Source organism: Vibrio sp. 1-Bac 57 (assembly GCF_037546855.1).
In the GTDB taxonomy this organism is placed as follows: domain Bacteria; phylum Pseudomonadota; class Gammaproteobacteria; order Enterobacterales; family Psychromonadaceae; genus Psychromonas.
Genome location: NZ_JALAAC010000027.1, coordinates 1 through 55953, shown reverse-complemented (window position 1 = coordinate 55953; position 55953 = coordinate 1). Strand labels below are relative to the sequence as shown.

The 55953-nt window shown below is 37.6% G+C and carries 48 protein-coding genes and 5 pseudogenes; 18 read left to right on the top strand and 35 right to left on the bottom strand.

What is annotated here, in order from left to right; genetic code table 11:
* Positions 1 to 27: 27 nt before the first annotated feature.
* Positions 28 to 1188 carry a tyrosine-type recombinase/integrase gene (locus tag MT391_RS15590; RefSeq protein ID WP_499498878.1) on the top strand — a complete coding sequence of 387 codons (1161 nt, stop codon included), beginning with the start codon at positions 28 to 30 and terminating at the stop codon, positions 1186 to 1188.
* Positions 1189 to 1709: 521 nt separating this feature from the next.
* Here MT391_RS15590 and tnpC read toward each other — a convergent pair.
* The 8 genes and pseudogenes from tnpC to MT391_RS15550 form a co-directional block, all read right to left on the bottom strand.
* Entirely contained in the window at positions 1710 to 3197 is a 1488-nt protein-coding gene (tnpC, locus tag MT391_RS15585; protein WP_499498876.1) for an IS66 family transposase, read from the bottom strand.
* 145 nt (positions 3198 to 3342) lie between these two features.
* A protein-coding gene (locus MT391_RS15580) for an IS5 family transposase (RefSeq protein WP_499498875.1) occupies positions 3343 to 4100 on the bottom strand; the annotation gives its coding sequence in 2 pieces (ribosomal slippage) (positions 3343 to 3965 and positions 3965 to 4100; 759 coding nt in all).
* 123 nt (positions 4101 to 4223) lie between these two features.
* Entirely contained in the window at positions 4224 to 4814 is a 591-nt protein-coding gene (locus MT391_RS15575) for a nitroreductase family protein (protein WP_499498873.1), read from the bottom strand.
* 1 nt (position 4815) lies between these two features.
* On the bottom strand, positions 4816 to 6747 hold the full coding sequence (locus MT391_RS15570; RefSeq protein WP_499498871.1) for an iron ABC transporter permease: 1932 nt from the start codon (positions 6745 to 6747) through the stop codon (positions 4816 to 4818).
* Entirely contained in the window at positions 6737 to 7690 is a 954-nt protein-coding gene (locus MT391_RS15565) for an ABC transporter substrate-binding protein (protein ID WP_499498869.1), read from the bottom strand. Before MT391_RS15565 ends, MT391_RS15570 begins: the two co-directional genes overlap by 11 nt.
* Positions 7690 to 8412, bottom strand: a pseudogene (locus tag MT391_RS15560) (ABC transporter ATP-binding protein); the annotation flags it as partial. The pseudogene MT391_RS15560 and the gene MT391_RS15565, both read right to left, overlap by 1 nt.
* An 89-nt stretch (positions 8413 to 8501) precedes the next feature.
* Complete coding sequence (locus MT391_RS15555) at positions 8502 to 10682, bottom strand: TonB-dependent receptor (protein WP_499498867.1); 2181 nt, start codon at positions 10680 to 10682, stop codon at positions 8502 to 8504.
* 82 nt (positions 10683 to 10764) lie between these two features.
* Positions 10765 to 11973 (bottom strand): MFS transporter, encoded by a 1209-nt coding sequence (locus MT391_RS15550; RefSeq protein ID WP_499498866.1) that lies wholly within the window; start codon positions 11971 to 11973, stop codon positions 10765 to 10767.
* A gap of 209 nt (positions 11974 to 12182) precedes the next feature.
* Here MT391_RS15550 and MT391_RS15545 point away from each other — a divergent pair, with 209 nt between their 5' ends.
* Complete coding sequence (locus MT391_RS15545; protein WP_499498864.1) at positions 12183 to 14462, top strand: TonB-dependent receptor; 2280 nt, start codon at positions 12183 to 12185, stop codon at positions 14460 to 14462.
* 174 nt (positions 14463 to 14636) lie between these two features.
* Here the strand turns inward: MT391_RS15545 and MT391_RS15540 are convergent.
* From MT391_RS15540 to MT391_RS15505, 8 genes and pseudogenes are all read right to left on the bottom strand, one after another.
* A pseudogene (locus MT391_RS15540) lies at positions 14637 to 15083 on the bottom strand (transposase domain-containing protein); the annotation flags it as partial.
* 165 nt (positions 15084 to 15248) lie between these two features.
* Positions 15249 to 15905 carry a Qnr family pentapeptide repeat protein gene (locus MT391_RS15535; protein WP_028868880.1) on the bottom strand — a complete coding sequence of 219 codons (657 nt, stop codon included), beginning with the start codon at positions 15903 to 15905 and terminating at the stop codon, positions 15249 to 15251.
* A 571-nt stretch (positions 15906 to 16476) separates the two neighbouring features.
* Positions 16477 to 16752 carry a helix-turn-helix domain-containing protein gene (locus MT391_RS15530; protein WP_028868879.1) on the bottom strand — a complete coding sequence of 92 codons (276 nt, stop codon included), beginning with the start codon at positions 16750 to 16752 and terminating at the stop codon, positions 16477 to 16479.
* Entirely contained in the window at positions 16752 to 17069 is a 318-nt protein-coding gene (locus MT391_RS15525; RefSeq protein WP_028868878.1) for a type II toxin-antitoxin system RelE/ParE family toxin, read from the bottom strand. Before MT391_RS15525 ends, MT391_RS15530 begins: the two co-directional genes overlap by 1 nt.
* 191 nt (positions 17070 to 17260) lie before the next feature.
* Positions 17261 to 17572 (bottom strand): hypothetical protein, encoded by a 312-nt coding sequence (locus MT391_RS15520; RefSeq protein ID WP_028868877.1) that lies wholly within the window; start codon positions 17570 to 17572, stop codon positions 17261 to 17263.
* Positions 17573 to 18278: 706 nt separating this feature from the next.
* On the bottom strand, positions 18279 to 19295 hold the full coding sequence (locus MT391_RS15515; protein WP_028868814.1) for an IS110 family RNA-guided transposase: 1017 nt from the start codon (positions 19293 to 19295) through the stop codon (positions 18279 to 18281).
* A 286-nt stretch (positions 19296 to 19581) separates the two neighbouring features.
* On the bottom strand, positions 19582 to 21012 hold the full coding sequence (locus tag MT391_RS15510) for an IS1182 family transposase (protein WP_028868813.1): 1431 nt from the start codon (positions 21010 to 21012) through the stop codon (positions 19582 to 19584).
* 274 nt (positions 21013 to 21286) lie between these two features.
* The gene (locus MT391_RS15505; RefSeq protein WP_028868812.1) at positions 21287 to 21580 is read right to left on the bottom strand and encodes an antitoxin Xre/MbcA/ParS toxin-binding domain-containing protein; all 294 of its coding nucleotides are present in this window, start codon (positions 21578 to 21580) and stop codon (positions 21287 to 21289) included.
* A 1811-nt stretch (positions 21581 to 23391) separates the two neighbouring features.
* Between MT391_RS15505 and MT391_RS15500 the strand changes: the two genes are divergently transcribed.
* Together MT391_RS15500 and MT391_RS15495 are read left to right on the top strand one after the other, a co-directional pair.
* Positions 23392 to 24765, top strand: a complete 1374-nt coding sequence (locus MT391_RS15500) for a hypothetical protein (protein WP_499498861.1) — start codon at positions 23392 to 23394, stop codon at positions 24763 to 24765.
* Positions 24766 to 25254: 489 nt separating this feature from the next.
* Positions 25255 to 26589: an ATP-binding protein gene (locus tag MT391_RS15495; RefSeq protein WP_028868810.1), complete on the top strand. Its 1335-nt coding sequence runs from the start codon at positions 25255 to 25257 to the stop codon at positions 26587 to 26589.
* A gap of 365 nt (positions 26590 to 26954) precedes the next feature.
* Here MT391_RS15495 and MT391_RS15490 read toward each other — a convergent pair.
* From MT391_RS15490 to MT391_RS15480, 3 genes and pseudogenes are all read right to left on the bottom strand, one after another.
* Positions 26955 to 27504, bottom strand: a pseudogene (locus MT391_RS15490) (IS6 family transposase).
* Positions 27505 to 27716: 212 nt separating this feature from the next.
* Positions 27717 to 28220: a GNAT family N-acetyltransferase gene (locus MT391_RS15485; protein WP_028868809.1), complete on the bottom strand. Its 504-nt coding sequence runs from the start codon at positions 28218 to 28220 to the stop codon at positions 27717 to 27719.
* Positions 28220 to 28492 (bottom strand): type II toxin-antitoxin system TacA family antitoxin, encoded by a 273-nt coding sequence (locus MT391_RS15480; RefSeq protein ID WP_028868808.1) that lies wholly within the window; start codon positions 28490 to 28492, stop codon positions 28220 to 28222. Before MT391_RS15480 ends, MT391_RS15485 begins: the two co-directional genes overlap by 1 nt.
* A 758-nt stretch (positions 28493 to 29250) precedes the next feature.
* On the opposite strand from MT391_RS15480, the gene MT391_RS15475 reads away from it, so the two are divergent.
* From MT391_RS15475 to MT391_RS15455, 5 genes and pseudogenes are all read left to right on the top strand, one after another.
* The gene (locus tag MT391_RS15475; RefSeq protein ID WP_028868917.1) at positions 29251 to 29745 is read left to right on the top strand and encodes a mobile mystery protein A; all 495 of its coding nucleotides are present in this window, start codon (positions 29251 to 29253) and stop codon (positions 29743 to 29745) included.
* A complete protein-coding gene (locus MT391_RS15470) occupies positions 29729 to 30358 on the top strand; it encodes a mobile mystery protein B (protein WP_037071718.1) in 630 nt (209 codons plus the stop codon). Before MT391_RS15475 ends, MT391_RS15470 begins: the two co-directional genes overlap by 17 nt.
* A 644-nt stretch (positions 30359 to 31002) precedes the next feature.
* Positions 31003 to 31485, top strand: a pseudogene (locus MT391_RS15465) (IS630 family transposase); the annotation flags it as partial.
* A 310-nt stretch (positions 31486 to 31795) separates the two neighbouring features.
* Positions 31796 to 32320 (top strand): type IV toxin-antitoxin system AbiEi family antitoxin, encoded by a 525-nt coding sequence (gene abiEi / locus MT391_RS15460; protein WP_028868891.1) that lies wholly within the window; start codon positions 31796 to 31798, stop codon positions 32318 to 32320.
* A complete protein-coding gene (locus MT391_RS15455; protein ID WP_028868892.1) occupies positions 32321 to 33211 on the top strand; it encodes a nucleotidyl transferase AbiEii/AbiGii toxin family protein in 891 nt (296 codons plus the stop codon).
* 195 nt (positions 33212 to 33406) lie between these two features.
* On the opposite strand, the gene MT391_RS15450 is transcribed toward MT391_RS15455, so the two are convergent.
* The 6 genes from MT391_RS15450 to MT391_RS15425 form a co-directional block, all read right to left on the bottom strand.
* Positions 33407 to 33529 (bottom strand): helix-turn-helix domain-containing protein, encoded by a 123-nt coding sequence (locus MT391_RS15450; protein ID WP_281170616.1) that lies wholly within the window; start codon positions 33527 to 33529, stop codon positions 33407 to 33409.
* A gap of 148 nt (positions 33530 to 33677) precedes the next feature.
* Entirely contained in the window at positions 33678 to 34097 is a 420-nt protein-coding gene (locus MT391_RS15445) for a DDE-type integrase/transposase/recombinase (protein WP_245600407.1), read from the bottom strand.
* Positions 34098 to 34349: 252 nt separating this feature from the next.
* Positions 34350 to 34697, bottom strand: coding sequence for a HipA N-terminal domain-containing protein (locus MT391_RS15440; RefSeq protein ID WP_028868756.1), 348 nt, complete (start codon positions 34695 to 34697; stop codon positions 34350 to 34352).
* Between the two features lie 64 nt (positions 34698 to 34761).
* Positions 34762 to 35022, bottom strand: a complete 261-nt coding sequence (locus tag MT391_RS15435) for a helix-turn-helix domain-containing protein (RefSeq protein ID WP_028868755.1) — start codon at positions 35020 to 35022, stop codon at positions 34762 to 34764.
* Positions 35023 to 35199: 177 nt separating this feature from the next.
* Positions 35200 to 36504: a type II toxin-antitoxin system HipA family toxin gene (locus MT391_RS15430; RefSeq protein WP_028868754.1), complete on the bottom strand. Its 1305-nt coding sequence runs from the start codon at positions 36502 to 36504 to the stop codon at positions 35200 to 35202.
* Positions 36504 to 36758, bottom strand: a complete 255-nt coding sequence (locus MT391_RS15425; RefSeq protein ID WP_028868753.1) for a helix-turn-helix domain-containing protein — start codon at positions 36756 to 36758, stop codon at positions 36504 to 36506. The genes MT391_RS15430 and MT391_RS15425 overlap by 1 nt, the downstream gene beginning before the upstream one ends.
* A gap of 453 nt (positions 36759 to 37211) precedes the next feature.
* On the opposite strand from MT391_RS15425, the gene MT391_RS15420 reads away from it, so the two are divergent.
* Complete coding sequence (locus MT391_RS15420; protein WP_028868752.1) at positions 37212 to 37496, top strand: type II toxin-antitoxin system TacA family antitoxin; 285 nt, start codon at positions 37212 to 37214, stop codon at positions 37494 to 37496.
* Positions 37493 to 37771: a type II toxin-antitoxin system RelE/ParE family toxin gene (locus MT391_RS15415; RefSeq protein WP_028868751.1), complete on the top strand. Its 279-nt coding sequence runs from the start codon at positions 37493 to 37495 to the stop codon at positions 37769 to 37771. Before MT391_RS15420 ends, MT391_RS15415 begins: the two co-directional genes overlap by 4 nt.
* On the opposite strand, the gene MT391_RS15410 is transcribed toward MT391_RS15415, so the two are convergent.
* Positions 37728 to 38033, bottom strand: coding sequence for a hypothetical protein (locus tag MT391_RS15410; protein WP_028868750.1), 306 nt, complete (start codon positions 38031 to 38033; stop codon positions 37728 to 37730). The genes MT391_RS15415 and MT391_RS15410 overlap by 44 nt on opposite strands.
* Positions 38034 to 38892: 859 nt before the next feature.
* On the opposite strand from MT391_RS15410, the gene MT391_RS15405 reads away from it, so the two are divergent.
* Genes MT391_RS15405 through MT391_RS15390 form a run of 4 tightly spaced genes read left to right on the top strand, consistent with a single transcriptional unit; the run spans position 38893 to position 45139 of the window.
* Complete coding sequence (locus MT391_RS15405) at positions 38893 to 39372, top strand: hypothetical protein (protein WP_028868749.1); 480 nt, start codon at positions 38893 to 38895, stop codon at positions 39370 to 39372.
* Position 39373: 1 nt separating this feature from the next.
* Positions 39374 to 40933 carry a site-specific integrase gene (locus MT391_RS15400; RefSeq protein ID WP_051369131.1) on the top strand — a complete coding sequence of 520 codons (1560 nt, stop codon included), beginning with the start codon at positions 39374 to 39376 and terminating at the stop codon, positions 40931 to 40933.
* A 4-nt stretch (positions 40934 to 40937) separates the two neighbouring features.
* A complete protein-coding gene (locus MT391_RS15395; RefSeq protein ID WP_028868748.1) occupies positions 40938 to 43880 on the top strand; it encodes a site-specific integrase in 2943 nt (980 codons plus the stop codon).
* A gap of 11 nt (positions 43881 to 43891) precedes the next feature.
* On the top strand, positions 43892 to 45139 hold the full coding sequence (locus MT391_RS15390) for a hypothetical protein (RefSeq protein WP_028868747.1): 1248 nt from the start codon (positions 43892 to 43894) through the stop codon (positions 45137 to 45139).
* Positions 45140 to 45369: 230 nt separating this feature from the next.
* Here MT391_RS15390 and MT391_RS15385 read toward each other — a convergent pair whose 3' ends face one another.
* Complete coding sequence (locus MT391_RS15385) at positions 45370 to 45816, bottom strand: PEP-CTERM sorting domain-containing protein (RefSeq protein WP_028868746.1); 447 nt, start codon at positions 45814 to 45816, stop codon at positions 45370 to 45372.
* Here MT391_RS15385 and MT391_RS15380 point away from each other — a divergent pair.
* A complete protein-coding gene (locus MT391_RS15380; RefSeq protein WP_051369130.1) occupies positions 45806 to 46162 on the top strand; it encodes a transposase in 357 nt (118 codons plus the stop codon). The genes MT391_RS15385 and MT391_RS15380 overlap by 11 nt on opposite strands.
* A gap of 53 nt (positions 46163 to 46215) precedes the next feature.
* On the opposite strand, the pseudogene MT391_RS15375 reads toward MT391_RS15380, so the two are convergent.
* The 3 genes and pseudogenes from MT391_RS15375 to MT391_RS15365 all read right to left on the bottom strand — a co-directional run.
* Positions 46216 to 46350, bottom strand: a pseudogene (locus MT391_RS15375) (IS4-like element ISMps1 family transposase); the annotation flags it as partial.
* 388 nt (positions 46351 to 46738) lie between these two features.
* Positions 46739 to 47008, bottom strand: a complete 270-nt coding sequence (locus tag MT391_RS15370; RefSeq protein WP_028868896.1) for a hypothetical protein — start codon at positions 47006 to 47008, stop codon at positions 46739 to 46741.
* A 245-nt stretch (positions 47009 to 47253) separates the two neighbouring features.
* Entirely contained in the window at positions 47254 to 48003 is a 750-nt protein-coding gene (locus MT391_RS15365) for an AAA family ATPase (protein WP_037071697.1), read from the bottom strand.
* 357 nt (positions 48004 to 48360) lie between these two features.
* On the opposite strand from MT391_RS15365, the gene MT391_RS15360 reads away from it, so the two are divergent.
* A complete protein-coding gene (locus MT391_RS15360; protein ID WP_499498879.1) occupies positions 48361 to 48936 on the top strand; it encodes an IS66 family transposase in 576 nt (191 codons plus the stop codon).
* Between the two features lie 83 nt (positions 48937 to 49019).
* Here the strand turns inward: MT391_RS15360 and MT391_RS15355 are convergent, their stop codons facing one another.
* From MT391_RS15355 to MT391_RS15335, 5 genes are all read right to left on the bottom strand, one after another.
* Positions 49020 to 50012, bottom strand: coding sequence for a glucokinase (locus MT391_RS15355; protein WP_028869225.1), 993 nt, complete (start codon positions 50010 to 50012; stop codon positions 49020 to 49022).
* A 217-nt stretch (positions 50013 to 50229) separates the two neighbouring features.
* Positions 50230 to 51036, bottom strand: a complete 807-nt coding sequence (locus MT391_RS15350; RefSeq protein ID WP_028869226.1) for an endonuclease/exonuclease/phosphatase family protein — start codon at positions 51034 to 51036, stop codon at positions 50230 to 50232.
* A 100-nt stretch (positions 51037 to 51136) separates the two neighbouring features.
* Positions 51137 to 52765: a PTS transporter subunit IIBC gene (locus MT391_RS15345; RefSeq protein WP_499498855.1), complete on the bottom strand. Its 1629-nt coding sequence runs from the start codon at positions 52763 to 52765 to the stop codon at positions 51137 to 51139.
* A 59-nt stretch (positions 52766 to 52824) separates the two neighbouring features.
* Complete coding sequence (locus tag MT391_RS15340) at positions 52825 to 54558, bottom strand: glycoside hydrolase family 13 protein (protein WP_499498853.1); 1734 nt, start codon at positions 54556 to 54558, stop codon at positions 52825 to 52827.
* Positions 54559 to 54625: 67 nt separating this feature from the next.
* Positions 54626 to 55594: a LacI family DNA-binding transcriptional regulator gene (locus MT391_RS15335; RefSeq protein ID WP_028869228.1), complete on the bottom strand. Its 969-nt coding sequence runs from the start codon at positions 55592 to 55594 to the stop codon at positions 54626 to 54628.
* Between the two features lie 137 nt (positions 55595 to 55731).
* Here MT391_RS15335 and MT391_RS15330 point away from each other — a divergent pair.
* Positions 55732 to 55953 (top strand): transposase-like zinc-binding domain-containing protein (locus tag MT391_RS15330; protein WP_499498851.1); only part of this gene is annotated, 222 nt, incomplete at its 3' end.

Sequence of the window (55953 nt, the reverse complement as noted above, 5' to 3'; positions counted from 1 at the left end):
GGATAGTACTATTTGATGGAGGCCGATATGGCTCAAGTACGTATCCGTCCAAACGGACGCATTCAATTCGATTTTCACCTATATGGTCAACGTTTTCGTGAAGGTACGAAAACGATGGCGACCCCTAAAAACCTCAACATTGCTAAAGCGCAACTCAAGCAGATGAACGCTGAGATAGATTTAGGCACCTTTCAATATCGAGATTATTTTCCAGACAGCAAAAAAGTAGCGCAGTTTGAAATATTACAACGCGCCAAACATCCCAACCGACATTTCCCATTTTTTGATGAGTTCATTGACCAGTGGTTTGACCGTCAAAAGCAGAAATGGAAGAGTAGTTATGAAAGGACCGTTAAACTGACTATTGAACGGCATTTAAAACCTACTTTTGGTAATACGTTAGTCAACGAGCTCACGTTGGCACATGTGGACCACTATCGCCAAACCTTACTCGATTTAACCAAAAAAGACGGTACACGTGAACTCTCTAACTGCCGCATCAATGGCATTTTGGGACCACTTGTGAGTTGTATGAGCTTAGTCGCTGATGAATATCGTTTTGAATACCCGCTGCGCCGTTATCGTTCTTTGAAAGAAGAAAAAGCAGATTCACATCCGATGACGTTTGAAGAAGTACAACGCTTTTTAGCGGTTGTTTCCTCTTATTGGCATGATTACTTTGTGGTTCGTTTTTGGACGGGTATGCGCAGCTGTGAAATTCATGGGCTTCTTGATGAACACATCGATTTTGAACACCGTCTTATTCGCATCAGACAAAATTATGTCGATGGAGAAATATGTAATGTTAAAACCCCTAAATCAAGACGCGACCTTAAAATGTGCGACACTCTTTTTGATGCGTTAAAACGCATCATCGCTAATAAAAAACATGACACTCCATTTCTATTTACCACATCTCAAGGTAAACCAATCAGTACTAACTACATTGGTAAGCATGTCTGGTATAAAACATTGGCAAAAGCTGGTTTAAGACGCCGTCGTCCTTATGAGACACGCCATACTGCAGCGGTGTTACATATCGCCGCACATGAGAACCCGCTGTATATTTCTCAAATGCTAGGTCATTCTGATACACGTATGTTATTTGAAGTTTACGCACCTTATGTGGCGAATGCATCAGGAATTGATGGCAGTGCTTTTTCAGAGATGATGCTCGGTGCTAGTTAATAAAATGTGGCATAGAAGTTAATCATTAAAATAAGACGTTTAACGACACGCTATCGGCCAACTGATAGCGTGGTGCCATTTTCCAATATAAGCAAGATGAAGAAAACCGGTTGCGGTAGGAATGGTCATTACAGCCCCCCCCCCGCACAGGAGGGGAAGCAGGCCAGAACAGCAACTAACTTTCGTCCCCTTTAGTTAGAAACTATAAATTTATGAAAAAGCACTTAAACACAACAATCGTATTATTAGTGTTTCAGGCTCAATTACTTCATACTTTTTCGATAATGATTTATCTTTGATACTTAAATTTTAAAGAAAATTACACGATCCAAATTATTTTTTGTGATTCAATCATACGAACCATTTAATGTGCGGTGTGAGTAAAGTGGCCACCTATCTTAAAAAAGAATGAATCAAAGAATACCAGCTAGACACTTAAAAATTAGAGAAAACTCAACTTAAATGCTAAAACCTCTATAATAAAATATTAGTAACTACTCAGCCTATAAAAATGGGCTGAATTAATTCATGGAAGGGATAAAGGGGGTTCCGTTAAACAGGTCAATCAACGCATCAAGCCTGTTAAGACCTTGCTTTTTCACCGTCGATAAATAACTTCTTAACGAACAAAATATATTACCACCGTCTTCTGAGCGGAAACATCCCGATATTTTTTGTTTCAACTTCGTCATTCTTATATCTCTTTCAGCCAGATTATTATCAAACGGCAACGCGAAGTTATACATAAAGGCGAGTACTTCACTTTTATGCTCAATAAGACGATTCAACAGGTTATGACTCTTGTGTTTTTTTACTCTCCCACGCTTTTTTACTTTCGGCGGTCTAATAATGGGGATTTGTTGTTTTCCTTCAAACACTATCCTATCATAATAATGCTCAAAACCTAGTATCTGCGCTTGGGTCAATGTCGTCCCTCCTAAAGAGATAGCTTCTTCTACGGCAGATTTAATACCGAGTAAGCATTCCTTCATTTTCAATGCCCAAGGCTGTTGATATTGCTCTTCAACAAAGGTTAATTCACGTAAGTGATGGGCATTACATAATACATGTTGGCAGTTATACTGATAATAACTCATCCAATGATCGTGTACTGCATTCCCTTGATAGTCGGGAAGAATACCCATTTCATCCATCGCTTCTTTACCTCGTTTCTTATGGATAAAGTAATAGGTTAGTTTTTCATTTGATGCCACATGGAGCCAGTTAAGTTTGGTTTCAACACGTAAGCCTGTTTCATCAAAATAATTGATTGGACTTGATAATAAGGTTGTTTTGAGCTGCTCGGTAAATTCAGTTAACGCATCAGCTCCTCTCGATAACACATTTTTAATAGTGCCTTGGCTCAAGTGAATATTGAATAAATCTTGAAACATTTCTTGGGTACGTTGATAAGGTAATAGTTGGTATTGGTTAAAATAAGTGAGGATAGCTTGAATGTTGGTACCATATTGCGCACCTTTACCAATCGCTACAGGGAACTTGGCTTTGCTGCTTTTACCGCAGGTTGTACACTGTTTTATTTGAGCTTGATGCTCTGTGACTTTAAGTTCAACAGGCGGTAAATCAAACACTTGTCGACGCTCTACGTCAATAACAGGCGCATGAGACAAATCAGCACAGCAGTGTGTACAAGATGTGATGTCATATTTCTCGACGATGTTAGGCATGGCTACCATGCTTAATGTTTGTCCTTTATGACCCCGTTGACCGCCAGAAGGTTTACCTGATTTTTTACGTAAGCTTTTAGGCGCAGGCTTGGAATAACCATCACTTGAGGGCGGTTTGCTGCTGTTGTTACTATTTTTTGATAGCTTTTCTTTGAGTGTGTTAACTTCAAGCGTTAGCACGTCAACTTGCTGGGTAAGTGAACTGACTTGTTGAGTGAGCACATCAATTGTTTTCACCTGCACACGGGTTATCTCCCAAAGTTGATTGATCAACGTTTGAGCATCTTTGATATTAGTGGCTTGAGGTGCTTTATCATTCATACTGCTATGATAAAGCCTCAAAAGGATCAAGCAACTCGATCCTTGAATGTATTTAAAATAATTTATTTAGGCTGAGTAGTTACAAATATTAGTACTATTAAGCATGATCACTAGGGCGTGTTGATCTTTGCTGTATAAAATTTACTCAGCAATACATTGGTAGCCACATCATCATAAATGCCAGTGATACCATACTGGCATAATTTCTTGCCAACTTGTCATATCTGGTTGATATAGAACGAAAATGCTTTATTCGCCCAAATGCATTTTCTACTAAATGGCGATATTTATATAAACACCAATCAACATCTTTTTGCTTTTCACCATTATATTTTCGTTTAGGGATAACTGATTCCATCCCTTCCAGTTCAATAAACTGACGAAATAAATCACTATCGTAACCTTTATCTGCAATGACTGTTTTAGCCTGACTAGTATTCTCTATTAAACTTTGGGCATGTGTTATATCGTTTCTTTGGCCTTCCGATAGCTCAAAGTAGATAGGCAGACCGTTGCTGTCTACCGCTAAATGAATCTTAGTAGAATTCCCCCCTCGGCTTTTACCTATACATTCACTATCGGCTGTTGCTGCACCTGTACTGTGTTGATGTGCACGAATAATTGACCCATCTATAAATACCCAATCAAAATCAGCATCTTTCGCTAATTCATTGAATAAACTAGATAAAATACCTTTTTTAGACCAAAGATTAAATCGCCTAAAAATAGTGCTCCAGTGACCAAACTCTCTGGGTAAATCTCGCCAGGAATACCCGTTCTGAGACGATATAGTATCCCTTCGAAAGTATTTCTGTGTTCAGGTTTATTATAAATACGACCAGTGCTTTTCATTAAATGCAGTAGCATTTCCCATCGTTTATCGGTTAACATTAATCTAGGCATAGTTTGGTGTTATGGTTAGTTTTTGGCGAAATAAATTATAACGCCTAACCATGCTGTTTAAAAATTATCCTCGAAAGATCAACACGCCCTAGAAAAGGCTACTGTAAATAGCCTTATATTTGATTACTCAAACAACGTTGTTAATTGCTCATTACCTACCCATTTGTAACAATGATTAGCTACGTCTGAACGTTTTTTTATACGCAGTTCTTTTTTAGTTCCTAAAATAATAAAAGCAACGGGCTCTTGTTTTTCAGTTAATCCAAATAGTTGATGTACTTTTGGTAGCTCTGCCGCATCAGTGCTATACCAAACAGCTGCAACCTTTTCTTGTTCTGCAGCTAAAAGAATATTTTGACATCCAGCTGCTGCCGCTAATACTTGATCTCGACGAGATACAGCATGAGGCTCAGCAATATTGGCAGAAACTAGCACAACCATTGGAGCATCTTTTAAATAACTCGTTAAACGACGAACTCGAGTTGGATCGATATGGCCGGCATTATCTAACCAAGCATTACACATGGATTCACACATAGTCGGTACATGCTCAGTTTCAACAACAACTATATGCCATGGTTTAATATTCCCATGGTCAGGAGCACTCATGACTGATTGTAAAATACGCTTTAACTTTTGCTTATCTGGTGCTGGATGCTCCATTTCATGTACATGACACGAACTACGTTGATAAATAAGATCTAATCCTGACACACTAATTCCTTTTGTAACCTAATAAAATTAAACAGATAAAATACAATCCGCCAATAATTGAAACTAAAATCCCACTTGCTATTTCAAATGGCGCTAATAATGTTCTGCCGAATCCATCTGCGAGTAGCAGCAACCAAGCGCCTACTAAGCCGCTCCCAATCAACAGTACCCAATGACGTGTTTGTCCCATTAGACGCAAAATATGGGGAGAGAGTAAACCGACAAAAGCGATTGATCCAACAGCAGCTACTGCTGCTGCAGTTAAAAAGACAACCAATAATATAATTAATAATCGAAGCTGCATCAGAGGCTGCCCAAGATGCAGCCCCCAATCTTCTCCCAATGTAAAAAGGTCTAAATGACGAGCTAATGCAATCAAAGCGATACAACAAGGAAGTGTAACTGCTGTTAATAACCAACCAATTTGAGCATCTGCACCATATGTCGTCCCTGTTAACCAAAGAACAGTGATAGAGGCTGAACTTGATCCAAACGTCAATACCATAGAAGCAATCGTTCCACACCAAGCTGATATGGCGATGCCTAATAATGCAAGCTGTGAAACTCTAAGTTGAAAATGCATTGCAATAAACAAAATAAAAACAACAATCGCAGCTCCCACTAAGGCAAAAAGAAACAAGTCAATACGAGAGGCATCAGGCCAAACCTGTAAAGCAAGAATAATGCATAACACTGAAGCTGAAGTAGCCCCAGAAATGTCAGGGCTAGCCATAGGGTTACGAAATAAAGCCTGTAACGCACAACCCGCCATTCCTAAAGCAAAGCCCGCCATTATCGCAACAACCATACGCCAAATTGTAAATTCAAAAGTAACTTCGTTCGGCCAATAATACATAACCGTCAATACAACAAAGCAGGCTGGAATTGAAATTGCAAATAGCTTTGGTAATTTAATTAGAGCAGAAAGTCCAAAACCATTTTCTTGCATAGCCATACTCATTGCACCTTTTTTACGGGTTAATAAGTATAAAAAGAATGGCATACCCAATAATACGGTTAAAACCCCAGTGGGTAAACGAAAGCCAGAAACGGGTAATGAGCGAGAAAACAACTCCGCTACAATAACTAATAATGCACCAATTAAACTAGCAAAAATAAGTTGTTTTCGTGTTTTGTTAAACCCAAGCATACGCGCAAGATGAGGGCCCATTAAACCAATAAATCCTAATACACCAACCATTGCGGTTACTAATGATGCTTGTAAAACAGCGAGCAATAATAAAGCAATACGCCATCGACGAACGGATAAACCAATGACATTGGCACTATCATCTCCTAAGCTCAACATATCTAATTGTCGATGACATAATAAAGGCAGTGAGAGTAGTAGTAACGAGGGTAATAAAACAAGACTAATTAATTGGTCATCACTTTGCCCAATATTGCCACTTCCCCAAAGAAATAAACCATCCATACGTTGTTCTGCATAAATCATGATAGCGGATGATAGAGCCCCCACAGCTAAACTCATCGCCATACCGATTAAGATAAGCTGTAACTTACTACCACCAATCACTTGTGATAATAATAAAATCAGCATAGCAATGGCCAACGCAAAGGAAAATGCAGATGACCAAACTTGCCAAATACTTGGATCATCAACCACTAAGTTAATCACCATCGCTCCCAATAATGCACCTGAACTGATACCTATTGTTGAGGGAGATGCAAATCCATTACCTAGCGCTGTTTGAACAATTACACCGGATTGTGCAAGCAATGAGCCACACAGTATTGCCATTAGCAGAGTCGGCAATAAGAGTTGATAAAAATAAGTCATCGTATAGTCATTATCTAATACAGACTGTTGATAACTTTGCCAATCGAGCATTAAAATTATTACACTTAAAAGGATTAAAACAGGCCAAAAAAAACCACGATGTAGCATTGCTTTAGGTAGTTTATAGAGCATTCTTTTTCTCCATTAAAACCTTAGTAAAAGCACGAGCCATGCGAATCACTGAAACAGGTCCTCCAAAACTCCATAAGGGAGGTACGACATAAATATCATCATTTTTTACAAATTGATGTTGTTTCCAAAGAGGTGAATTCATCATACGCTCACCTTTACCGGAAGTTTCCTGTACTAAAATGAGAGCAGTATTCTGTAGCATTTTTATTTGCTCTAGTTGTAAATGAGTGAAGTCTTTTCCGGGTAAAGTAATATCCCATTCATAATGCAAACCTAACTTAACAATGACTGAAGCAGCCAAGCTTTGTTTAGAAAAAACACGTAAGCCATAACCCATTCCGACAAATTTACCGTAAGCTACTTTTTTACCCTCTAAACCAGCATCGATTAAAACCTGACGTAGGCGTATTAATTCATTATCCATTTCAAATAATTGTTTTTGTGCTAAATCTGCTTTACCTAATTTTTTAGCAAGTAGTAAATAGTTAATTCGCATCTGATCCATGTAACGATAATCAACTTGATTAAAGCGAGCGAACTGTTGCAGCAATAAGGTAGGTGCAATGTTATTTAATTCGCCCAATAAACGCGCATGACGGAATGGATAACCAATAATAAGATCGGGGTGTTGCTCTAATATAACAGGCAAGCTTGGAAAGGCTCTATTACCTACTTCAACTACACCATCAGGTATTATAGGATGGTTTGATTGCCACTTTTTATAGCCATTAATTGAAGCTAATGCAGTAGGTTTAATACCCAGTGACAATAACATTTCAGCCGCAGACCAATTTAAAGCAACAACCCGAGGCGTCTCTTTTAAACTAGTAGGCAATGAAAGTGGTAATGTATCGCTCTCTTGTTTCTGTATTTCTTGACTAGAGACATTCATCGTGAACAAAAAGGCAATAGTAATAAGCAAGAATCGAGACCAATTTAACATTAGTCTTCCCCCTGTTCAGCTAATATGGGTTCAATTCTAGTTCTAGGCCAAAGTAAGGTTTGACCTTCAACTTCAACACGAGCAACCGAAGTATTATAAACCTGTGAAACACGTTCAGCAGTCAAAACTTCATCTATATTACCAGCTGCAATCACTCTACCTTTTTCTAACATAACAGCGTGATGACTAAACTCTTGAGCATGATTTAGATCGTGTAATACCCAAATAATAGTTTTTCCATACTGCTCATTTAAACGCTTAACTATATGTAACAATTCCACTTGATGGCCAATATCTAGCCATGAGGTAGGTTCATCTAATAAGACAATATCTGTATCTTGTGCTAACACCATTGCTAACCAACAACGTTGAACTTCTCCTCCTGAAAGTGTTTCAATAGTAAGATCTGCAAATTCTGCCACACCTGCCTCTTGCATTGCCCAATCCATTTTTTGTTGATCTTTTTTAGTTAGAGGAGCAAACCAAAGACGATGGGGATGACGACCAAATTCTACGAGGTCAGCTACAGTCAAACCAACAGGAGTGCTATGACGTTGTGGCAACATTGCTAACTTAAGCGCTAAATCAGCTCGAGAATATTTCGATATTACTTTATCTATTAGGCGAATATCCCCAGCGATTGGTTTTTCTAATCCTGCAATTAACTTCAGTAAAGTACTTTTTCCTGAGCCATTTGGGCCAATTAAAGCGGTTACTTTACCCTGCAAAAATTCACACGAGATATCATCTAGAATTAACTTGCCACCTAAACGACAAGTTAATTTATTAACGGTTAACAAAATATTAGACATTAAAATTTCACGCTATAGTTGGCAGAATATGTGCGACCTTGGCCTTCAAAGTTAAATAAGTTTGAATTAACTGAACCACCATAATAATAAGTCGCTCGTTGTGACCACAATGTTTGATATTCAGAGTTTAATAAATTAGTGATACCTAAACTAAGACTACCAACAGGTAGTCGAATACCAGTTAACAAGTCAACAGTGTTATAACCTTCCAATTTATTATCATCGCCATCTTTATAATCAAGCATTTGGGTTGTTTGAAGGCGTGTATTAAATTGCTCTTTTTGCCAAGCAATATAAGCAGTTAATTTTGAAGGGCTAGCTGCAGTGGCTTCTAAATTTTTCCATTCCCCACCTGATTTACTTTCACTTACGATATAACTGAAATTACCACCAATAAGCAACTCATCGCTTAAGTAATAATCAAGTTGAGTCTCTAAACCATAAATGCGTACTTTATCGTCGACCATATCAATGGAGTAATCATCCTGAACTTCTATTTTTTTATCAGACAATGAATAATATGCAGTTAATTGAGTAGATACATTTTCATTATTTAAACGCCAACCTAACTCTGCTGAATTTGTTTTAATACCTTCCAACGGGTTATCGGACACATTAACACTACTCGCCACCGAGCCATCAGCATTATACGTACCAGAGCCATAGTACTTAGTACTGTCCGGAACATCAAAGCCTTGAGAAAAGTTAAGCCAAACTTGTTGTTGATCAGTTAATTTATACAAGATACCCGCATTAAATAAGGCATTGCCGTAATTATTACTTCCACCTTCGATCGCATCATAATTAGTTGGGTCACCTGCTAACATGGCATATTGCTGATCTTTATCAACAAAGTCTCCCACCTTGGTGTGCGTATATTGATAACGAGCCCCTGCATTAACACTCAATGCATCATTAATTTCATACTCTGCCTGTAGAAAAGCAGCTAAATAAGCAGTTTCAAGGTCAGGATAACGACCAGTTGAACCAACGGGTTCCATGACAAGACCATTTGAAAGAGCCGCAATGGTTGTATTGTAATAGGTTTGTGTCGCATCAAATTTTTCAAGTTCAGCATCAGCACCATAAACTAAGTTCAAACTATCTGTTGGTTGCGCTGTAAATACTAACTTAGAACCAATCACTGTTGTATTTTGTTCAGAGGCACTTAATGTTCCTGCATAAAAAGGGTTAAACCGTAATGATTCATAACGGGTAAAAAATTGCAGGTTCATGGTTTGATTATAAAAATCACTATCAATATAATTTGCAGCTAACATGTATCTAGTCGTTTTAGCTTGGTCATTATTAGAATAACCTTCCACCATATTGATTTCATCATTATTAAAATAATTACCATAAGATGCACCATAATCGATACCGTAATCACTATCTTGGCCACTATCATAAAACTGTGCTGTGAATTCAATACGTTTCGTATCTGTGATGTCATAACCAAGGCTTCCCATCACATCTAATTGAGAAACATATTGAGAACTAGTTTGCGTCGCATCTTGTATAACCATGTCGCCATTTGAGTCGTACGTCCCACCAGTTTGATCGTATGAAATAGCTAAACGTGCATCTAATTTATCTTTATTAACAGAAATCGATTGTGCAACTTGATACTGTAAATCTTCACTATTATTAAACCCCGATTGAGCACCAACCCATGTTTCTGTGTGAACGCCATCTCCATCCTCATTACCTTTTTTAGTAATAATATTAATAATACCACCTGTGCTTCCACCACCATACATAGCTGATGCACCAGATATGACTTCGATTCGAGCGATGTTGAATGGATTGATAGAATCAAACTGACGACTCACAGAGCGAGTTGAATTTAATGAAATACCATCGATCATTACTAAGGCAGAACGACCTCGCATATTTTGTCCTGCATTTGAACGAGACTGACTCCCAACATCGATGCTTGGAATTAAGTTAGCAAGAATATCTTTAAACTCAACTCCTGACTGAGCTTGTTCTGCAATTTGTTCTTCTTCAATCACTAAAACTGTTGCGGCAATATCACTAATACTTTGCGGTGTTCTATTTGCAGTGACTACCATTCCATATTCCTCATCTGCTGCTTGTGATTGTAATGGCACACCTAACATTGCGATGATAATAGGGTTTAACATAAATCTAATTTTATTTGATTTAGTCTGTTTCATAGATAATTCCGTTTAATAAAAGTAAATGTAATAATTCAAAGTAGTAGAAAGTAAGGCTCTACCCGTTATGTTTTTTCCAATCTTAATTAAGCTTTTTAGTAAGCAATACCTGATCATCTAGTTTTTCATCTTGGAAACTGATCATTCCCCAAGAGAATAAAATCATCAGCATCAAGAAAAGAAAGCTAAACAATAAAATTTGTTCGCTTAATACAAACAATAAGCCGCCCATCAATGCACCCAATACACTCCCTAAAGTATGTCCTTGAGATATTGCAGCAGAAGTACGCCCTTTGTTATTGTGGCTTGCATGTAGTGCTAATGATGTATACCAAGTAGGAGCCATTGATAAAGATGAACTAATTAATACAACGGCTAAAATAAGATATTCTTGAACCATAAATAAAATACTGCCGATGATAAGACTAGATGCGATGACGGTTAAAAATAATTTAGGATATCGGCTAAGGGGGCGATATAAAATAAACAAGGAGATTAATGCACTAACACTTGCAGCAAATAATAGAGTTGCAGTCATCTCACTGACTAATTGAATATTTTCAAATCTAGCTAATAACAACGGACCTAGACTAAATTGTAACTGTGATGAAAATAGAGAGATTAAGACACCTGCAATACATGTTGCGATCAATAATGGATTACTAAATAAAGTAAATTTGTCTTCTATTACCCGACTTTTAGGTGAAGTTGGAGGATTAATATAGCCCATAGACGTTTCATTGTGGTGCCAGGCAAGGAGCAAAGAAAAGAATGTAATAATGGCAATAAACCAGAGGCTAAAATAATTAATGTTAAGAGGAATGAAAGTTAAAAGTGGTGCAGTTAATCGACCTGTATTGGTAGCAATACTCGTCCACACCAACTTATCGCCTTTGTGATCATTCTTAGAAAGGGTTAATTGTGCGGTTGGGATAAGTGCACTACAAAAAACACCATGTATTACTCGACTAAAACATAATGCGGTGACAAGAGATAAGCCTTGAAGATGAGAAAAATCTAATAATAAAATAAAACTTATTTGTGAAATTAAGAAACCTAATAATGCCCAACGAATAACAGAAATTAGAGGTTGATGTTTAGACACTTTTAAATCTATTCTCTTTCCCCAATAACCAGAAAAACACATAAAAACAAATGTGCCTAGAGATAAGGGTAATGCTAATTCTAGCGCAGTCAGTTCGCCTTGTAACATCATCTCAGGAACTAAAATTAAAGTTGCTCCTTGCAACGATCCTAATACCCAACAAGATAAAACCACCATTGCTTGCATTTTATTCCTTTAACACACAAATCTAAATAACAACCACTATCAATTAACCCCAATGTTAATAGAACTGATAATCATTGTCATTAGTTTTATTTAAGAATATAATACTGATAATCATTATCGTTTGGCGCATTCAACTAACAATACACCGGATGTACAACTAAATTAGCCAAAGATAAATTATACGGCTACCTAACTACAGTGAAGTAAATATGAAAAATAACCATCAACTTGCCATATCCTTTATTATCCTTTGTATGACTCAGCAATCATATGCTGATACCAATACTATTGATGAACCCGCTACAGGATCATCTCGTAAGAATACAACGCTAGATACTGTTTTGGTCAAAGCTAGTGCAAAAACAGGTACTGTATTAGCACAAAAAATTAGTGAAATGCCTTCTGTTACGCAAGTAATAACTGAAGATGAGTTGCAAATGCAAGCAACGGGCGACCGTACGGTTGGAGATATATTAGCCCAACTGATCCCTAGTTTAGGAGCAAGTAGTGGATCAACAAGTAATTATGGAACGACGATGCATGGTCGGCCAGTACAATATCTTCTCAATGGCGTACCTTTGAGCAGTTCTCGTAGTTTATCTCGAGAGCTTAATAGTATTGATCCTGAACAACTTGAGCGTGTTGAAGTCATTTCTGGTGCGACAAGTATCTATGGTGCCGGTGCATCAGGAGGTCTCATTAACCTTGTTACTAAATCATTCAATAATTATGGCTCATTTATGGAAACCAGAGTTGGTACCAGTAGCAATCGAGAATTTAACTCAGAATCTCTAGGTTATCATGTAGGCCAAACTTTAGGTTATGGCGGAGAAGTATGGTACGGACGCTTAGATATTGATTATGACAGTAAAGGAGGTAAGTTCGATAGTGATGGTGATCGTATAAGTCCAGATGTAAACCAAACGGATCAACAGGATACTAACTCTTTAAGCCTTAATGGCAGTATAGGAGTTAACTTAACAGATAGTCAGACCATTAACTTAGCAGTGACTTATTATAATGATCAACAAGATACCGACTATGGTCCAGATTATGGTGATAATTTAGCCGTATTATATGGTGTAGCTCCTTCTTTAGATGCGATTGATGGAGCGACCATAGAAAATGAACCTCAAACAACGAAGGTATCTGTCAACTTAAATTATAATCATGATGACTTTATAGGTTCAAACTTAAGTGTTACTGGATACTATAGAAATGAAAAAGATCGGTTTTATCCTTCAGTTAAAACAGTAATAGGACAAGATGGTTATGCAGCCTACAGCTCAGGTAACCCATATTTCATTACACAATCAGAAGCTCAAGTCGAAGTTATTGGCGTACGAGCAGTGATGCAAACAGAAACAGACCTTGGAGGCCGAGAAATACTACTGAGCTACGGTGCTGATTTTGAAAGAGAGAAAAGCGAACAAATATATTATGGCCAAGACTTTGGTGATTTTTTTGCTAGCAATGGATTGAGCTCTCAATCAAATGGACTCTCATATAATGGAGGACCTGTAACTACCACCGATAAATTAGGGGTTTTTATTAATGGCGATATAGATTTAACAGATAAATGGCATACAAGCGCAGGTGTTCGTTATCAAAACCTTAAAGCTAAAACTGACGCTTTTATTCCTATTTATGAACAAATGCTAGAAGAATATTACGTCAATGACTCTACAACTAATTATGATGCTGGTACGGTAGAAGAAGGAAATACAGAGCATGATAAGTTTCTATTTAATTTAGGCGCTAGTTATCAGATCACTTCAAATGATCAAATTTTTGCTAACTTTTCCCAAGGATTTACAACAGCAGACATACAAAGGGCTTTGCGTGATGTAATGGCAGGATTTGTAGTTAATTCAAATAACGTACAGCCTATTACTACTAATAACTTTGAATTCGGATGGCAAGGTAAACATGGCGCTACTGCAGCAAGATTAAGTAGTTTTTATAATGAATCTGATAAAGTTGTGCGCTTTACTAATAGCTATACAGTAGAGGTTATCGATACAGATGAACGAATTTATGGATTAGAAGGATCAATTACACACAATCTTACTGATCAATGGCAGATTGGCGGGACAGCGGCTTATACTCGAGGTCAGTATTATAATGATGGAGATTGGTTAGAGCTTTCAGCAGTGCGACTAACACCACTCAAAGGCACTGCATTTGCTCAATATTTCTTTAATGGAGGTAGCAATATACGCTTACAAGCATTGGCAATTGCAGGTGATGACAGGGCCTTTAAAGATCAACAAAAAGACCCTGGCTCGAGTGCATTACCAGTTACTGGTTATATGACTTTAGATTTATTAGGTCAAGTGAAACTACCTGTAGGGCGAGTATCATACGGTATTTATAATTTACTTAATAAAGATTATTTAACCGTCTATCATCAGACAACTTACGCAGATATGAACCGTTTACCTGCCTCAGGAACCACACTAGGATTGAGCTATGCTTTAAATTATTAATTTAAACTCGTCACACTATCATCTAATCGTGTGACGAGTTACTTACCTAAGTTTATAATTCTCATTTTAGGATAAACTCCATTTCTATTCCCGCATAAAATATTTCTTTATTTCAATATTAATCAGTTATTGTTTAATTTAAATTGAGTTTTTAGTGTGTAGCAGCTAAGTGTTTTTGGCGACTGCGGCACTATTTTCTTTTGTGTCTGGTGTACGCCAAACGACACTATCAATGCCGTATAAATTGAGTCCGCACTATTGAGGATGCTCAGCATGTTTATGCCAAGTGGTAGCCGTTTGATTAAATACATCTTTAACGACATTACTCCCTAGCTTTTTGCGGGCTTGTGTTACCGCACTTCTTGCGACGTAGTCGACCTCTTGAGGTAATACGATATCGAGTTTGTTAATAAGCTGACGGACAGACTCAGTTCTAAAAAGTGGCATGCCTACAACAGCCCAGACCATGGCATCCATAGGGAGCTTTCGTTTTCTTAACGTAGCGACGCCATTGGACTGTAGGCAAGATTCAATAATGTCTGGCTCTAAGATATCTGACAAAGAAGAAAATTCGGTAAGACGATTAATCGAAGTGCAAGCGAGTGCCTCTGAAAGTTCCATAAAAAATCCCATGACCTTTTGAGTCATAGGATTTTGATCTTCTTCAGCTAAAAATCAACTAATTTTTCTTAACTGATCGGCATTAACCACTTAGGTAGCTTTTTTTTGTAGCTTTTTTCTTTCGTAAAACGGGTGTTATGGTAAATACATACCATATGGTAATGATTAACTTGGTAAAACAACAACACCGAGAGGCTCTAATAGTTGCTCTTGTTGCCAATCACAAATTTTCACTCCATTTAAATTAACACGGCGGGGATCTAAACCATGTAATTCACAATTACTGAGATCACAATATTGCATATCAAACTGTCCCCAACTATCTGAAGAAAAATCTCCTCGACTTAAATCAGATCCCTTAAAAGAAGTATTTCGTAAATTTGCTCCTACCCAACGATTTTCAAATAAATCACACTTTTCAATGCATTGCTTTTCAAAATTTGTATAAGACAAATTACAACCAGTGATATATACAGAGCAAAAGTAACTTTTGTGGGAAATTTGGTTTATAAAGCTGGTTCTTATAAAGCTTGCCCCTTGTAAATCACACTCTCTAAATTCGCACCCAAAACCATTAGCTCCTTGAAAATTAGCCATTCCTAACCTGCATTCTTTGAAAGAAGCATCACGTAAATCAGCATAGTCAAATTGACACCCTGTATTTTCTCCGGCTTCGATAAATTTACAATTTATAAATTGTGCATCTCTTAAGTCTGCATGGCTAAAATTACAAAGGTAAAATTGACAGTTTTCAAAAATAGCTTCTTGAAATGATTGTTGTGAAAAGTCCTGCTCTCTAAAAGATTTATTTTCCTGTTTCATAACATTCTCCGAATTAATAATAGCCCCAGATTACACAACTAAACATATTAAATGAAATTTATTAACCCCTTTAAAATCAACAGATTAAAAACCACTTAAATCGCGATTATAAGGCACTAAAATCGCATTCTAAGAGTTGTTTTATGAGTCGAGCGAAAGAGTGGTTAGGGAAAAAACTTTCAATCAATACAATTACAGATAATTAATTTTTTTTATTGCTTGATTATTGAACTGTTTTTACTTTTAGTTGAGGTGATAAATCCAAAAATAAAATTTTAAGTCAATTTATGGAATGTTAGGTTAATAAAGTAAGAGGTGCACAAAATGACGCTTATGTTAAATAGCCGGTATTAACTTCAAAGTTGTCCCTGAAAATCGATTTTTGAGACGTTTAAAAAACCTCCCCTTAGATTGTCTTTCTATTATTAAAACAACTCAGATCGCAGCTATGGAGTGATTTGTAAATTAAGTTGGAGGAAATCAAAACTACTAGTTACACTGTAACTTTAGAACTGTAAAAAAGAAAAGGCCACCGATTAGTAGCCTTTAAACACATGAAATGTATTAATAATTAAGCGTGCTTAAAGCCTAGGTTTAATTTAAACCCACATGCTTGAGCATAACTAACTAATGTTTTGAGGCTTGGGTTTGATCTCCCTGACTCCAAACGAGAAATATTAGGAGACTTAGTTCCCATCTTTTCTGCAACCTGGTCTTGAGTTAATCCTGATTGTTCTCTCATTGTAATAAGAGAGCTAATAAGCTCAAATTCAGCTCCAAGATCATCATAAGCTTCTTTTACTTCTAGGTTCTGAAATGCTTTCTGTTTTAATTTAGATAAACTCATTACTTTACCTCCTTCATTCTATTGCGTGCTAACTCAATTTCTTTTTTGGGCGTCTTATTTGATTTTTTAACAAAAGCTCTTAACACGAGAATGTGTTTTCCTTTTAAATAACAAAACAATCCACGACCAATACCTTCTTGACCTTTCGCTCTTATTTCAAAAAGACCATCTCCCATAGAGTCAGTATGAGGAGGCCCTAAATTTGCACCATGCAACTCTATTAATTCAAGTAACTTAATCATTCGAGCTTGAATCTTAGGCGGCATAGATAATATGTCATCTTCTACACCTGTGTAAAAATCAACTTTCCAAACCATTTAATAAACACCTATCATATATGATAGGTTATTTTACCATAAATATTTTAAAAAACAGATTTACTTTACTAGAAAAGTTACAGTGTAATCATTTGGAAGGAATAAAAAAGCCACCGATTGGCAGCCTTTTAGAATGTCGTTTAGGGGTCTTATGGTAAATAAAGCACCATAGTCCCTTGTATGGCTATATATTATGAATGTAAGCCCCAATCTCGAGCAACAAACCAATTTGTTTTCCAAGTTACAAACTCACTAGGTTGAAAACTACCTGCCTGCACTTCAATACTTACAACTTGCTCAGGTAAAAGACCTAGAACATGTTTTTTTTGATCACTTTCGTAATCCCACATATGAAAACGGTCAGATTTATTATGAGCTCGTCGACAGGGGCCAAAGTCCATTGGCGCACACAAGCGTATTAGATTTCTTCCATCTTCCTTAGAATAAAACGTAACTTTAATTTTATTCTTGGAATGAATAGCATTTATAAAACTTTCTTGCATAACATACTCCTTCGGGTCGATAAAACAGATAGCTAACAGCTTTATATACAAAATATTTCGCACTTGTTCTGTTGCATATGCTACCAATAAAATATCACGGAAACGTTCGTAAAAACCAACTTAATGTTATGGACTATTTATAGCAAAACTTTGAATTGGAAAACTGTTAGTGAAAGTCTCATGCACAAAATGACTATTATGGTAAATAGCCATTTTTCATAGTAAAAATAGCGGTCCATTATAAAATAATCACAAAACACCTAAAACAAACCGTAAACCTTTAAAATAAGCTTTAAAAGCAAAAACTTAAAATAATCATAACAAGGTGATTAATTTATGATTTATATCATATTCTCATTTCGCTTCTTTTCCAAGACCAAATACCTAAATGCTCATGTTGTCTCTATTATTAATTTTATTCTGCGGGTGAGTTAATTAGGGTCGCTGTAAGTCGGCTTGGGGGCGAATTGTATGGTCCGCCTCGATATTGCAAGTAATAATATCGATAACGTAGTTGGTTTGCGCTAATGTATTCGGAGTCTTTGCAGGCTGCCAATAAATTAGCCCCAGCTCCACGATGAGATCCGCGCTAGATTGTCCTCAAAAGCGACTAAGCATACTTTAATAAGGTGCTGTTTCGCCCCACAGGTCTTCAATCCAGTGGTCTAACCGTTTTATCATCTTTATCATCATTTGCAAATCCTGGTTACACTCTAACTTCAAATGCTTGTTTACTTGAAAGTACTGCCCATGCTATGCGTGCAAGTTTATTTGCCAGTGCAACGACTACAACATTAAATGGTTTTCGTGATAATAACTCGAATAGCCAATTGCCAAATACAGCTACTGCTTTTTCTGGCCTGACTAGTACTGCTCTGGCTCCATGAATAAATAGCTCTCGTAATCCCTTGTTCCCTCGTTTACTTATACCGAGCAATGTTGTTTTTCCGCCTGTTGAAAATTGCCGTGGAACTAATCCTACCCAAGCAGCTAAATGCCTCCCATTTTTGAAATCGGAAGCATTACTGATATCAGACATACAACGACTTGCTGTGAGTGTTCCGACTCCTGGGATAGTTTTGAGTAGTTGGGCTAATTCATCATTTTCCACTAATTGTTTAAGTTTTTTATCTTGCAGTGAAATAAGCTCATTAAGTTTCAAATAAAAGCCATGGTGCTCTCTTAACTCTCGAAGAAGCATTGGTGGTATTGGTTCGCCATATTCAGCCAACCATTGAAATAAACTCTTCATTTTGGAGTGAGATCTAGGAAAGCTCATACCAAACTCTAGTAAAACAGAGCCTATACGAGACATACAAGCGGTTCTGTCCTTCAGGTAACTTGAACGTATTCGTTGGATAACAGATATAACTTGAGATGCCTCAGTTTTCACACTAACAAAACGCATTGAAGGGCGAGAAGCTGCTTCAGCGATAGCATCAGCATCTATGAAGTCATTTTTATTCGTTTTAACATATGGTTTAACGTATTGGGGAGGGATAAGTTTTGTTGAATGGCCAAATGCTTGGCACTTTCTCGCCAACCAATGTGCTCCTCCGCACGACTCCATTGCAACGGTTGTTGTAGTTAATGTAGATAGGTAATGAATTAGTTTTGAACGGCTTAGCTTCTTACGACAAACTTCTTTTCCTGATGCGTCGTGGCCAACAAGATGAAAAGTAGATTTACCTATATCAATTCCTAAAATATTAATATCAGACATGATGATTCTCCTCTTGAGTAATTTGCCCTAAGTTTAGACTAGGGTGAGGCGGACCATCTTATTAGCGACTTGCCAGTAATGTCCGCTTTGTCGGCAGGCCGTGTAAAAACTCGGAATTCAACCGTCAACCTTTGTTGTGTGAGAGGCTCAACGTTCCAAATCAACTTTGTCCTTAATTATTATCATTAGGGCGGTATACCCTTTTTGCACTGTTATAGTCAGCCAATAATGATGAACGTGACGTTTTGAGGCTATTTTATAGCTCGAGTTTAGGATATGTGCCTCCTTATTGCCTGATAGCTGCCATTAACCCAGTCGTTCCCATTATGTTCATCATTCGTTTCATGTTGTAAGCCAGCACATGCAGGCTCATTTCGATACTCACATTCTTTTTGCGCTTCATTAAGAAGTGCGTCGCGCCCATCCACATCTTAATCGTACCAAACGGATGCTCCACGGTTTGTCTTCTTAGCACCGATATCTCGGGATTATCATCGAGCCGCTGTTGCATCGCATCTATCTCTTCTTCGTGAATCCAGCGTCTCATTTTCCTTGCCTCTTTCGCTGATTTCGTGCATTTATCTCTGATATTACAATCTCGGCAAGCATAAAAATTAACGTAAACCTTTTGCTCAAGACCGCGTTCAGTTACGTTACGTCGATGCGATAATTCCTCACCCGCGGGGCAAATATAAAGGTCTTTGTCTTTATCGTATTTAAACAGCGACTTATTGAATATGCCTTTCTTTTCTGAGCCAGAGGTATCAGTTTGTGGCACATTTGCTGTCATGCCTAAGTCTTGTGTGGCTTTAATATCGTTGCGACTAAAGTAGCCCTTGTCGGCGATGATGGTGATGTCTTGTTTGCCTAGTGTTTTTTGGACTTGCTCTGCCACTAAGGTAAGCTGTCCTTTATCTGTTGTCATAGTAACATCGTGTTCAACAATCAAGTGATGCTTACTATCCACCGCGCTTTGCACGTTATAACATACCTGCCTTTCCCAACTTTGCGTTTTCATTAACCTTGCATCAGGGTCGGTTTGTGATACTTGCTTGTCTGGGTGTTCATTCACTTCTTTTTCAATTGCTTTAAGCTCTATTAAACGCGCCTCAAGCCATGCTAATTTCGAAGGTGATACCGTCGTACCGATATCCTTCTCATCCCCATCTTTTGTATCCATTTGGTTTAAGTATTGTTGAATACTCTTTTCTATTCGCTCGATATGCGCTTGAACTTTGGTGGGTGTATAATTTTTAGATTTATTATTAACGGCCTTAAATTTACTGCCATCGATAGCGAACACTGAATCCTCAAACATGTTGAGTTGACGACATAACTCAACAAACTGGCGGCAGACATTTTTAATCCCCTTGCCATTATCTTTCCTAAAGTTGGCGATGGTTTTAAAGTCAGGTCTTAAACGTTCAAGCAACCACATCAATTCAACGTTGCGATGGCTTTCTTTTTCTAAGCGGCGAGATGATTGAATACGATTTAAGTAACCGTAAATATAGAGTTTCAACATGGTGGCAGGATGGTAGCCTGGTCGGCCGGTTAGCTTTGGGTTAACGCTATCAAAACCCAGCGTGAGTAAATCAAGATGGTCGACAAACGTATCGATTACTCGAACTGAATTATCTTGGGTAACAAAGTCATCTATTGCTTCTGGGAAGAGTGTCGATTGGTGTCTTGATTGACCTTTAATATGGTGAGACATATCAGATTTCCTCTGGTTTGGCTTACCACATTATTATACTAAAATTGGCCTCGAAGTTGGATCGCTGGCTAAGATTGTTTGATCATAAGTACCTCGTGCTTAGACCAAAAGGTGATCAATAGTTTTTACACGGCCTGTCGGAACAGCTGACGTTACATACTTCAAAGTAGCACATAATTTCTATGGTGCTATGTGCCCTGAAGCGCCTAGAGGCTAAGTCGCAATGCCCGACATGTGAAGTAGCCGATAAGGTTAGTTAAGTATTTTTCTTATTTTACCGATTTGATTCAAAGTATTTTTTTACTGTCAATAATCCAGCTTCAGTTTTGCATGCATCAATTGGAGTGCAATTAAACGCTTTATTTAGATCATTAAACCAGTGGATCATAAAACTCTTATCACCACCTGATTTTGCGTATAACTGTTTATATATTTCAATAAAATATAAACGCATTTTCTGTGAGTCAAAAATTATTGGGATTTCTTTTTTTGATGGATCTTGAACTAAGGGCAACCATGCGTTGTTAAATGCTTTATCTAAAACATCTATCAGCTTGAATTCCTTCATCACATACCTCAAATTAATTCCATTAAATTATTAGTAAGTATATCGCTAAAAAATATTATTCATTTCACATATCAGAAAGCAGTCACATAGCGATCACACCACTCATTTCGATTGTAAATGACGATGATGTTTCCCATCTTGTATGTGCCCCGTTCCGCCTTATAAGTTTGACTCTAGCCCTCAAAAAAGCACGTTACAAACCTATATATTTGTAACCAAGTTTACTCGGCACACACACCTTTTCTTAGCAATTCTTATTTCATTTAAGAATCCTTAAATGAAATAAGAATTGCTAAGAAAAACTTAAGTCACTAACGGCCCGAAGCGAGGCAGATCATCAACTTATTTAATGTCAGCTCTAGGCTTACAGCTGGCCTTATTAATTTTCAGATCTATCTCGGAAAGGGGCACAACCTTTAATGATGATCTGAAAAAAGCCTCGTGATGAATTCAATCTTATGTTCGTATTGCCCATACCAAATAGAATAAAAAACGATGAGGTTTAATTAATGACTAAATCAAGATCACAAGAGTGACTTAACAAGTACGATGAAAGCGCACCGATGAGCGAAAAAGATAAAGACTGGGATCAAATGCAACCAGTACTATCAAGAAAACCAATCATCAGTTTAAGAGGTACACCGAAGATAGCTATCATAACGCAATAAACTTTTTACCATTGGATTTAAGGTATCCCTCGAAGTATTTAATCAGTCGCTCCTAGCATGACAGCTAAAAATAATTCACGAATACTGCTGCCCTATTGGTGCCTTTATTTTACTTTTTTTTAAGCAAATATAAACAAGCACTTATCACCTTCTCTCACATAGCAGAGACAATACTCACACTAAAAAACCGCTTTTGAGACACATTACCCCCATCAAGAAATTTACAATTAAACCTTAAAAATCAATAGCTTGATAAATAAAATTAACCCCTCTAGACTGAGTGACACTCACTTAACAATCCACTTAATAGAGAGGTTACTCATGACAATATTCACCACGGAGCCAATGCAAACCCCACCAGCGTCACCTCAAAAAAAGAGAAAATTTACTGTTACAACGTCCTTGCTCAGCGACATTGTGCAACTCATTACCACACTCCCAGCCCCCCGCTTTGTGCTCAGTGAGCATGAGCCGAGAGCCCTTTCTTGCGACGTCAAAGAAAAAAACAAACTAGCGCTGCGTTGCACCCAGTGCCAAGCGTTAAGCTCACATTCGGTGTCGACCATTAAAGCGCATGTTAAGGCGGCAACATCACTGGTTTGCCCGCATTGCACTGTCCTGCCACCTCGTCCACTTGATAATGCAGACCTTGAGGCGGTACAAGCCAACGTGCCTCATTTTCACATTGATAACGCCACCTACCAAGGCCAAAGGGTCAGTTGCATTCATACCTGTGTCCGCTGTGGCCAGCGTCATTGGATCACACCTGAATTCGCCGCCAAACACGCCTGTATACGCCAGCGAAACTTCCCTATTCCGAGCATAACCGCCATGCCAACACTGGCTGACTTTGATGCCCTCATCACTGCCCTATCAAACTGGCAGCTCTCACCTACCCCATCACATCAACGATTCAATGCACTCGTGTTTAAACAGCGCTTTTTATCCCCCTTACCCCAGTCAAAATTTATCCTGTGCTGTAAGAGGCACCCAGACAAAGTAAAACAGATCCCACACGCCTCTTTTTTAACCCAAATAACGAGTAATAGTTGTCGTCAATGCGGTGCTGACGCACTGAGAAAATACACGCCAGCTTATCTTGAACGGGCCTTTAAAAAAGCCGGTTATCCCCTTAAGATTGACGTGCTCAAATCAAACTTAACAAGCCGCCAAGACTTCATCCCCAATGGGGCGCTATTGACGCTCTCTTGCCCTAAGCATGGTGCCCTCCCACAAAAGACGGCCTATGCACTGCAAAAATTCTTAGTGAAATATAAAACATCGACCCCATGCTCCGCATGCGATCCGCACTCTGGCACCACCCTCAATGCGTTACGTGTGCGTCAATATTCAGAATCACAGGATCGCTTTAATACGCATGGTGCTTTATATGATCTCGTGGATAGCAATGAAACGATAGAAGCCAACATTGCCGCTCTTATTGCGGCTAAGCAGCCCCCTTATTTTCATCTGTCTATCACATTACGTGTCCGAATGGTGGCTGAGGCGCCACTTTTTACTGATCATCAAGATCATGAATTTACGCTCCTTTATCATCAATTCTGTAATGGCAAACGCGGTTTCATGGCAGCAGGGCATACTTGCTCATGGACAGCGAAGTTCATTGCCTTTTTGAATATCGAGTGGAAGCTAGGTTTAGAAGCAGAGAAAACCTTTAAAGGGCTAAAAAGTGAAAAAGGTTACCTACTTTCTATTGATTTTTATCAGCCCACTTTACAGCGGGCCTATGAAGTGGATGGTAAACAACATATTAGTGAGCACAGTCAAATTCGCGTCAAGAAAGATAGAAAAGCAAAATTTGCAGAGCAGGTTCGCCGTGATGAGGTCGTTGATGAGTACTTTCGAGTACATCCTAAGATGACACTGCTTCGCCTCCCCACCTATCGTATTAGAAACAAAACCATTGAAGCGCTGCGAGTCAAATTACAGTTCGACAATGCGTTAGCGGTATGCCAGGCGATTTACGTTGCGCTGTATCAGCAATCCCCCCCCAACATTAACAAAGCAAGCTTGATGCGCACATCAAGGCAACCATCCCCTGTATCTGATAAGAAGTTAGCCCGCATCAATGCAATTTATGGGGGCGTACTTAAGGCGCATCGCGTCTCTATCAGTGATCAAGTCACACTATCGTGTCAACATGGCCATTATATGCAAGCCACCTCATCAAAATGCACGTACGATGCTAGACACCGTGATGTGACCTCAAGCACACCGTGTTGGGGATGCCAATTTTTAGAGATGATTGCCTCTGCTAAAGCCCGCTTATTGCAACAGGGTTTTTATATCACTAATGAGGCGGATATGCTTTCTCATATAGACAGTAGCCTTGATGCCCCTTTAGCCGCTAGGGTGAAACTATCTAATGTGATAGTGAAAGTGGCGCAAATCAATGGCGAACCGATGCCCACGAAGCGCGATAGCCTCACACTCAAAAAAGTCCTCGATTTTAATCACACGATGGGGTTAATAAGGGCCTACTCAAAAAACACCTAGCATCAACTCCTTGACATCCAATAATGAGTGCCGTCGCGTTAAGATCACCATCGACGTTAAACGCCGGCGCCTCTTAGGCTCACCATCAGCGAGGCGCTGACAACCGTCGCAAACCATTGAGCATTGTTCACCCAATTTATCAGGAGAGAGGCCATATGTAAGAAGATATAAAATATTATTTAAGGCTAAAATTGCGTTAGTACGCTTATTCAGATCCCCAATCAGTTTACTTTTAAACCTATTTATATAGTTTATTTACCATTTAATTATTTTAGATATCTTTAGTGCCATAAAATCATTAAATGAAGAATTTATCAGAAATAGTGACGTTCATTAAAGAAAGCCTAAGTTATGGACTTCCCCCCCTAATTAGCCATATCGTCACCACCCCACAAACCACACTTTAATGCGCTTTATTATGTAAAAACTTGCATTTTTATGCGCTTTAAAGTGTAATTAGTGAGTCGATTGATTAAGTGAGAAATAGAGATGCAGAGATCAAGAGTAGCGAAATTACTAGAATGGAAAGAAAAAAATACCCGAAAGCCGTTACTCATAGATGGAGCTCGGCAAACAGGTAAAACCTACCTTTTACAAAATTTATTCGGAGAACTATTTGATAGTGTCTTACGTGTCGACTTTCTCGAATCTCCAGAAATGGCAGAAGCTTTTGCTGGATCTCTAACACCAGAAGATATTATTTCAAATATTGAACTGATAACAAATAAAACATTTAACCCTATCACCGATTTGCTCATTTTGGATGAAATAGGTGAATGTCAAAAAGCCGTAACCTCACTTAAGTACTTCGCAGAAAAAGCACCGAAGATGTATGTCGCAGCCAGTGGTTCTAACATTGGACTATTAAATTCATTTCCTGTCGGTAAAGTTGAACAACACAAACTACGCCCTCTAACATTCTATGAGTTTTTGCTCGCATCAGGAGAGACTGCATTAATTAAAGCTTTTGAAGCACAAGCTAACTCAGCTGTTGCCCATGCTAAATTATTTGACAAATTAACCGATTATTATTTTACAGGGGGTATGCCTGAAGCCGTTAGTAAATGGTTTGAATTAAAGAATAAAAGCATATTAGAACGTGTTGAAGCGGTAGATAATATCCATGCAAATTTAATTACCGGTTACTTGCGAGATTTCGGTAAATATTCAGGTAAGACGGACGCGGGGTTGATCGAGTCTGTTTTTAGTAATATTCCATCACAGCTTGCCTCTGTGATGGATGAATCAGTAAAACGATTTAAATTTAAAGGCGTACATGAACGTAAATCTCGATACAGTGATTTTGAAAGTGCAATTACTTGGTTAGAAAAATGCCGATTAGTATTGAAAAATCATCCTACAGATGGCGCACCTCGCAGTCCTTTAGCCGCATATAAAAAAGAAAACATCGTGAAACTATTTCTCTTCGACGTAGGGTTATTAAATCACATGTTGGGGGTCGGTTATAAAGAGATTAAACAACAAAAATTTGAATATAAAGGCTACATTGCAGAAAATTTTGTTCAGCAAGAATTCACTGCACACGGAGTAGATCCAACTTTCTCATGGGGGGATGCTAGAGCTGAAATCGAATTTATCGCAACAAATGCCGAAGGGGATATTATCCCGATCGAAGTGAAAAGTGGCAAACGCACTCGCGCTAAATCGCTACAGTCTTATATAACAAAATGCCAACCACATAAAACAATCAAGTTAACAGGCACTCAAGGATCCTCACCAATGGAAACAAAAAATATAGTGCTACCACTTTATTATGCAGAATATGCAGTGAGTAAACACCTAAAGGGGTATTACCTAAAGTAAGTTTTTAAAAAATAAGCATTTATGACTAAAAACTATTGGTATTGTACATAAAGAGCAAAGCTGTTGTGTTGAAAAAATCAAATATTAAAAACTGAATTTATAACTTTTTAAGCTGTTTTAGCATCCCTAAAAATATACTTTCTGAACTATTTTTAGGAAAATTTACTGGTAACCTGGCTTGGATTTCTATAATTATTTGCTCAGTGCTAGCTTTAATCTCACTTAGTATACTTTCGATTTTAGCCGTTTCAAATCCAACTTGCTTTGCTGTTTCAATGAAATGTCGAGGGTAGATTTTATTAACGTGGTACTTTTAGTATTATCAACTTATCTACTTGGATCGACTAAAGGCGATTAAATCAGCCTTAATCTAAATTTGGGACGCAACTAATCCGCTTCCATTCAGAAAATGAGCGATCACGGAATGCTCGATAGTGTTTCGCTTGCATTAAATGACGACCAAAACAAAACAGATTATTTACCATCCTGTGGCAACTTAAAAACCGCTGCGCTTGGCCCTGTGATTTGAATTTCCGCATCTGTCGTTCTTGTTGCAGAGTAGGCTGATGCGAGAGTTCACACCCATTATTATCATACTGAACAGTTGAGTGCTCTACACTTGGTATTAATTCTTTTTTTTGCAGCAGAGTAACTAGCAAGTTTATCCGTCACAACCTTTAACGGCGAACCTCCCTGCCCTTTCAATAGTCGTTTAAAGAAGTGCGTTGCAGCCGCCTTATTCTTTCGTTTCTGAACCAAAATATTTATCTCGTCACCATCTTGATCGACTGCTCGCCAAAGATAATGTAATACGCCATTTATTTTGATGAAAACCTCATCCAAATACCAGGTATCGCCAAGTTTACCGCGATTCTTTTTGAGTTTGTTACAATAGATAGCACCGTATTTTTTCACCACTGCCGGATCATTTCATAAGTGACAACAATTCCTCTCGCTACGAGTAATTATTTAATATCTCGAAAGCTCAATGTAAAAGATGATAAAGCCAGACCGCATGGCTGATTATTTGTGCAGGATAACGATAACCTGCATAGATATTAGAATTTTTCATCAGCAGATTATCGCACAATTGGCTTTAAGGTTGTTAAGATGACAATACCTTAGCACTAACCAAGCGAGATGCTGGCTCTTATATCAGCAATGGTTATAAACAGTTTATTACTTGCATCTTTGAAGGCCGTGAAGCCATATTTTTCATAGAAATGCCCCGCACCATCTTTCGCATCAACAATGACAACGGGAAATGCGACAGTTTCACTGGCGGCTAATAGTTTTCTAAGCGCATCAATTAAAAGCCACTCTCCAAAACCTTTACCGTTGTATCTTTGGTCAACAGCTAATCTAGCGATTAAGCCACCAGACGTTACATTGTAATGTTTTTTTTGCAATTTTTCTGGCAAGCCCTCTGCATCAATAGGCGTCATCGTTAATGTATAATAGCCGATAATATGTTCAGGGCAGTGTTCATCCTCAAGTACAAAAGTACGAGTATTGTCTTTTTTAGCTTGTTGACTTGCCATTATTTTTAGGTAATTGTTTAACGCAGTGATACCACAATCAAAGCGGTTCCGATCGTGCTTAGCTTTTTCTAATTGGACAGTGTTGTTCATTATTGTTTTTTGTCCATGTAGCGTAAGGCAGCTTGTTGTAATTTATTATTTGGTTTTGCGGGTTGATCTAAGGCATTCATCAATGCCGTTGTATCTTTCTGACTTAATTTAAGAGATCTTTCACGTTCCATAATTGTTTTTGCTTTTTCTAAAGCGGCACTAAGTACAAATGAGTTAATACTAGACATGCCAGCAATAGCTGCCGCTTGTGAAAGTAGCTCTTGCGTGTCAGCGTCTACACGAGCAGTAATACGAGGTAGTGCAGTAGCCATAAGAATCTCCAGGTTGTGTTAAAGTGGCACATAAAAAGTATATTACAATTACAGCCTTTTTACAAAGAGAAGTGTCAAAGTGGCACGCTTAAATAAACATTTAGCACAACTAATTACGGTATTGTCAACTTATGTAACTAGGATGACTAAAGGCTATACAGTTAGCCCTAATTTAAATTTTGAACACAACTAACCCGCATCCATTCAGAGTAAAATTGGAGCGGGCTGCGGGAATCGAACCCGCATTATCAGCTTGGAAGGCTTAAGGGCTAAATATACATAAGCTATTGAAAATCAATAAAATACATTAAAAACAACCAGTTAAAAAAAAATTAACAACACCATTTAAACCCTATTTTGATCTAATTAAACGGTCAAATAAATTTTTGGCCACCATTTGGTCACAACAATGATGACCATTTTTATTACAAAACCATAATAACACTGGGCTTTTATATTGAAAAAATTCAACATATGAAACTTAATTTATAAATTTTTAAGCTGTTTTATCTTAGCTTAAGATTACGCGATTGAGGTTTAGCAAACTTATAAATGTATATTTACAAATAAGTGTATCTAATATTGATTACAAAAAATACGTTACGTAATCAATATCAAATACTAAATTCAAAATTTGCACTCGTTATAGGTTACAAAATATATAAACTGTATTTATATATAAATACAGTTTATATTGAAATGTATCAGTTTTAGATTACAATTAAATTAATAAGTAAATCTAGAAAGCGAGCTAAGTAATGCATTTTATCCACACTTCCCCAAAAAGCACAGTAAAACAAACAGTGATGCATCAGTATAGAACTATTGCCAATTCGGCAGTAGGCGTTCAACAGATAAAAAAACCTAAAGAGGGGTGGATCAGAACAATCAGAGCGGCACTTGGGATGTCAGGGGCTCAGCTTGGCAAAAGAATGGGCTTAAGTCGAAACCGAATCTCTGTTCTCGAACGCAAAGAGGCTGAAGGTAATATAACGCTAAACCAACTTCAAGATTTAGCCGAACAACTCAACTGCGATCTTACTTATGCTTTGGTGCCAAGAAAACCAATTGAAGAGATCATTGATGATAGGGCGACAGAAATAGCCTCTCGAAGCCTAGATGCTAACTCTCAGAACATGTTTTTGGAAGCTCAGTCTATTGATGAAAAAGCCCAGAAACGACTACTTAAGCAGATCAAAGAACAAGTTATCGAATCCAGTGGCCGTGCTCTTTGGAATGATACTAAGGAATAGTTCTGTGACAACATTGATTGAAAACCCAGAGGGAGCAACACCACTCTCCCCTGATGATATGCTTGGCCTGAAGCATAAGCATGTTGATACCCGTGAGCAATTGAATGAACTTGAAGCGGCTAACATACTCCAAGGTCAAATATGGGCTAGTACCCTTAAAAAACCAACATTAGATTCTATCTTTGATCGGGCCTTTGTGACTAACTTGCACAAGGCTCTTTTTGGGGATGTTTGGGAGTGGGCTGGAATATTTCGGCAGCGTGAACTTAACATTGGCATCGATCCTAAAAATATTCCTGTTGATCTACATAACTTTCTCGAAGATGCGAAGTGTTGGGTTGAATTTAAGCATTACGATAACCTTGAGCTCTCTGCCAGAATTCAGCATCGCCTTGTTCAGATCCACCCATTCGTTAACGGTAATGGTCGTCATTCACGCATATTCACTGATATTGTTCGAGTATATCTACTCGGAGAGAAACCGATGAAATGGGCATATGCCAAACTTGAGGATGTAACTGAAGAGCGCTCTTCCTATATTACCGGCCTAAGAAAGGCAGATGAGGGGGATTTCTCAGTATTTATTAAATACCTTCAAAGTTTGGGTAACTAAAATAAGTGGTGATAATCTGGTTATAGGCTTTTTAAGTAATGGCGACTCTTCTTTCCACCCTGATTTATCACCGATTTTTTGCTATTACTAGGTGTAATTTAAAAATCTAATTCAAGCGTAGAAAGCTGCTTTAAAAAGCCCCCATCCTTGCTCCAGACGGTATTGTCAACTTATCTGAGGTGGGCGATTAAAGGCTATAAAATTAGCATTAATCTAATTTTTGGACGCAACTCACCTGTATCCATTCAGAAAAGAAGCGAACAAGAAATACTCGATTGTATTTCGCTTGTATTAATGAGTCGTTACACAATAACTTGCGCTAAAAATTGTTTTAAAAAAGCCTAAAATAACTGGCTATTTTGAAAACAAAAGCGCAAGTAATTTTGAAGCCGATCCTAAATGACGGCCAAAATGAAATAGGTCATTTACTACCCCGTGGCAACTTAAAAAACGCTGGGCTTGACCCTGTGATTTAAACTTACCCATCTGCCGTTCTTATTGCTGAGTAGGTTGATGTGAGAATTCACACCTAATATTTTCATACTGAATAGTTGAGCCCTCTACACTTGTTGTTAATTCTTTTTTGCAGCAGAGTAACTTGCTAGTTTATCCGTCACAACCTTTAACGGCGCACCTTGACCTGCGGCTGGATAAAAACAGGCCATGATAAAAGTATTGAAACCACTGGAAGCCGAACGCGACTAAACATTATTGGCGCAATAAATCTGAACCAAATTGGTTCCGCTATTGTTAAACGTTATGACAAAGTGAACGGTGAATATATTAATTTTTTCTTAGAGGAATTGAGAGCACAGCATTCGCCTGAACTCAGCATTCATCTAGTACTAGATGGTGCCGCTTACCATCGTTCAAATATAGTTAAAAACAAAGCAAAAGAGCTTAATATTCAGCTGCACTATTTACCTCCCTATAGTCCTAATTTAAATCCAATAGAACGACTTTGGAAAGTCATGAACGAACATGTGAGAAATAATAAATATTTCTCTACAGCCAAAGAGTTTCGAGAACAAATCGATGATTTTTTCGAATATAAGCTCCCTGAAATAGGAGGCTCCTTATCGAGTCGAATTAATGACAACTTTCAGAAGCTAGCATCTGCATCTTGAAGTGGGATGGGTATAACACCGATTTTGACCATTTTATTTTGTTATATTGAAATTTTGGTCACATCAAATGAGACATTTTTATTTGAAATAGCCAATATCACTGAGCTTTGGTATTGAAAAAATTCAACTTTATTTTATTAAAACTAAGTTACTTTTCTTTTTTTAGGGGCTAATGATTGTAAAAACTTATTCTAAGCATATAAATTTCGTCTCTATATATACCCGTAACCTTATCAAGGTCAATGGGTTGATAACCTCACCACAAAGGTCTACAATTAGTTACACATAAAGTAACTAATTGTAGACCTACATGACAAAGAAAGAAAACTTGCTGGTAGCATTTTCGAATGCAGTTAAGGCAGGAGGAGGCATCCATACGGCGGCAGAACTAGCCTATATGCTCGGAGAAAAACACACTCCAACCTTCACAAAATTTCTAGCGGACTGCGTAAAAAATGGCGCAGTACGCAGAGTTGTAGTTGGGATTTATGAGAGCACACTCACCCCACCTGAACCATCCACTGCAATTTACAAAATAGTGAATAAGCTTCGCAAAGGAGTTCTAAATTATATTAGTCTAGAAAGCCAGCTTAGTTACACTGGCGACATATCCCAAGTGCTAATGGATAGAATTACAGTAATAACAAAAGGAAGAAATGGAACCTTTACAACACCCTATGGTGTTATTGAACTAACACATACCAAAAAATCTATTCATAAAATAGCGCCAAACCTATATTTTGATAAAGACATAAATATGTATCGCGCAAAAACGACTCAGGCTATTGCTGATCTAAAAAACTGCAATAGAAATATATCGATGTTGGAGAGCTAAATGTTAAAAGAATACATACGACAAATCGTCAACGCAAACCCTGAATATGCTGCTGTAACTCCGGTAATAGAAAAAGAAATTCTTCATCACGACATTATCGATGTAATGGTAAAGCAAGGTGCTATGCAATCTCTAACATTCATTGGGGGAACATCCCTTCGATTGTGTTACAACAGCTCTCGACTATCAGAAGACTTAGATTTTAATGGCGGGTATAACTTCAAACCGTCTAACTTTAATGGATTGGAAATAGAGATCCAAAAATACATACAAAATAAGTATGAAACTGAAGTCTGGGTGAATAAGCCAAATGAAGATAAACAGGGAGAAACATCCTCTTGGAAAATCAGCATAGAAAAAGAAGCTAACCGACCTGACTTACCACGCCAGAAGATGCATATAGATGTCTGCGCTATCCCATCATTCGATATCGAAAAAAGAGCCTTGATAAACCACTATAATATTGTTGTACCAACGGAAGGTTTACTCGTTCCAGTCCAATCCTTAGAAGAAGCATTGGCAGATAAGTTTATTGCCCTAGCCTACCGAGCAAGACGTATTAAACCTCGTGATGTCTGGGATATAGTCTGGATCAAACAGAGAGGTATTGCAGTCTCAACGAGACTTATCGACAAAAAACTTGAAGCGCGAAACAAGACTAAAACCGATTTTTCTGAAGCACTCAGTATTCAAGTAAATAAACTTCTTCAAGATGATGATGTTCGCAAAGACTTCAACATGGAAATGAGTCGCTTTGTCCCAAGGCAAGTTAAAGAAAGGACAATTGATAATCAAGATTATTGGACTTATGTGCAATCAGAAATTAAAGATATGGCAGATCCACTACTTAATGATCATAAGCTCAACAAGAAGTTTGATATGAATTTTTAAATTAGAGGCAAAAAACAAGTCTACAAAATACAACCAAATAAGTAACATTTTGTAGACTTCATTGCATATCCAATTACCATTCCTCCGACCACTCAGGACTATCAGAATCATCGCGGTTACGAGCAGTTACTTCAATGTCAAAATCTAAAGCAGAAAACAACTTAAAAAAGGTCTCTATTTTAGCCGAATCAGGTTTTAACTCGAAACGGTATCCTGACGAATCCCCACTTTTTTAGCTACCTTAGTTTGAGACAGTTTTTTATCTAAACGCACACCTCGAAGATAAGCACTTAGTTGCTTCGTACTCGTTATTTTCATACAAACTTTCCCACACGCTAAAACAGGTAAATATAGTATTACACGCTAAAGGAGGTATTAAAATGGTATTGTCAACTTACAGTAACTAGGATGACTAAAGGCTATAAAATTAGCCTTAATCTAAATTTTGGATACAACTAACCTGCACCTATTCAGAGAATGAGTGATCGCGGAATGCTCTATAATGTTTCGCTTGCATTAAATGACGGCCAAAACGAAACAGATTATTTACTACTCCGTGGCAACTTAAAAACCGCTGGGCTTGCCCCTGTGATTTGAATTTACGCATCTGTCGTTCTTGTTGCCGAGTAGGCTGATGTGAGAGCTCACATCCATTATTTTCATACTGAACAGTTGAGAGCTCTACACTTGGTATTAATTCTTTTTTGGCGGCAGAGTAACTTGCTAGTTTATCCGTCACAATCTTTAACGGCGTACCTCCCTGCCCTTTTAATAATCGTTTAAAGAAGCGCATCGCTGCCGTCTTATTCTTTCGTTTATGAACCAAAATATCTATTTCGTCACCATCTTGATCTACAGCTCGCCAAAGGTAATGTAATACCCCCATTTATTTTGATGAAAACCTCATTCAAATACCAGGTATAACCGAGTTGACCACGATTATTTTTAATCTGATTACAATAGATAGCACCGTATTTTTTACACCACTGCCGGATCGCTTCATAGCTGACAACGATGCCTCTAGCTGCGAGCAGTTCTTCAATATCACGAAAGCTCAGTGTAAATCGATGATAAAGCCAAACGGCATGGCTGATAATTTGTGCAGGATAACACTAGCCTGCGTAGATATTAGAATGATTCATCTGCAGAGTATCGCACAACAGGTTGAAATGTTGTTAACTTGACAATACCGTTCGACTACATTGTTCGTTGTTTTATCAATACTGCTTTTCGAAGATAATGTAATAGCACCTGCCGACTCTGCTCCTACAATAGACAAAATACCGAATGAATCCGCTTCATTAATATTAATATCTCTTGCTAATAAGGTTCTTGCCCCTTCTTCTGGTAATAGGTTATCAAAAAACCATTGAATATAACGTTTACTTGAGCCATCAATGTGTAATTTTTCTGATAATGGAATATCAGTGCAAAGAGCATAATTATTTAAATTTCTAAGCCCCCCTGAGTATATTGAAAAGACCAAATATCATTGTCTCAAATAAAACTCCTACTATCTCAGCATTGATATAGACCTTAAGTTCACGCATCTAATCATCCTTTATTTTTTTAATTTTATCTAAAAACTTATCTTCGATAGCTGGTGGTAGATCAATAGACAGTTCAATCCCTAGTTGTTCAAATAGCTTTAAAACGCGACCAATTTCGACGGTTTCTTTACCATTTTCAAATTGACTCATAAACGTCAAACCATTACCCGATAACAAACCTGCTGTTGACTGATCTAAGGACTGTGATTGCCTAACAATTTTTGCTAGCTGGCCAAGTTGTTTCAAATTTTTTATTTTCATATAATCACCTATGCGTTTGCATAAATATTAACTTGAAAACGCTGTAATGAAAAAAAATTCATTCGTTCGCATAAATAATTAAATAAAAGTATCAAAAACTGACCATTAACTGCGTTCGCATAAATTATTTTATATTGTTAGAGGTGAAACTGGCCTAGGTTGTAGAAGAATCTTAATTTATAACTTTTTAAGCTGTTGCAGCATGCCCGAAAAAATACTTTCTGATATATTTTTAGGAAAATTTACTGGCAAATTAGCTTGGGTATCAAGAATAATTTTTTCAGTGTTAACTTTAACCTCACTCAATATAGTATCCATTTTTGCTATTTCAAAGCCAACCTGCTTAGCTGTTTCAATAAAATGTCGAGGGTAGATTTTATTCACATGATATTTTTTACCTTTCGTCGTCTTTAAGCCCATTGCTAATTTTACTTGACGAATATTGAGGCCCTTTTTATTCACGACAGGAAATACTGATAACACATCATAAAATGGGGTTAATTGAAATTGCCCATCAGGTAAAATGAAAATAGAAAAATTCTTAGCGTGTCCGTCTGAAGCTCCCATCAACCAAAATAAGACTTGCACCTTCATAAAATCAGCTCTATCTTTTGCCGCATTCTTTGAGCCTAATAGGTGATTCATAATTTGTTCAATGCCTGGGCCGCCTTGATTTTCATACTTCAAAGCAGAAGGTGTATTAAATACTTGGCAGTAATCTTCTTGCGGCCTTCTCATTAACCATTTTTTATCGCTTGAATATTGACGATCAAAACGTTCCACAGAAAGTGCATTTATATCTTCTAGCTCTAGAACCTCACATCTAGCCACTGACAAGCCGTAAGCTTTCAGCAGTAACATGCATAAAAATTCATTCTCTACGCTTTCAGACATATCTAACGAATATGAGTGACTCTGTATCTGCCCAATAGGTAGCTTAATGATGTGTGAAGTCGGTGTGGAGTTTAAAGGTAAGCACCAAGTTTTATCAATATTCAATAGCGCTGTTTTTTCCTGTGCTCCTGCAACAGATATCCGAAAGTCGTGTAGGTCCTCAATCATACCAAGTGGTATATCAGCCCGATATCCCATGATTATTTTGTTTAACTCTTCGCCGTCTAGTACTTTATATTCCAAGTTTTTAACATTAAGGGGGAGTTCCCCTTTTGGTAATAACTGTAAAGCACCAACACAATCCCTACCAATCATAGTTAACAAATCAAAGGGTAAAGAAGAGTTAGCTTGATAACGAGCAACAATCCGCTGCCTAACCTCTGAGTTATCAGGTAGTAAATTATCGAAATAATTATAAACTACATCACCACGATATTCAGATTTTACCAATGGCATTGATAATGATATAGGGCGACTTCCCAACAATGTTAGCCAGCTAGTTGAATAGGAAAAAGAATGAGCACCGTTACTAGATTTTTTAAATTCACCAACATGATAGCCATTGAGGTAGGCATCTAAGATAGCCATTACCACTCCTCTTTCCAGTCCGATTTATCATCATTATTCAGGCTATTACGAGGTGTAATTTCAAAATCTAATTCAAGCGCAGATAGAAGTTTAAAAAAGGTATCCAACTTGGTTGTTCCCGCTCTTAGCTCAAAATTTGAAACAGTATCTTGTCGAACCCCAACTTTTTTCGCCACGTCTGTTTGAGATAAGTGACTATCTAAACGTACATTCTTTAAGTATGCACTGAGTTGTTTTGTTGTGGATATTTTCATACTACACCTTACACGCTATAACAAGTAAGTGAAGTATTACACGGTAAAACAGGTAAATCAAACTTACACGCTACGACGGGTAAAGCATTTCCTTTTGAGCTAATAATAAAACTCTTTAATTTTTATGGAGTATTTTATAGAAGAGAAGATATTTAAGTCTAAATAAATCTGTACTAGACCTTTTTCTCTTGCCACCTGTAAATATTCCACTGCAGAGGTTCTGGGTATCCCAATTAATTTAGCGACATCAGTCTGACTAAGACCTTCTTGGTTATATAACCAAGTCGCATGAAGGGCTATATCTCAATTAAATAGCCGCTATCATTTTTTGGTTAAAATAAGCGACGAAGGAAAAAAACCAACTGTTATTTTTCCTTTTGAGTGTTGTTAGTTGCCTACGTACAACACCAGTGCTAACATTTGTGAGTACACAATAAAATTAAGGTAACTATTATGGATACTCGCATACAATTTAGAATTGATGAAGAAACTAAACGCTTGGCTCAATTAATGGCTGAAAGCCAAGGGCGCACATTAAGCGATGCATGTAGAGAGCTTACCGAAGGCTTAGCTGAAGAACAACGAAAAACAATGACCCATGATTCATGGTTAACAGAACAAATAAATGCTGCATTTGACAAGATTGATAGTGGTAAAGCTAATTTTATTGAAGACAATGAAGCTAAAATCGAGATGGAGGCTAGAAAGAATAAGATCCGTAATAGAGATAAAATATGATTTTTTGGGAAGAGGAATCACTTAATGACCGTGAAAAAATATTTGAATTTTTATTTGATTTTAATCCTAGCGCAGCAGAAAAAACGGATCAAATAATAGAGTCTAAAGTTGAAAGTTTACTTGAACATCCATTAATGGGTGTTGAAAGAGATATTTTTCCTGGTCGTGTGTTAATTATTCCAGAAGTATCTATGATTGTCTCATATTGGGTAGATGCTGGCACTATCCGAATTATGCGCGTTTTACACCAGAAGCAGAAGTTTCCACAGGATTAAAAAGGCAACTAACGAGGCTGTATGACTTCTCTTTTTCAGAAAAAATATACTTACTGTGGTCATTATTATTTAACTCCGTTAAGGATGATTTACGTTGTGCTAACCGTTCCTTAAAAGAGCTGGATGACATTACTCGACCTGCTTGTTTATCGTTTTTTGCAAAGCTAACAAGTTTTAATAGGGCAATAGCCTCCTCACGCTCTTCTCTATCTTGAATAAATTCGATAACATAAACGGGTTTACCATTCTGAGTAATAATCAACGGCTCTTCCAATGGAAGATTCGCTGCATTTTTTTTAAAAAACTTATTGTTTCTAAATACATAACTATTCTCCTTTTAAATAAGAAATGTATTCACGTTAGTTATCACCGGACATACATTCCATAGAAGCCAATCTGAAATAAATCACATCGACATAAATATTTTACTATTAAAAACAAAAAAGACTAAATTTAGACTTTTCATGTTTACTGTATTTTTATTCTGAGGTGATAAAAGGCCATCGATTACGAAGTCGTAGTATAAGTATTTACTATAACGCTCACTCTCTTTTCCATATCTAAAAGAAAAACAGGCTTCTATTCGCCCTGTTTTTTTGATGAAGATTGAGTTTGTTAAAAAATCTGGGCTTTTTAAAAACCTAAACCCTTTTTTAACTGATTATTGTTCTATGTAAGTAGTGAGCATGTTTACCATGATCATAATGCTATCAAGATCATTCGTTGCAATAATAAAAAAGCCTAACGACCTAATTAAAGATATGCGACAACAACCATCTGATACCCACACGGATAACTTTAATAAAATTAATCAAGACATCCACGATAACTTTTAAAGAACTCTATTTTTGTGATCTATACTGAACAAACAAACAGTATCTAATTATAAGTAAAAAAATGACTAGACAATTACTTTTATGACCGAGATGATGATATAGATAAAAAACACATGATGATGTAGAAAGCACACTAAAAAACACAATATATAGTAATTATTATTCAATGTAATTTACAAAAGCATACTAAGTAAATAGATCTTTACGTACTAATTTTTGATACTAAAGCGGTGATAGACGATAAAAACATTAACTAACAGGGCGAATAAAGGAAGAAACAAGGGTATGAAAATAAAACGGCTTGCTATCAATCAGCTTAGATTACGTTATCACCCAACACTGTCAAAAATAACGTGTTGCGACCATTTTACATTATCTTCATCTGTTGAGGTGCAAGGGTTACCTTTACACATCGCGCAAACACTACTTGATTTGTCTCCTGTATTAGCTTGTAAGGCTCAAGGTGGAGACTCTGACTGGCAACTGAGCCCGAACCCCACATTAGAATTATTCAAACAACACCCCGAGCGACACAAACTACTGATCAGTATTCATTACTATCCGGAACTATTAATTGATGGCATTCTCGAGGGAGTATTACTCTTTGCCCCTGCTCTAAATTATCGCGTTCAAAGTAACTTATTGAACAATCTTAGCTCGCGCGTCCAACAATCCAAGCTACTGCTTAAACATCCCCCCTCTAAAAAGAAATTAGCGCAATGGGCAAATGTAAAGCCTTCTGCTATTAGGCATATTAAGGTCTAAAATGGGCAAAACAGCAGATATACAAGAAAAAAACATACGGAAAAATGCGGGCGGCGTTATGCCAAATGCGCACCGAACCGCAGTTTCGTTAGCTGTTGCGTTTAAAAAACTCACTAAATCAAGCATGCTCTACCAGGATTCACATCGATTATTATTATTATTTATTTATCTATGGTTAACAAATCAACTCGATGAAATTACCTGTTTTGAAGACATTCCAGATTTACATCGCGTTAGTGGGGCAAGTGAATGTGAAGCGCATTGTTTACGCAACTTTAAAGAGGGTAATACCTCTTGGACCGAATATGCACAGCCCTATCATACTAAGCAGGGTACGCTTTATCTTTGGCAACCACTACCAACACTTCTGCAACCCTTATTTCAGTTCATGGTTTCCTCATTAAGTTACCAAGTCCCCTTACTCAAGAAGCGAGAAAAAAAGCGATTTTATGAAGAGTTACAAAAACGATGGAAAACACCGCATTTATTGCATCGTTATCATCGTAATAAACGCGATGTGTTCTTCCGCTACTTCGGCTATTGTACTCAAGTGGATCCACAGTTATCTTCACTGGCTAAAATGGTCTTACTCGGTCAGGATAAACTTAATCATAAAAGTGCAACTGCCTATCAAGCAGAGCAAACAGACAGGCTTCGCAAAAAGATATTTTTAGCCCAGAACCGTTATTTAGAAAGAGTGGTGAATTCCATTAAACTATTTGGCCTCACTGAGTGCTTTACTTATACCTTAATGGGCCAGATTAAAAATTTTTCTGCCCCCCTTATTCAAATACCAAACTATCTCAATAAAAATGGTTTTATCACCGCCTACCAACTTAACATTAAAAATGGGGGTAAACAGTATGAAGCTATCCCATCGCAGCTCATTGGTAGTAAGCGAAGCCTAGCTGAACAGGATGTCGCCAGTTTCTTTCAAACGTTGCACGATCGTGTAGAACAGGAATATCTAGGAAAGAACATGACACTTGAGCAACACCGTATTTACTACAAATGGCGAACCACTCAATTAGCTTTTCTATTTATCGCCTTAACAGGTGTCAGGCCAACACACGCAATCACCATTGAAAGGCAGCGTTGTTTTGCAGGCGAGCAATCTTGTGTTTTTGATAAAGGTCGATGGCGCCCTGTGATGCTATGCACTTATCTTAAAGTGGAAATCAATAAATACCTTGAATTGCAAAGAACACTCACGATGCAATTTCCTCATCATCAAAAAAATCCAATGATGTGGTACTTTATTAATAAGGAAGGCGACCAGGAATGCTTAACGGCACGCAATTTAAGGCTAACTATGCAGCCATTATGGCCAGGTGTTGTGCCTTATCAATTACGGCATTTTTTTGCACAATGCGCATTAACGAGTCTACCGCCCCATCTCCTTCCCACACAACAAATTGACCGACTAATGGGCCATAGTAATTTAGGTGAACACCTTGGTAGTGATGAACAATTTCCTCTCTCGTTTGTGCCATTACAAAAATATTTAGAACATCTTGTCGAGCGTTTAGGGCTTCATAAACAACAAAGACAGGGAGTATAAACGCATGATTAATGTTTTAAAATTGTCGCCTGCGACCATTATTACTTATCTCGAACACAGCCATAACAATAATGATTCAATATTACCTCCTGAACCGAACACATCCATCACCGGAGATATTCAATGGGTGTTATCGTTTTGGCCAGAAGACAGCATCCCTTTGCGAACGCTGAAGGATGAACACTATCAAGTACTAAAGCAAAAGATTAGTCAAGTACCTACAGGTAAGCAAAAACACTACCGATGGGCACTCAATGCTATTCTTATTTATCTTAATGATATTGCGAGGTGGGAACTACCGGAGCGAACTAAGGCGATGTTTGTTGATCGCGACTTTATTTGGTTTAACCAATTAAGTAAACAAGCTGAACTCGCCGATACACTTTGGCAAACTTACGAAATCGATAAAGCTAATATATTACAAACTCATGTTGTTCCGACACCTGCACAAGTGGCATTGACCATTGCAATCGAAGTGGCTCCACTCTCTTTAAACCACTTAGCAACAATATTAAATGAAAAAGCGAGTATTGAACGCACAGGACAACAAACACAACTTAAAGTAATGCACTATCAGCAGCCATTGTCAACGACTCCACAAATCAATTCGACTTTTACGCGCTACCATTTGCCCCTCTACAGTTATTGTTTATTAGATAGCTATTACAAAACGAAACCATCACCTATTTCGGTCCGGCAACTGTATAACTTGCTTAACGATAAAATATCAAGTGCCCCTTATCATATAGCGCTATGTAAAAGAGCTCAATGGCATACTCTGTTTCAATCACTGTGGCATTACCGGGATAACATCCCTTCTAAATTACTCAAAGATATCGCTCAACCTGAGCGTCATGTCGATTTTGATGTCGCACTCCCCTCGGCAAAACAAAAAAAACAGATGCTTGCGGGACTTTATCAACAAGATTGGCGAACAAATAAAGGCAAGGATAGTTATCGAACGACCAACTCAGAGGTGAAAAAACCTCGTTGGGCACAGCGCCAATTAATCACCCAATGGTCTAAAAATGGCGATATTAATAGCATTGCTCCCCCCGACTTAAATCCAAACAATATTATTGAGTATTATCTATTCCTTTATTGTCGCGAGCTTATTTTATATGGTGGCGTACAAGCCACTGTGTTGTCTAAAGCAACGATTACAAAATACTGTAATATTGAAGTGCACTTTAATGGGCAATCGCTCCTCTATGAGATGGCACTTGATAATGAACAACTGCAGGAATGGGCTAAACGAATATATGAACAACAAGAGAGTGAAACTATCAAGGGTTCACTACGTTACTTTTTTCGTTTCCTCTCCACACAAGCACTCACCGATCACCTTGATATCGCAGTATTTGAGAGTCCGAGCCTCGCGCCGACAGTTGATCCTTTTCGTATACCTCTAACGATGCTACACGAAATGGTGAATGCATTACTGACACAATCAGGTGGCACATTATTACAGCGTTTTTATTGTGCGGTGGCCGCGATTATTGCTTATTTTGCCATGTTACGACGTGGAGAAGTACTGAGGCTACGCATTAAAGATATTTTTTCTGTCGCCGAAAAGTCCAATGCTTTTCATCTGACCATTACGAAGACAAAAGAGGGCATCCCTAAAGGTAAAAAAACGCGTGATGTTGATACTGTATTACCGGAGGCAATGGCAATGTTAGTACGCATTGCTATTCAACTTAAAGAAGAAAGTGATGATGACGATCCCTTAATTGGCTTTGATAATGAGAAAATGAGTTCTCGCCAATTAAACTATTTGCTTCCTGTTACTAAAGCCATCAAAGCACACTGTGGTCAAGCGGCTCGATTTCACCATTTACGGAAAAGTGGTATTCATTTGTTTACACAGCAAATGTTACATATTGCTTATCTTCAACCAGGACATGACCTAGTTGCGTATGAAGATTTAAAACCGATGTTGTCACGCGAAATGGTGAAAAAACGCTTCAATTACTGGACTGAAAAACGTGAAGAGAGTGAGATAAATGATAATCTTTTGTTTGTTGAACTTGGCCGTCAAATCGGACATAAGTTTTATGCTACAACACGTTGGTCTTATTTACATGGCACACAGTGGTTATTTCCCTACTTACGACCAAAGCAGACCACTTGTGCACAACAAGCCTTTTCACATGCAGAGTTACGATTTTTACTTGGTTTAGCACCTGATTCAAACGACCTGTCGAGAAAATTAAGTTTATTGAGTGAAGATTACAAGCGCCTTTCTATTACTCAGAAACAAAAAAATCCAGTCATGCTCTCAGAGCAAGCATTACGCTCTTATTTATGGCCATCAAAAGCCAATAACAAACCAGAATCCGCCGCGGAGAAGGCTTACAAAGAGCCTAAATATTATTATGCGCTTTGGCAAAAATTAGCACTCGGCCTATGCCATCATTTTATTGATGCGCTATTTATTAGTATGCGAAAGAAAAACTACTTTAACTTTCCTGTGTTAAGCCAAGTTTGGCAGCATTCCGGTAGACACACCTATCGCCCGCTCAGCAAAACACAGCGTACCGCCCTTGCAGGACTTGGCCCTATTACCCTGTTCCAGAGCAATATTGAGGCAACAGGTAATGATCAGACTAATAAGCAAAGCATTCTCAAAGGCCAGCAAAACTCAACACAACACGCTCTGCAAATACAAGTTGCAAGCAACGCCCGAAACGCAGCCTATTTTGAAGCCGTATTTCGGCAACCAGAATGGCAATGGCTGACCTGCTCTTTTGTATTGACTGTAAACCGTAAAACAAAGGAGGATCGCTTACTAATCTTAGTTAAAACTCGCTACGCCAAAAACAAAGAAGAGATCACTGTCAAAAGGACACAAGAGGGAGCGAGCTCTCTCATCATCAGACTTACCCCAATATTCCCTGTATCTAAGTTTGTGCTCCAACAAGCTTTACAAACATTAACATCATAGGAGATCGACCAATGCATGAATTACTTTTTATTCCACATCAATATCAGGAGTATTTTTCTGAAATCAGTAAAAAACTCGATAAAAGACAATCCGATTGCTGCGTCAGCTTTATCATTGATGCAAAGGAAAACAAATTACATTTAATTGGTGGGCATGTACCTGAATATCTTCACTTTACTATCCCTTTAGCAAAGGATCACAAGTTAAAGACAAGAAGGTTTGCAATCGATGGTGAATATTTTAGCCAACTTATTGGCTATGCAGGCAAATGTAATGCGATACGCTTAAAACTCATTCATAAGGAAAATGCACCTGATCAGATGGCAATAACTACTAGTAAAGATGAATTTTTATGCTGTGACTTCGCACCTTTTTTCCGAGCACATGAAGAGCACAGTAAAAAAACAAAGCAATATGAGTTTCAAAAAATAAGAGCACCGGAAATGTTGAGAGCAGCAGTTGTAGCTTCTACTTACTGTCCTGTTCAATTTATTGCTATTGATAAAGAGCAAAAAGAGATATGGGTACAAAGTGATAATAACCTAGAGCGGTATGACATCCCTGATAATATCAAAATACCAGCCTCATTCGTGTTTACACAAGAAGCCTTAGATAACCTTAAAACGCTCTGTGAACAAATAGGAGATGAAAATATTGAAATTGCCCAGCACAATGAAACTATCACCTTTAAAACCAGTAATTATACGATAACTCATTCATTAGAAGGCGTTGAAGAATTTTATAAGAATAAGCCTAAAAGACACGATGAACTGGGCTATATGATAATGGATATTAATCATTTAAAGGAGCGTATTAAACATTTCTACAATAAATACAGTAAAATAAAACAGGCAAACCAAAGCCACATATTTATAGAGCCAACACAGTTGTATTTTCTCAGTTTAGTTAAACCATATGATTTTGATGTCCCTATCGCATCGGATGCTATTTCATTTACTGAAGATAAACTGTACATATTGCACTTAAGAGACATTGATCCGATTAGAATTAAAGACTTTACAACTTCTGACAAAGTAAAAATCGCCATACTCAAGGAGGCAGGACAAGAAAGTAAGTACAAGCTGGGGTTTTATAAAGATATAACGCACAAACATCCCTATGCGAGTGTTTCTATTGAGCCAGATCCCGACAAGATGGAGTATGCAAAAGCAATGATAAAAAATGCTAAAGATAATAAAGGAGATGAGTTAGAAGAACTTGAAGAAGTACAACCTGATTTATTTGGGTTTGATGTGTAGCATTCAAAGAATATCTAAATTAAAAAGAATAATAGAGATGATGAACACACCTAAAAATCTCAATAAAAATAAAAACGCAACTTAAGAAAATGAGCTTATTTGAAGAGTTGCAACGTAGTAAATTTCCCCGACCGCTTTTATCCTTTTTTTGATACTATTGTGAACGTATGGTTTGTTCGAAAAAAGCCCTGATTATTCAGAGCTACTTTAAGATCGGCAATAGGTTTACATTATGCGTTTTTTCTTCTAGAAAAACTTAACCCAAGTAATGCCATTCCTAATAAAACAAATAGGGTAGGCTCAGGCACAGAAGTTCCTGCATTTAATGATATATCATCTACGAGAAAGAAATTACCAAATCCTAGTTTTAGTTTTAGTTTTAGTTCATCAATTGAACCTGATTGTGCTGAGTAATACTCGTAACTGCCGTTTAAACTTGTTGCCGTAATCCAAACTAGTAAACCATCATTATAGCCTTCTAGGACACCAAATAATGAGTCAGTACTATTAGATTCAATACCAGTCGCCCATTTTTTTGCCCATAAACCGTCAAATGTAAAATCTAAGCCACTTTGTTCAGTAATGATTCCTACGCCAGCATAATTATTTAAAAGGCCAAAATCTCCACTCTTCGCCCCATAGTTCCATCGAGATCCTTCTAAATCTATCCAATTCAAGTGTGTTACCAATGGGCAATCACAAGCGATGGTAATGCCTTATGTGAATAAAGATATTATGCATGTTCACCTTAAACAAATATCGATGAATACCGCCGAAGACCGACATGCAGTTATTATTATGGATGGGGCAGGTTGGCATACAGAAGATCTTGCTATCAACATTAATAACGTGAGCATTATTAAGCTTCCTCCATACTCACCAGAATTAAACCCAATAGAACAAGAATGGAGTTGGTTGCGTCAACATCATTTAGCTAATCGTTGTTTTAATGGCTATGAATCAATTGTAGATGCTGTATGTGATGCGTGGAAGACTTTGTCAGTGATAGTCAAAGAGTCATAAAAATGTGTACTAGAGATTGGATGATCCTGACCAACTAATTATACAGAATGGTATAACGACATCACCAACTCAAAAGGTTTAATAATTCGTTTTCGGTTACAAAAGTTAACATTTTTACCTATTTCATTAATTTTTAATTCATTAAGCACTTTAGTTATTTGCAGTAACTCAGTATTATCTTTATTCATGCTCTGATTTGCTCATTGATAGTGGTTTGGCGATTACTATCAGATCAAATTCAGAGCATGTTTTCAACTGATTTTTTTCTTAAGATCCAACCTATGAATTGGAGTTTTTCTCCTTCTGTTCTTATGCTTATGCGTTTGAATTAGAACTGTTGTGAGTAAGTGATTTTGGCCACTAATTTAGAGTGAAATAAACCATATTTCCTATCTCGCTTTGTGCCGCTTTCCGACTTAGAAAGCAAGTTTTTCTAAACACGGCCGATGGTGAAGTTATTATCAAAATTCATTTTTTTCAATACTATCTCTAAATCATTAATATCTTCTTTTTCTACACGCCTCATATCAATAGTATATTTATTTTTTTCATCAGAGATTTCAACTATACCATCTCCTAACCCCACGCTTTCGGTGTTTTTAGACGAAAACCATCTTCAATATTTTTGAATGAAACAGATACGCCACGCTCATAATATTCTAGAAAAGTCTCATAAATTGGTGTCCTCATAAGTATGATACTTTCTATGTCGCCAGGATCTGAATCAAAGACTGCAAATGATAAAATCAAGTCGATACCATCGTCTTCGATATTAATAAAACTGACAGTTTCCATCGCTTGTATTTCACTTATCTCTTGTTTTAAATTATGGCTAAAGGTTAGCATCAGTATCTTTTTCTAATTTTAAATATACAGGCAAAGATTGTGCAATACTGCTTTTCCCTGCACCTCCTTTTTCATTACATATTACATATTACATAAATCATGCGCTTTCCATATGTTATTTTTAAAGCGGTCACCTTTGGATAAATTGAACCTTCTAACTGCACACTTCAGCCACAAGCCTGATCTTTTTTATGTATCAAAAAGCCGTTTAATAAGGACTGATTTTTACCATTTGGAGACATTCATTAATCTTTAAAAAGCTCATTCAACATACGTTCAGGGTTTAACAAAAAAGATTTTGTAATAGCATAATGTTCTGTATCTTCATAATTTGTTAGTTCCAATCCATTGTTAGTAACTTGATAAATTTGTGCATCAGGATATGCCAATATTATTGGAGAGTGAGTCGCTATAATAAATTGAGAGTTAGATTTACATAATTGATTGATTCTCGCTAATAATGTCAACTGACGAGTTGGTGATAGTGCGGCCTCTGGCTCATCTAGTATGTACAGTCCATTACCTGAAAACCTATTAACAATAAGTGAAATAAACGATTCCCCATGAGATTGTTCATGTAATGACTTACCGCCATATGACTCAATAACTTTAGGTCCAATACTCGGTTCTTTATCAAGGTCTTCAATATTAGTTGCTAAGTTAAAGAAACTCTCAGCTCTTAGAAAGAATCCGTCCTTAGGTGTTTTGTACGATTTGCTCAACCTTAAAAATTCAAAAAGTTTCGAATGTGATTCGCGCGTACCAAAATTGAAATTTTTAGTTCCACCTTCAGGATTAAAACCAAATGCAGTTGCTATTGCTTCAATTAATGTAGACTTACCACTACCATTTTCACCAATAATAAATGTCACAGGTTTAATGAATTCAAGAGAGTTAAATCCCTTCATTGATAAGGTATTAAATGGGTAACATGTAAAGTCTGGGCACTTATCTGGCTTTAAATAAACTTTTTGTAAGTACGGAAAATCTTGCAAAATGGAATCCTATTAAGTTCACTGTTAGCTCAGAGAAGAGCTAAATTTTTTCAACTCGTTATGTCAACTAAGCGCACAAAGTGATCATTTTTATTGGTGGCAAACCTAATGTTATTCAATGGTCGCAGTAAATGGTATTAGGTGACAGTATTAGATGATAATGACTGGCAATTCTGATGCAATTAGGTGGCACAACTGATGTAATTGTCCAAGTAATACACTCTTTGTGTTTTATTTAATAAAGACCTTGCGCCAATTAAAGCTCTTACTTCATTAATAACTCCATAAGTTATTTCAAGTATGTCAGCGAGTGAAATACTATTTTCTTCTATCGCAAAGTTTTTCCCAATTTGACCTATCAGAATAGCATTTAACCGTTATCATTGTCAGCATGCATTATGTAATGCACACCATTTACGAGAACTAACGAGAGCTTATGAACAAGATGGTCAAGTATGGGCTGAAAGCATGCGTCTATTTTTAATTAATTTGAATCAATTAGTGGGGGATACAGAGGGTGTGCTTACTCAAGAAAAACAAGCAGAAACTATTAGTCAATACCGAGTTATTTTAAAAGAAGGTGAGCAAGAAAGCCCCCCACCAATACCAACTACCGGCCAACGAGGCAGGGTGAAAAAAACAAAATCTAGAAATTTACTTGAGCGTTTACAAAATTATGAAGATGACGTACTCAGGTTCATGATCGATAAAGCCGTGCCTTTTACCAATAATCAAGGCGAAAATGACTTGAGGATGGCAAAAAAAGTTCAGCAGAAGATCTCGGGCTGCTTCAGGAGCGAATATGGAGCAGAAATGTTTTTTGGTCTTCGTAGTTACTTATCAAGCTGTAAAAAGCAGGGAGTAAGTGGCTCTACTGCTTTAACGCTATTGTTGAATGGCATGCTACCTAATATTTTTATCCCTGCAGAGTAGTTACGTTCGTATTACCCTTTTTTAACTCATGGCGGATTCAACATTTACTTTGCATTATAAATTTAGGCCTTTAATAGCCAGCCCTATTCGTCATGAATGCCTCCCTCTAATGCATCATTATTTAACAAACCTAACTCTTGACGAAGATAAACACTCGCCCCCAATAACCCAGGGTTATTATGGGTAATTAAAAAAGTTGGAATAGATGATAAGTACGCTTTAAAACGCCCTTTATCTTCAAAGAAATGCCTGAACTCGCTAGATTGAAAGAACTCAGCAAAGCGAGGTACAATACCGCCCGCAATGTAAACACCTCCTGTACAAGCTAGGTTTAATGCAAGGTTACCAGCAAAACTGCCCATCACTTGACAAAAAACATCCAGACTTCTTCGTGCCATATCACAACTGCCGTCTAATGCCGCTTTAGATACCTCTTTCGGCTGCTCAAATTTAACTTCACGTTTAGATAAAGCACAAAGACTTTGGTATAAATTGACTACCCCCTGCCCGGACAAAATACGCTCTGCAGAAACGTGACCAAATTGCGCTTGTAGTAAACATAAAATTTCAGCCTGTTCTGCTGTATTAGCAGTGAAGCTTACGTGTCCACCTTCACCATCTAAACTAATCCATTTATCCGCCGATTTAATTATGTGTGAAACACCGAGCCCAGTCCCAGGACCAAAGATAGCCGTTACAGCATTCTCTTTACATTCACCACCACCTACTTGTATTTTTTCTACTGAAGAAAGAAATGGTACCGCTAATGAAATTGCGGTGTAGTCATTGATGACATATAACGACTCTAATTTTAATTTTTCTTTAAGTGCTTGCTTAGAAAAGTCCCAACTTAAATTGGTCATCACAACATGATCATTTTCAACGGGAGAAGCAATACCAATACAAAGGTGTTTCACTTCACCTTGTAATATTTCAAAGTATTGAGTCAGTGCAACTTCAAGTGTTATAAATTCGACACAAGAAAATTCCTTTAATTGGCTCAACTTTCCCGTTTTAAGATCACAAACAGCAAGTCGGATGTTTGTGCCACCAACATCAGCAACAACAGATAACATTTTTTCTCCTTTAATAATTTATAGTTATACCAAATGTGATTCATACCATTCCGCTTAATAAAATGGTCATATTTTGCATAGTAAAAATAGTTAAGGTCAAGGCGGATTGGTATCAGTATTAGTTTTTATATAACATGCGATGAGTTCTAAAATAAACAGACCTATTATTAATTTCATAGATACTCTCTTTGCAAAGGAATCAATGAATTAATAAAGACTAAGCCACTTCCACTTCAACCAACACCCCAAAGTGATCCGACACAATCGGATAAAAATCGTTATTAAAAATCGTTTGATGCTGCTTTACCACAACTAATTGATTGCTAAGAATAAAATCAATCCGTAAAGCCTGGCTGTTTTGCTCCCAACCATCAATATTTTTAATCACAGTGATACCAGCATCTTTTTTTTCTGCCATTTCATAACAATCAATTAAACCGCGCTGTAATACATAATCATAACCTTCATTGCGTATATGGCTCGGGTTGTTGAAGTCACCTAATAGAAAGCTCAACCCTGTTGATAATGTCGCCGTGATACGGTTGATCTGATCCTCAAATGGGTTCTCTGAGTCATTCCACCAGCCACAATGACAATTATAAAAATCGAATTCACCTTGTTGAGAAGCGACTTTAATACGCACTGAACGCCTATTTTTCCAACAGTTCACATCATAGTTATCACTTAAGTCAATGACCTCATGTTCGAGAATGGGCAGTCGCGTCAAAAATGCGACACCCTCTTGATATACTTCATAACTTTGGTGAACAAAATCCCACGTAAGTTGGTAGTGATAACCGTATTCCGTCAGTTTTTGCTGTAATAAATAACCATAGTTATTAGCTAACACGGTATGATTACTTAATATACTGGCATCAACGACCGGGCTATCTTGGCATTGATTAACCTCTTGTAATGCAATCACATCGCACCCTTGTTCAATAATTGCTTGCGCTACTATATCCAACTTTTCTAGTTGTTTATCTTCTTGCCAACTGTGGGTATTTAGCGTCATTAATTTCATTTATTATTCACTCATGTAATTTACTGAGGTAAAACGCAGCACCAATACTGCGTTTATCGATATTGTTCGCTTGTTATTCACACCTAACAGAGAGAACGAATTACGCTGATTGCGCTGAAAACTTATCAAGTAACCTAGATTTAATTACATCCACTCCAGGACCATAAATAACTTGCACACCCTGTTCTTTGATCACTAATCCAAGTGCTCCCGTAGATTTCCATGACGAATATTCAGCAACCAATCGCGGATCATTAACCGTAAGACGCAAACGAGTCATACAAGCATCAATCTCAGCAACATTTCCACGCCCCCCTAAATTTTGAATAATAATGTCAAGTTTCTCATCTTGCGACATGGCTTCTGCATTTTCATCTAGGTAGTTACCCTTACGCCCTGGTGTTGGTAAATGAAACTTCACAATTAGCAAACGGAACAGCGCATAGTTAACGACAAAGAAAACAATACACACCAATGCAAAGCGAATTAAATCCCCCCCTATGCCCGCTGAAATCATCATTGGTATACGCGTGAGTAATTCAATCAAACCAAAAGCATGTACACGTAGGTCCATAACATCCACCAACGCAAATGCAATACCTGTCAACACCGCATGTGCAACATACAACACGGGAGCAATGAACATAAACATGAATTCAATCGGTTCAGTCACGCCCGTTAATAACACAGCAAGACACGCAGATAAAAACATCGGTTTATATTGCTTACGTTTATCATTATCAACACAGTGATACATCGCAAGCCCAATACCAATCAATGATGACGAAGCTATAATTACTTGGCCCGCTTTAAAACGTGCTGGATGCACAGTATCCAATAAATGCTGGTAAGTTGCCGGATCGCTTAATTTAAGATTATTTAAATCACTTACCCAAGCAAGCCATAATGGATCTTGACCATAAACACTTGAACCCGCACTCGTCCCTGTCAAAAGTTCATAAGAACCACCCAACTCGGTATAGTTCATTGGAATTGTTAAGGTGTGATGTAAACCAAACGGCAGTAATAAACGTTCTAACGTACCATACAAGAAAGGAGCAGTGATGGGCGCACTGTCTTTAGAGGTTGCAATCCATTGACCAAAATCATTGAGTGCACCTTGAATTAAAGGCCATACTATCGATAAACCAAGTGCAATGATCACCGAATAGAAAATTACCATAAAAGGCACAAAACGCTTACCGTTGAAAAATGCTAATGCCTCAGGTAGCCGAGAGAAATCATAGTAACGGTTATATAAGTTGGCACCTAAATAGCCGGATATAATGCCGATAAAAACCCCCATATTTAGCGCAGGAGCGCCTAAAATATTAGTGAAAAATTGAGAGACAGGCAGCTCAGTTCCAAATAAACTCATCACAGTCGCATGAGGGTCACTCAGCATACTGTTATCTACGCCCAGTATTACCCCAGTGATACGGTTAATTAATATGAAGGCAATGAGCGCAGCAAATGCCCCGCCCGCACGCTCTTTTGCCCACGAACCACCAATAGCAACAGCAAATAACAGGTGGAGATTAACAATAATTCCCCAACCAATATTCTCCATAATATGGCCCATTATTTCAATGGCACCGATACCACCAGCATACATTGCAACGACTTTGCCTAATGAAATCATAATACCCGCAGCTGGCATCACCGCGATAACAACGATAAGGGATTTACCAAATCTTTGCCAAAAATCAAATGATAGTAATTTACTCATAACTCATTCCTTAGTTGAAATGCAGGTTAACGTCATCAACGGCCTGCAATAAATATAATTTAATGTTTTCTTACAAATATATACGCAGCATAAGCGGGGGCTATTTGCGTGGTTATAAAATCCGACCGAATGTGTTCATTATTGATAGTTTGGTTATCAAGCATTAACGTCCCTAACTGTGCACTGTCGATATTAACGATGCCCTCTTGTGCACTTAAATTGGTAATAATGGTCCATGTCATATCTTGATCAATGCGTTGATAAGCATAGATATTAGGATCGTCAGGCATCAACAATTGATAACGACCAACCACCAAACTTTCATTTGATTTACGCAGGGCAATCAATTGCTTATAAAAATTCAAAATCGAGTTTGGATCTTGCTGTTGTTGTTCAACATTGATATCGGTGTAATTTGGATTTACAGCAAACCAAGGCGGCACCTCAGAAAAACCAGCAAAAGCGTGCTTATTCCATTGCATTGGTTGACGACTATGATCACGGGATACTTGATTTAACAACGCCAATATATTTTCGTCGGTTTGTCCTTTTTGCTTTAACTTTTCACTTAAATTTCTAGCAGATACATCATTAAAGTCGTTAATAGAAGTAAACTGATTATTTACCATGCCTATCTCTTGGCCCTGATAAATAAACGGGGTACCTTTCATCAAAAAATAACAACTTGCTAAAGCGGTAGCACTGCCATACCAATAATCAGGATGAGCAAAGGTATCAATACTACGGGCTTGATCGTGATTCTCTAAATAAAGTGCGTTCCAACCTTTGCCTTCTAATGCATTTTGCCAACGCGATAAAATTTGTTTAAATCCCACTAAATCAAAACGCTCGCGACTTTGCTCTTCTGACCATAATTTCATGTGTTCAAATTGAAAAATCATATTAAAAACACCGCCTTGCTCATGTTCGTTGGCTTCGGCAACCCAAGTTAATGCGTTTTCTGCAGTGACTCCATTTGCCTCACCAACGGTAACAATATCAAAGGGTGCAAACGCCTGATCTCTTAGCTCATATAGATGCTTATCAATACCTTCAACATTCATGTGATAGTCAAATGAAGAGACATAATGTTCACCCTTTGGATTGGGTAAAGAGGGTAAACCAGCTTGTTTCTGAATATGGCTAATAGCATCCACCCGGAAACCATCAATACCACGAGCCAACCACCAATGAATCATGTTAAATAATGCTTGTTTAACGTCAGGGTTTTCCCAATTAAGATCGGGCTGCTTTTTAGAAAATAGGTGCAGGTAATATTGCGCAGTTTTGGCATCATATTCCCATGCACTACCATGAAAAATACTTTCCCAGTTATTTGGATCGCGAGACGGCTTTTCAGCTGTAGGCTCACAACCATCGCGCCAAATATACCAATCACGTTTGGGGCTCTCTTTGCTTTTGCGAGACTCAATGAACCATGGATGCTCATCACTAGTGTGGTTGATCACCAAGTCCATAATAATACGAATGCCAAGATCATGAGCAACACTGATTAATCGGTCGACATCCTCAAGGGTTCCAAAGTCAGGATGAATTGCTTGATAGTCACTAATATCGTAACCGTTATCATCATTCGGTGATTCATAAAATGGACAGATCCATAATAAATCAATACCCAAATCAGCAAGGTAATCCAGCTTGGCAATGATACCCTCAATATCACCAATACCATCTTGGTTTGTATCATAAAAACTACGAGGATAAATTTGGTAGGCAGTCGCTTTCTTCCACCACGCAAGTGGTTTTGAATGCATATTATTGGTGTGCTTCATCTACTTCATTCTGCATGTGTTATCGTTAACACATATGGTGAAGTTGAATTTAATTAGATGCAATACATTATTCGATAAACTGGGAGCTTTCTCTCATTTTTATATTGAATTGACCTTCAACTGAACTGAAATCACGCTTAATCAATTTTGTAACGGCTTGGTAGCCCACTTGATAATAATTAAAAGCAACAGTACTAAGACTTGGTACTAATAAATCACTGTATTCATAATCCCCTATGCCTACAATCCAAAGGTTATGACCAATTTTTAGTTGCTGTTCTTTGGCGCGGCGATATAAACGAATGGCAATATTATCGGTGGCACAAAAATAGACATTATTGGGCTGCAATTGAATTTCTTGGTATCCGGTTTTTTGCTCCGAATTAGCCAATGCTTGCAACGAAAAATTCAACTCTGGTACTGCGTCAGTAATGCTTGTTTGCATCAATTTAGTACGGCTTGATAGCATGCGTTCATCATAAATATAATGCACGGCTGCGAGTGGTGCCTGCTGCTGTTTTAACTGTTCGATGGTTTGTGAGACTAACGCTTTAATTGCGGCCTGTTCAGGGTAATATAAACAGCAATGATCGGGGGTGTTTTTACCAATAAATAACACATTTTCTAAGGTTTTATAAAAAGGCTCTTCGACACTGTGCTTTGAAGCAATAATGATAGTGCCCAATGCATTTAAGCCATTAAACTCTCTCACGGCTTGGCATTCTGACTCATGGTTAAACCCTGTGGCATGAAACAGCATTCGGACTTGTGATTCATTCGCCGCAGCCAGGGCACCTTTAATCACTAAACTCGTTGTATATGATTCAATCCGAGGAGAAACGAAACCAATAATATTAGATTGGCTACGAATTGAGCGAGCAAATATATTAGGGGTATAATGACTTTCTTTGACGATAGCATCAATTTTAAGGCGATTCTCAGCCGAGACATAACCGTCATTAAAATAACGTGACACGGTCATTGTTGAGATCCCAAGTCGTTTTGAAATCTCCGCCATAGTCATTTTTTTACTCATCACATTTTTTCCATCAAGAATATATTATTGCCATATTATCCAATATATTGGCTGACAACACAGTAAATAAAAGGCTCTGTTCCTGTTAATTGTTGTCTATACTTATAAGTGATCATAACGTATTAAAGGTAAAGACTATGAATACTAAATCGTTCGTTCAAAACCTTAACCAAATAACTGCAGCACTTATATCCATGACACCAGCGCAAAGAGAGGTAGTTCATCAATCAATTCGAGCATCTCAAGTCGAAATGCCCACCAATGAACTATTTCAACCTATTTTTGATACCTCCTCTTCTTGCCCTCATTGCACTTCAACACATTTAAGAAAATGGGGGAAGTCAGGAGAAACACAAAGG

Coding starts and splice junctions, on each gene's coding strand:
- MT391_RS15590 (WP_499498878.1), top strand. CDS start 28: ATGGCTCAAGTACGTATCCGTCCAAACGGACGCATTCAATTCGATTTT.
- tnpC (WP_499498876.1), bottom strand. CDS start 3,197: ATGAATGATAAAGCACCTCAAGCCACTAATATCAAAGATGCTCAAACG.
- MT391_RS15570 (WP_499498871.1), bottom strand. CDS start 6,747: ATGCTCTATAAACTACCTAAAGCAATGCTACATCGTGGTTTTTTTTGG.
- MT391_RS15565 (WP_499498869.1), bottom strand. CDS start 7,690: ATGTTAAATTGGTCTCGATTCTTGCTTATTACTATTGCCTTTTTGTTC.
- MT391_RS15555 (WP_499498867.1), bottom strand. CDS start 10,682: ATGAAACAGACTAAATCAAATAAAATTAGATTTATGTTAAACCCTATT.
- MT391_RS15550 (WP_499498866.1), bottom strand. CDS start 11,973: ATGCAAGCAATGGTGGTTTTATCTTGTTGGGTATTAGGATCGTTGCAA.
- MT391_RS15545 (WP_499498864.1), top strand. CDS start 12,183: ATGAAAAATAACCATCAACTTGCCATATCCTTTATTATCCTTTGTATG.
- MT391_RS15535 (WP_028868880.1), bottom strand. CDS start 15,905: ATGAAACAGGAAAATAAATCTTTTAGAGAGCAGGACTTTTCACAACAA.
- MT391_RS15530 (WP_028868879.1), bottom strand. CDS start 16,752: ATGAGTTTATCTAAATTAAAACAGAAAGCATTTCAGAACCTAGAAGTA.
- MT391_RS15525 (WP_028868878.1), bottom strand. CDS start 17,069: ATGGTTTGGAAAGTTGATTTTTACACAGGTGTAGAAGATGACATATTA.
- MT391_RS15520 (WP_028868877.1), bottom strand. CDS start 17,572: ATGCAAGAAAGTTTTATAAATGCTATTCATTCCAAGAATAAAATTAAA.
- MT391_RS15515 (WP_028868814.1), bottom strand. CDS start 19,295: ATGTCTGATATTAATATTTTAGGAATTGATATAGGTAAATCTACTTTT.
- MT391_RS15510 (WP_028868813.1), bottom strand. CDS start 21,012: ATGTCTCACCATATTAAAGGTCAATCAAGACACCAATCGACACTCTTC.
- MT391_RS15505 (WP_028868812.1), bottom strand. CDS start 21,580: ATGAAGGAATTCAAGCTGATAGATGTTTTAGATAAAGCATTTAACAAC.
- MT391_RS15495 (WP_028868810.1), top strand. CDS start 25,255: ATGCAGAGATCAAGAGTAGCGAAATTACTAGAATGGAAAGAAAAAAAT.
- MT391_RS15485 (WP_028868809.1), bottom strand. CDS start 28,220: ATGAACAACACTGTCCAATTAGAAAAAGCTAAGCACGATCGGAACCGC.
- MT391_RS15480 (WP_028868808.1), bottom strand. CDS start 28,492: ATGGCTACTGCACTACCTCGTATTACTGCTCGTGTAGACGCTGACACG.
- MT391_RS15475 (WP_028868917.1), top strand. CDS start 29,251: ATGCATTTTATCCACACTTCCCCAAAAAGCACAGTAAAACAAACAGTG.
- MT391_RS15470 (WP_037071718.1), top strand. CDS start 29,729: ATGATACTAAGGAATAGTTCTGTGACAACATTGATTGAAAACCCAGAG.
- abiEi (WP_028868891.1), top strand. CDS start 31,796: ATGACAAAGAAAGAAAACTTGCTGGTAGCATTTTCGAATGCAGTTAAG.
- MT391_RS15455 (WP_028868892.1), top strand. CDS start 32,321: ATGTTAAAAGAATACATACGACAAATCGTCAACGCAAACCCTGAATAT.
- MT391_RS15450 (WP_281170616.1), bottom strand. CDS start 33,529: ATGAAAATAACGAGTACGAAGCAACTAAGTGCTTATCTTCGAGGTGTG.
- MT391_RS15445 (WP_245600407.1), bottom strand. CDS start 34,097: ATGGGGGTATTACATTACCTTTGGCGAGCTGTAGATCAAGATGGTGAC.
- MT391_RS15435 (WP_028868755.1), bottom strand. CDS start 35,022: ATGAAAATAAAAAATTTGAAACAACTTGGCCAGCTAGCAAAAATTGTT.
- MT391_RS15430 (WP_028868754.1), bottom strand. CDS start 36,504: ATGGCTATCTTAGATGCCTACCTCAATGGCTATCATGTTGGTGAATTT.
- MT391_RS15425 (WP_028868753.1), bottom strand. CDS start 36,758: ATGAAAATATCCACAACAAAACAACTCAGTGCATACTTAAAGAATGTA.
- MT391_RS15420 (WP_028868752.1), top strand. CDS start 37,212: ATGGATACTCGCATACAATTTAGAATTGATGAAGAAACTAAACGCTTG.
- MT391_RS15415 (WP_028868751.1), top strand. CDS start 37,493: ATGATTTTTTGGGAAGAGGAATCACTTAATGACCGTGAAAAAATATTT.
- MT391_RS15405 (WP_028868749.1), top strand. CDS start 38,893: ATGAAAATAAAACGGCTTGCTATCAATCAGCTTAGATTACGTTATCAC.
- MT391_RS15400 (WP_051369131.1), top strand. CDS start 39,374: ATGGGCAAAACAGCAGATATACAAGAAAAAAACATACGGAAAAATGCG.
- MT391_RS15395 (WP_028868748.1), top strand. CDS start 40,938: ATGATTAATGTTTTAAAATTGTCGCCTGCGACCATTATTACTTATCTC.
- MT391_RS15390 (WP_028868747.1), top strand. CDS start 43,892: ATGCATGAATTACTTTTTATTCCACATCAATATCAGGAGTATTTTTCT.
- MT391_RS15370 (WP_028868896.1), bottom strand. CDS start 47,008: ATGCTAACCTTTAGCCATAATTTAAAACAAGAGATAAGTGAAATACAA.
- MT391_RS15355 (WP_028869225.1), bottom strand. CDS start 50,012: ATGTTATCTGTTGTTGCTGATGTTGGTGGCACAAACATCCGACTTGCT.
- MT391_RS15350 (WP_028869226.1), bottom strand. CDS start 51,036: ATGAAATTAATGACGCTAAATACCCACAGTTGGCAAGAAGATAAACAA.
- MT391_RS15345 (WP_499498855.1), bottom strand. CDS start 52,765: ATGAGTAAATTACTATCATTTGATTTTTGGCAAAGATTTGGTAAATCC.
- MT391_RS15340 (WP_499498853.1), bottom strand. CDS start 54,558: ATGAAGCACACCAATAATATGCATTCAAAACCACTTGCGTGGTGGAAG.
- MT391_RS15335 (WP_028869228.1), bottom strand. CDS start 55,594: ATGAGTAAAAAAATGACTATGGCGGAGATTTCAAAACGACTTGGGATC.